Annotated in this window: 47 protein-coding genes and 1 pseudogene; 23 read left to right on the top strand and 25 right to left on the bottom strand. The window is 50.1% G+C overall.

Features of this window, described 5'->3' with window-relative positions; translation table 11 throughout:
- Positions 1-307: helix-turn-helix domain-containing protein (locus BM202_RS32810; RefSeq protein WP_093829784.1), on the bottom strand; the 307-nt coding region annotated here is incomplete at its 3' end.
- A gap of 81 nt (positions 308-388) precedes the next feature.
- On the opposite strand from BM202_RS32810, the gene BM202_RS32805 reads away from it, so the two are divergent.
- The gene (locus BM202_RS32805) at positions 389-1,153 is read left to right on the top strand and encodes a response regulator transcription factor (protein ID WP_093834226.1); all 765 of its coding nucleotides are present in this window, start codon (positions 389-391) and stop codon (positions 1,151-1,153) included.
- Positions 1,154-1,220: 67 nt separating this feature from the next.
- On the opposite strand, the gene BM202_RS32800 is transcribed toward BM202_RS32805, so the two are convergent.
- A complete protein-coding gene (locus tag BM202_RS32800) occupies positions 1,221-1,556 on the bottom strand; it encodes a hypothetical protein (protein ID WP_093834224.1) in 336 nt (111 codons plus the stop codon).
- Between the two features lie 347 nt (positions 1,557-1,903).
- Here BM202_RS32800 and BM202_RS32795 point away from each other — a divergent pair, with 347 nt between their 5' ends.
- The 3 genes from BM202_RS32795 (at position 1,904) to BM202_RS37640 (ending at position 6,336) form a co-directional block, all read left to right on the top strand.
- Entirely contained in the window at positions 1,904-3,025 is a 1,122-nt protein-coding gene (locus BM202_RS32795; RefSeq protein WP_093834222.1) for a hybrid sensor histidine kinase/response regulator, read from the top strand.
- Positions 3,026-3,092: 67 nt separating this feature from the next.
- Entirely contained in the window at positions 3,093-5,924 is a 2,832-nt protein-coding gene (locus tag BM202_RS32790) for a PAS domain S-box protein (protein WP_093834220.1), read from the top strand.
- Between the two features lie 235 nt (positions 5,925-6,159).
- Complete coding sequence (locus BM202_RS37640; RefSeq protein ID WP_177236782.1) at positions 6,160-6,336, top strand: response regulator transcription factor; 177 nt, start codon at positions 6,160-6,162, stop codon at positions 6,334-6,336.
- Between the two features lie 291 nt (positions 6,337-6,627).
- Here BM202_RS37640 and BM202_RS32780 read toward each other — a convergent pair whose 3' ends face one another.
- From BM202_RS32780 to BM202_RS32740, 11 genes are all read right to left on the bottom strand, one after another.
- Positions 6,628-9,048, bottom strand: a complete 2,421-nt coding sequence (locus tag BM202_RS32780) for an ATP-binding protein (protein ID WP_093834218.1) — start codon at positions 9,046-9,048, stop codon at positions 6,628-6,630.
- Positions 9,049-9,373: 325 nt separating this feature from the next.
- A complete protein-coding gene (locus BM202_RS32775; protein WP_093834216.1) occupies positions 9,374-9,667 on the bottom strand; it encodes a putative quinol monooxygenase in 294 nt (97 codons plus the stop codon).
- A 120-nt stretch (positions 9,668-9,787) separates the two neighbouring features.
- Positions 9,788-12,445, bottom strand: a complete 2,658-nt coding sequence (locus tag BM202_RS32770; protein WP_093834214.1) for an excinuclease ABC subunit UvrA — start codon at positions 12,443-12,445, stop codon at positions 9,788-9,790.
- 191 nt (positions 12,446-12,636) lie between these two features.
- On the bottom strand, positions 12,637-13,374 hold the full coding sequence (locus BM202_RS32765; protein WP_245776901.1) for a major royal jelly family protein: 738 nt from the start codon (positions 13,372-13,374) through the stop codon (positions 12,637-12,639).
- Positions 13,338-13,667 carry a hypothetical protein gene (locus BM202_RS38565; RefSeq protein ID WP_245776900.1) on the bottom strand — a complete coding sequence of 110 codons (330 nt, stop codon included), beginning with the start codon at positions 13,665-13,667 and terminating at the stop codon, positions 13,338-13,340. Before BM202_RS38565 ends, BM202_RS32765 begins: the two co-directional genes overlap by 37 nt.
- Positions 13,668-13,721: 54 nt before the next feature.
- Entirely contained in the window at positions 13,722-14,333 is a 612-nt protein-coding gene (locus tag BM202_RS32760; RefSeq protein ID WP_093834212.1) for a TMEM175 family protein, read from the bottom strand.
- Positions 14,334-14,456: 123 nt separating this feature from the next.
- The gene (locus BM202_RS32755) at positions 14,457-15,002 is read right to left on the bottom strand and encodes a hypothetical protein (RefSeq protein WP_093834210.1); all 546 of its coding nucleotides are present in this window, start codon (positions 15,000-15,002) and stop codon (positions 14,457-14,459) included.
- Positions 15,003-15,013: 11 nt separating this feature from the next.
- Positions 15,014-16,174 (bottom strand): zinc-dependent alcohol dehydrogenase, encoded by a 1,161-nt coding sequence (locus BM202_RS32750; protein ID WP_093834208.1) that lies wholly within the window; start codon positions 16,172-16,174, stop codon positions 15,014-15,016.
- A 222-nt stretch (positions 16,175-16,396) separates the two neighbouring features.
- A complete protein-coding gene (locus tag BM202_RS36890) occupies positions 16,397-16,666 on the bottom strand; it encodes a hypothetical protein (RefSeq protein WP_218160643.1) in 270 nt (89 codons plus the stop codon).
- Between the two features lie 389 nt (positions 16,667-17,055).
- Positions 17,056-18,321 carry a sensor histidine kinase gene (locus tag BM202_RS32745; RefSeq protein ID WP_093834206.1) on the bottom strand — a complete coding sequence of 422 codons (1,266 nt, stop codon included), beginning with the start codon at positions 18,319-18,321 and terminating at the stop codon, positions 17,056-17,058.
- A 1,168-nt stretch (positions 18,322-19,489) separates the two neighbouring features.
- Complete coding sequence (locus BM202_RS32740) at positions 19,490-20,113, bottom strand: MarR family winged helix-turn-helix transcriptional regulator (protein WP_093834204.1); 624 nt, start codon at positions 20,111-20,113, stop codon at positions 19,490-19,492.
- 140 nt (positions 20,114-20,253) lie between these two features.
- On the opposite strand from BM202_RS32740, the gene BM202_RS32735 reads away from it, so the two are divergent.
- The 4 genes from BM202_RS32735 (at position 20,254) to BM202_RS32720 (ending at position 24,522) form a co-directional block, all read left to right on the top strand.
- A complete protein-coding gene (locus BM202_RS32735; RefSeq protein ID WP_093834202.1) occupies positions 20,254-21,480 on the top strand; it encodes an FAD-dependent monooxygenase in 1,227 nt (408 codons plus the stop codon).
- Positions 21,481-21,857: 377 nt separating this feature from the next.
- A complete protein-coding gene (locus tag BM202_RS32730) occupies positions 21,858-22,244 on the top strand; it encodes a VOC family protein (RefSeq protein ID WP_093834200.1) in 387 nt (128 codons plus the stop codon).
- 256 nt (positions 22,245-22,500) lie between these two features.
- The gene (locus tag BM202_RS32725) at positions 22,501-23,424 is read left to right on the top strand and encodes an alpha/beta fold hydrolase (protein ID WP_093834198.1); all 924 of its coding nucleotides are present in this window, start codon (positions 22,501-22,503) and stop codon (positions 23,422-23,424) included.
- A gap of 582 nt (positions 23,425-24,006) precedes the next feature.
- Positions 24,007-24,522, top strand: a complete 516-nt coding sequence (locus tag BM202_RS32720; protein ID WP_093834196.1) for a hypothetical protein — start codon at positions 24,007-24,009, stop codon at positions 24,520-24,522.
- 258 nt (positions 24,523-24,780) lie between these two features.
- Here the strand turns inward: BM202_RS32720 and BM202_RS32715 are convergent, their stop codons facing one another.
- A complete protein-coding gene (locus BM202_RS32715; protein WP_093834194.1) occupies positions 24,781-25,641 on the bottom strand; it encodes a CPBP family intramembrane glutamic endopeptidase in 861 nt (286 codons plus the stop codon).
- Between the two features lie 222 nt (positions 25,642-25,863).
- Here BM202_RS32715 and BM202_RS32710 point away from each other — a divergent pair, with 222 nt between their 5' ends.
- Entirely contained in the window at positions 25,864-26,130 is a 267-nt protein-coding gene (locus BM202_RS32710) for a hypothetical protein (RefSeq protein WP_093834192.1), read from the top strand.
- Between the two features lie 159 nt (positions 26,131-26,289).
- Here the strand turns inward: BM202_RS32710 and BM202_RS32705 are convergent, their stop codons facing one another.
- Positions 26,290-26,580, bottom strand: coding sequence for a nuclear transport factor 2 family protein (locus BM202_RS32705; protein ID WP_245776899.1), 291 nt, complete (start codon positions 26,578-26,580; stop codon positions 26,290-26,292).
- Between the two features lie 48 nt (positions 26,581-26,628).
- Here BM202_RS32705 and BM202_RS32700 point away from each other — a divergent pair, with 48 nt between their 5' ends.
- Positions 26,629-27,858, top strand: coding sequence for an IS256 family transposase (locus BM202_RS32700; RefSeq protein WP_093834188.1), 1,230 nt, complete (start codon positions 26,629-26,631; stop codon positions 27,856-27,858).
- Here BM202_RS32700 and BM202_RS32695 read toward each other — a convergent pair.
- Positions 27,855-28,133, bottom strand: a complete 279-nt coding sequence (locus tag BM202_RS32695) for a nuclear transport factor 2 family protein (protein WP_245776898.1) — start codon at positions 28,131-28,133, stop codon at positions 27,855-27,857. The two genes, BM202_RS32700 and BM202_RS32695, sit on opposite strands and share 4 nt — an antisense overlap.
- Positions 28,134-28,295: 162 nt before the next feature.
- On the opposite strand from BM202_RS32695, the gene BM202_RS32690 reads away from it, so the two are divergent.
- Both BM202_RS32690 and BM202_RS39225 read left to right on the top strand, forming a co-directional pair.
- The gene (locus BM202_RS32690) at positions 28,296-28,928 is read left to right on the top strand and encodes an AraC family transcriptional regulator (protein ID WP_394333819.1); all 633 of its coding nucleotides are present in this window, start codon (positions 28,296-28,298) and stop codon (positions 28,926-28,928) included.
- Between the two features lie 36 nt (positions 28,929-28,964).
- A complete protein-coding gene (locus BM202_RS39225; RefSeq protein ID WP_394333818.1) occupies positions 28,965-29,198 on the top strand; it encodes a helix-turn-helix domain-containing protein in 234 nt (77 codons plus the stop codon).
- Between the two features lie 1,023 nt (positions 29,199-30,221).
- Here the strand turns inward: BM202_RS39225 and BM202_RS32685 are convergent.
- Positions 30,222-30,740, bottom strand: a complete 519-nt coding sequence (locus BM202_RS32685; RefSeq protein WP_093834186.1) for a DinB family protein — start codon at positions 30,738-30,740, stop codon at positions 30,222-30,224.
- A gap of 485 nt (positions 30,741-31,225) precedes the next feature.
- Between BM202_RS32685 and BM202_RS32680 the strand changes: the two genes are divergently transcribed.
- The gene (locus BM202_RS32680; RefSeq protein WP_093834184.1) at positions 31,226-31,540 is read left to right on the top strand and encodes a hypothetical protein; all 315 of its coding nucleotides are present in this window, start codon (positions 31,226-31,228) and stop codon (positions 31,538-31,540) included.
- A gap of 175 nt (positions 31,541-31,715) precedes the next feature.
- The gene (locus BM202_RS37635; RefSeq protein WP_177236781.1) at positions 31,716-31,874 is read left to right on the top strand and encodes a hypothetical protein; all 159 of its coding nucleotides are present in this window, start codon (positions 31,716-31,718) and stop codon (positions 31,872-31,874) included.
- A gap of 780 nt (positions 31,875-32,654) precedes the next feature.
- Here BM202_RS37635 and BM202_RS32675 read toward each other — a convergent pair.
- Positions 32,655-33,002 (bottom strand): nuclear transport factor 2 family protein, encoded by a 348-nt coding sequence (locus tag BM202_RS32675; RefSeq protein ID WP_093834182.1) that lies wholly within the window; start codon positions 33,000-33,002, stop codon positions 32,655-32,657.
- Positions 33,003-33,762: 760 nt separating this feature from the next.
- Positions 33,763-34,026, bottom strand: a complete 264-nt coding sequence (locus tag BM202_RS32665; RefSeq protein WP_093834178.1) for an NAD(P)-binding domain-containing protein — start codon at positions 34,024-34,026, stop codon at positions 33,763-33,765.
- 1,164 nt (positions 34,027-35,190) lie between these two features.
- Here BM202_RS32665 and BM202_RS32660 point away from each other — a divergent pair.
- From BM202_RS32660 to BM202_RS32650, 3 genes are read left to right on the top strand one after another with little or no spacing between them, the layout of a single operon-like run.
- Positions 35,191-35,979, top strand: a complete 789-nt coding sequence (locus BM202_RS32660) for a 2Fe-2S iron-sulfur cluster-binding protein (protein ID WP_093834176.1) — start codon at positions 35,191-35,193, stop codon at positions 35,977-35,979.
- A gap of 22 nt (positions 35,980-36,001) precedes the next feature.
- Positions 36,002-37,006 carry an FAD binding domain-containing protein gene (locus BM202_RS32655; protein ID WP_093834174.1) on the top strand — a complete coding sequence of 335 codons (1,005 nt, stop codon included), beginning with the start codon at positions 36,002-36,004 and terminating at the stop codon, positions 37,004-37,006.
- A gap of 54 nt (positions 37,007-37,060) precedes the next feature.
- Positions 37,061-39,343, top strand: a complete 2,283-nt coding sequence (locus tag BM202_RS32650) for a xanthine dehydrogenase family protein molybdopterin-binding subunit (RefSeq protein WP_218160642.1) — start codon at positions 37,061-37,063, stop codon at positions 39,341-39,343.
- Between the two features lie 208 nt (positions 39,344-39,551).
- On the opposite strand, the gene BM202_RS32645 is transcribed toward BM202_RS32650, so the two are convergent.
- Positions 39,552-39,917, bottom strand: coding sequence for a hypothetical protein (locus BM202_RS32645; RefSeq protein ID WP_093834170.1), 366 nt, complete (start codon positions 39,915-39,917; stop codon positions 39,552-39,554).
- 53 nt (positions 39,918-39,970) lie between these two features.
- Positions 39,971-40,297, bottom strand: coding sequence for a hypothetical protein (locus tag BM202_RS32640; RefSeq protein WP_093834168.1), 327 nt, complete (start codon positions 40,295-40,297; stop codon positions 39,971-39,973).
- Between the two features lie 720 nt (positions 40,298-41,017).
- On the opposite strand from BM202_RS32640, the gene BM202_RS32635 reads away from it, so the two are divergent.
- Positions 41,018-41,887, top strand: a complete 870-nt coding sequence (locus BM202_RS32635) for an alpha/beta hydrolase (RefSeq protein WP_093834166.1) — start codon at positions 41,018-41,020, stop codon at positions 41,885-41,887.
- Between the two features lie 100 nt (positions 41,888-41,987).
- On the opposite strand, the gene BM202_RS32630 is transcribed toward BM202_RS32635, so the two are convergent.
- The 3 genes from BM202_RS32630 to BM202_RS32615 all read right to left on the bottom strand — a co-directional run bounded on the left by BM202_RS32630 (position 41,988) and on the right by BM202_RS32615 (position 44,464).
- Positions 41,988-42,434 (bottom strand): hypothetical protein, encoded by a 447-nt coding sequence (locus BM202_RS32630; RefSeq protein ID WP_093834164.1) that lies wholly within the window; start codon positions 42,432-42,434, stop codon positions 41,988-41,990.
- Between the two features lie 161 nt (positions 42,435-42,595).
- Positions 42,596-43,417, bottom strand: coding sequence for a DUF1206 domain-containing protein (locus BM202_RS32625; RefSeq protein ID WP_093834162.1), 822 nt, complete (start codon positions 43,415-43,417; stop codon positions 42,596-42,598).
- Between the two features lie 732 nt (positions 43,418-44,149).
- Complete coding sequence (locus BM202_RS32615) at positions 44,150-44,464, bottom strand: hypothetical protein (RefSeq protein ID WP_093834158.1); 315 nt, start codon at positions 44,462-44,464, stop codon at positions 44,150-44,152.
- A gap of 316 nt (positions 44,465-44,780) precedes the next feature.
- Between BM202_RS32615 and BM202_RS32610 the strand changes: the two genes are divergently transcribed.
- The 5 genes from BM202_RS32610 to BM202_RS37630 all read left to right on the top strand — a co-directional run bounded on the left by BM202_RS32610 (position 44,781) and on the right by BM202_RS37630 (position 48,871).
- Complete coding sequence (locus BM202_RS32610; protein WP_093834156.1) at positions 44,781-45,302, top strand: YsnF/AvaK domain-containing protein; 522 nt, start codon at positions 44,781-44,783, stop codon at positions 45,300-45,302.
- A gap of 18 nt (positions 45,303-45,320) precedes the next feature.
- A complete protein-coding gene (locus BM202_RS32605; protein ID WP_093834154.1) occupies positions 45,321-46,220 on the top strand; it encodes a YsnF/AvaK domain-containing protein in 900 nt (299 codons plus the stop codon).
- Between the two features lie 287 nt (positions 46,221-46,507).
- The gene (locus tag BM202_RS32600) at positions 46,508-47,734 is read left to right on the top strand and encodes an OmpA family protein (protein ID WP_093834152.1); all 1,227 of its coding nucleotides are present in this window, start codon (positions 46,508-46,510) and stop codon (positions 47,732-47,734) included.
- 78 nt (positions 47,735-47,812) lie between these two features.
- Complete coding sequence (locus BM202_RS32595; RefSeq protein ID WP_093834150.1) at positions 47,813-48,280, top strand: hypothetical protein; 468 nt, start codon at positions 47,813-47,815, stop codon at positions 48,278-48,280.
- Positions 48,281-48,712: 432 nt separating this feature from the next.
- Positions 48,713-48,871: a hypothetical protein gene (locus BM202_RS37630; RefSeq protein ID WP_177236780.1), complete on the top strand. Its 159-nt coding sequence runs from the start codon at positions 48,713-48,715 to the stop codon at positions 48,869-48,871.
- Between the two features lie 38 nt (positions 48,872-48,909).
- Here the strand turns inward: BM202_RS37630 and BM202_RS32590 are convergent.
- Positions 48,910-49,938 (bottom strand): annotated as a pseudogene (locus BM202_RS32590) (glycoside hydrolase family 3 N-terminal domain-containing protein); the annotation flags it as partial.
- Between the last annotated feature and the right edge of the window lie 101 nt (positions 49,939-50,039).

The raw sequence follows: 50,039 nt of genomic DNA, 5'->3' as shown, positions 1-50,039 counted from the left end.
GGTTGGCTTTGACAGCGGCTAGCACCGCATCTTTGTCGGCTACTTTATCCAGCAAGGGTTTACGTCCCCGTCCTGGTTTGGTTTGTAGTCCTGCGAGTCCATCGGTTTTAAAGCGTTTCAGCCAGCTATTAACACTCACATGGCACATGCCCACAATCTGGGCAACATCTTTCGATTTACGGCCAGCCGCTTTGAGTAGGATGGCTTGGCAACGCATCCGAAAGCTATGGCTATCATTGGTTTTTAATTCACGTTCTAAATCGGCACGTTGGATATCGGTTAGAACCGGAGTATTTACTCGTCCCATGAGGGCAAGTTAGAAAATAATGCAAACTATTTCTCACGGACTACTTATTTACTTTTGATATGATGTATATAGCTACCCGTAATGGCAAAAATATTAGTGGTCGAGGATGACTTGCAGTTAAGGGAAAATATCAGTGAGCAGCTCGAATTAAGTAATCACGAAGTTAAAACCGCACCGGATGGAATCAGGGCGTTTGAATTACTACCCTCTTTTCTGCCCAATCTAATCTTGTGCGACGTCATGATGCCGAACATGGACGGCATTGCATTTATCCGGGCAACAAACCGACACGCTCTTTACCGTTCAATTCCGGTTATTTTTATAACTGCCCGAGTAACCGAACAGGACAAGCTTCTGGGCTTAGAAGAAGGCGCTGTTGATTATTTGTTCAAGCCCTTCCTGCAAAAAGAACTACTCCTAAAAGTTAATAATATCACCCGTGGACAAACCGAGTTAGTATTGCACCAATTAGAGCAGGCGGCCGCTCATCAGGAAACCGAAATTCAGTTCATTAAGCGCTTTAGCGAGCTACTCGAGCAGCATGCTCGTAATCCATCCTTGACCGCCGATAAATTATCTTTGGAAATGAACATGAGTCTGTCGGCGATGCAACGGAATCTAAAGAAATACCTCCGACGGAACTTTAGTGAACTGCTAAAAGACCACCGTCTTCGTAAGGCTACAGCGTTTCTGTTAGAAACCGACTATAGTCTTCAGCAGATTGCCGACCGATGCGGCTTTGGGAGTCTATCTTATTTCTCATTCAGTTTCAAGGAAGCCAATGGTGAGTCACCCCTGCGTTTTAGACAACAACACCGCCCGAAAACGGCTTTACCCAACCAATAACGTTGGCACCCGATACGCATCGAATGATTCAATGCCAACATTAAGACGGACAACTTATTTACGCTCCTTAGCTCACACCAGCCACTTGTTCCTTTAACAGATTACCGATTTGACCGTTAAGCTGTTGCATAACCGCTATATGACTCTTCAGCAAACAGACGATGGCCGACGGCGATTGAGTTTGCTTTGTTTGCTGATCTAATTCGGCGACAAATTGTTCAATAGTTTTGATCAAAGCTGACTGTAAACGTCGGAACTTACTAACCTCATAAGCCGATGCAGTCGACGGGTAAGTTAGTAATAGAGAAATCAAATAATAGTTGTTATACAAAGCTTCTACTTCCCGTTGCCAATCGGTTCGACTCACTGTCTTATTAAATGTATTAGTGGGCGTATTGTTCATGTATTAGTGAGCGTATTAGGTTGAATGTTATCGAAAATGAGCAACCTCAAATGGCCGAAACAAAGCTAAGGCAGCATTTTTTCGATTCTAGTTCGATTTTTTTAGAATAATCACGGCAAGCTCCCTACGCATAGCGGGTGCTATTATTTTTATTTATTATACAGCTAGCTACTCAGCAAGTCTATTTAGACCTAAGGATTTGCTCACAGTCAAATAATACTACCTATAAAGCGAGGCTTCGTCGGTTTAAGAAGGCCCTACGTGTTTTTTAAGTAAAAGCTCAGTATTACACCTCGATCCAGGCAATACCAAACTACCGAATCCACCATACACTCTTTTGACCAAAAATGAAAACGCAGTTATTAGTCATCGAAGATGAGTTATCTATTCGTGAGAACGTAGCCGAACTGCTTACACTACAAGGCTTTATGGTCGATACAGCCGCCGATGGTCATGAAGGCATAAACCGAGCCATTCAATCACAACCCGATTTGATACTTTGCGATGTCATGATGCCCGGAATGAACGGTTATCAGGTACTGGAGTCCATTCGCGCTCACCGTTCGCTGAGTCACGTACCCTTCATTTTTCTCACTGCCAGAGCCGAACCCGATGACCTCCGCCAAGGTATGGTCTCAGGCGCTGATGACTACCTCATCAAACCCTTTACAAGTAAAGACTTACTAAAATCCATCGAAACCCGGTTGAAGCGAGAGCAGATTCGCAACAACCAATTACAGGTCCAGTTGACCGACTATCTAACCAACCTGGGTCGTGTCACGATTCATGAGCATAACACACCCCTAGCCGGGATTATGGGCTTTATCGGCCTATTAAAGGAAGATCACCCTACGCTCGACTCCTCCGAGATGGAGTCTATGCTGGACCAGATGATGAGGTGTTGCTTACGGCTTAAAAGAACCCTCGAAAATGAACGTCTCACCAATTTACTTATCCACCCGCATGGCTCAGCTGAATACGATGCATTAAGCCAGGGCAACTCCTATGTGTTCGATGCGCTTGTTAAACGGCTTAAACAAACGATTGAGAAAGAGCATGAACAGCCTGCAACCATCCTTATTGCTACCGAAATGGCCCATCTACGCGTACCGCCCCACAGCCTGACCAAGATACTGGAGGAGTTGATAGACAATGCGATTAAGTTTTCGGAAAGAGGTCGTGAAGTTTGTGTGTCGGGGCTGATTAGTGAGGAGTACTATCAGCTAACCATTACCAATTGGGGACGTGCGTTTAAATCCAGCGATATTCTCCGGATTGCTCCGTACACTCAGTTTGACCGCAATTATTACGAGCAGCAGGGTTCGGGGCTGGGCTTGTTCATCGTCAAAACCCTAATCGAGATGAACCAGGGCCACTTACAGATTGATAGTAAGCCAGAGGGCCTTACGAAAGTGACGCTCCAGCTTTCACTTATGGATCGTGTTCTTTCACTGAATAAATCGGCATAAGCCCCAAAGATAAAACAGCATGGCTCCTAAAGCTTAAGCGATTGACCATTCTGTAACCTACCGTTTTATGACTGTATCAGAAACCGAGCAGCAGCGCTTACAGGCGCTCATGAGTTATACTATTCTCGATAGCTTACCGGAAGCGGAATATGACGCTATAACCCAAATAGCTACCCATATCTGTCAAACGCCCATTTCACTGATTACCTTTTTGGATGATGAGCGTCAGTGGTTTAAAGCAGCCCAAGGTCTTACCCTCAAGGAGACGCCCCGGCAATATTCATTCTGTGCACATGCCATTCAAACGCCAACCCAGCTTATGGAGGTGATGGATGTCCGCGCGGATGAACGCTTCGCCCAAAACCCATTTACGTTAACCGACCCGCCTGTTATCTTCTACGCGGGTGTCCCGCTGGTTGATGAGGATGGACAGGCACTGGGCACCTTATGTGTAATGGATCATCAGCCACGGCACCTCTCCGATCAACAGGCCACAACCCTTAAATCGCTGGCCCAGCAGGTTGTATCGCTCCTGAAACTGCGTCGGAGTCAGACCTTGCTAAGCCAGGCCAATCAGTTGCTGAATGATACTAATGCGCTATTACAAGCCGTCGTAAGTAGCTGTCCGGCAGGGTTGACCCTTTTCGAACCAGTTTATTCGAACGGTGAACTGACTGATTTCAAGTATGTTTTCACCAATGGCGCCAACGCTGTTATTGCTGGACAGAGCGTCGAACAGATGACCGGCAGTACACTCAATACCCTGTTTGCGACGGCCGTTACGGCTGGCCTGTTCGACCGATTAAAAACGGTTCAACAAACCGGCCAACCTCTCCACTTCCAATGGCAGGTAACCGTTGGACACGGGCCGATTTGGTGTAACATATCTATGGTTCCAATCGGAGAACGAGTCCTAGTATGCGTACAGGATATCTCGCAACTGAAACGAACGGAGCAGCAGCTACAGACCCAGACCGAAAATTTAGGGCAGCATGTTGCGGAGCGTACGCTAAAGATCGGGCAACTTTCGGCCTGGCAAAATGCAATTCTGGAACATGCCGGTCAGGCGATCGTTTCAACGGATATCAACGGGATCGTTCGAACGGCGAACCGGGCGATCGAACAGTTGTTAGGCTATAAACCCGAAGAATTGATCGGTTGCGTCGTTCAGATTGAACCAGGCACACCGGAAAATCCTGTACCCCTCGTTTCGTACCACCCTTCTTCCGACCTCCCCACATCAGAACTACTTAAAATGGCGTTGGAAACGGATGGTTTTTTTCACACCGAATGCTTAATCCTGGGTAAAAGAGGACAACGTATCCCGGTTTTTATGACGGCTAGCACCTTAAAGGATGAGGGCGGAAAGGTGACAGGATACGTCGGGATGGCAACGGATATTTCGGCCTTGAAAGCCGCCGAAGAAAAGGCTGAAAAAACGAGTCGTGAGCTAAAGATCTTCTTTGAACGGGCGCTCGACCTCCATTGCATTACCAGCTTGGACGGGCATTTTTTAAAAGTAAATCAGGCCTGGACCGAGACGTTAGGCTATCTGGCGGAAGAAATTGAGGGGCATTACTTTCTCGAATTTATTCACCCCGACGACCGCAACGAATCGTTACAAACCTACCAGACGCCCGTCATTGACGGTTTTGTAAACCGATATCAGCACAAAGATGGTAGTTATCGCCTGATCCAATGGCGCGCCAAACGGTATGAGAAACTGATCTATTCTTCAGCCCGGGATATTACTGAGCGAAAAAAGGCCGAAGATGCCCTGAGGGAAAGCGAACAGCGGTTTCGGGAAATTGCCGAAAACGTGGATGAAGTTTTCTGGATTCAGTCGGCCGATCCGTTTCAATTATTATATATCAATCCGGCCTATGAACGCGTTTTTGGCCTTACATCCCAAAGTCTCTACGACGATCCTTACTCGTTCCTGAATTCGGTCATCCCCGAAGACCGTCCGATGGTAGAAGCGGCATTCGAACGGTATCGCCAGGGGGAGGAAATTCCCGTTCAGTACCGAGTTCGAGGAAGGGACGACTTGATTCGTTGGCTCAATGTTCGCAGTTTTGTGATGAAAGACAGTGGGGGGGAAATCCTGCGGTGCATCGGCATTGCCAGCGACATTACCAGCCAGAAAGAGAAAGAATTGCTGTTACAGCAGTCGCTGGAACGGGAACAGGAACTCAATAAACTGAAATCGCAGTTTGTCTCCACGGCTTCACACGAGTTTCGCACACCCTTGGCCACCATCCAGTCCAGTGTTGATCTCATCGAACTCTATCTCGACCGGCCCGAAGCTACCGTCAGGCCTTCGATACAACGGCATTTAACCGTTATAAAAAATGAAATCCGATCCTTTGATGAGTTGCTCTCCGACCTGCTGACCATCGGCCAGATCGAAGCCGGCAAGCTGGTTTACAATCCGCGATTGATCGATGTCCCGATGTACTGTCAGGGAATTATCGGCACCCATTTTCACCAGCGCCCAGATAATCGTACCGTCCGCATAACGGTGGAAGGGACTCCCGTACCGTCGTATCTGGACGATAAGCTAATGGGACATGTACTCGTTAATCTGCTTTCGAATGCGTTCAAATTTTCGAAGACCGATCCGGAACTACATCTTGTGTTTAAACCGAATCAGCTTCTCATTTCGGTGATCGATCAGGGAATCGGTATACCCTTCCAGGACCTGCCTCACCTTTTTCAGACTTTTTTTCGGGCCAGAAATGCCTCCTCCATTCAGGGAACCGGCTTAGGGCTGGTCATTGCCCACCAGTTTGTGAACGTCCAGGGGGGCAGGCTGGACGTTCGTAGCGAAGAGGCCAAAGGCACCACATTTACCATTACTTTACCAAATTACCATGGCCATGCAGATTTTAGTCATTGACGATGACATGCAAATTCGTGAAAATGTAGCCGAGTGGTTGCGCCTGCACGGTTTTGAGGTGTAAACCACTTCGGACGGCGTTCAAGGTGGCGCCCAAGCCATTCTAAAGGAACCGGATCTGATTCTGCGCGATATTATGATGCCCGGAATGGATGGATATCAGCTACTCAAAGCCATTTGAGGTAATTGCTCCCTAGGGAGCGTTCCATTTGTTTTCTTAACGGCCAAAGCGGATATGATGGGTTTTCGTCCGGGTATGACCCTTGGTGCGGATGATTACCTGACCAAACCCTTTGTGAGCGAAAATCGCTTACTAGTTATTGAATCCCGACTGCAAAGGGAGGTGCTGCGAAAAGCCAGCCTGCAAGCCCAACTCAACAAGCAGCTCTTTAGAAAGGGGGATCGCCTATAAATGATTGACCTGTTCGATCAGTCATAATTCACGCCTGTAATCGTTCACGAAAAGGTTGCCTTTTCTCAACGATTGCTATGAAAAGTACAAAACGCTGAAAAGGAAAAAACAATACGTATACTGCCGGTTTAACAGTAAAATACCATTCTTGTATTGGTTATTGGCTTGTAGTTAGCCACTCTGTTCACATGCTGACGAACGTTTATAGGTGAACATAACCAGAATAATAAAATGTCCTTTTGGGGATCTAATAAGAGTCAAGCGGTAGGAGGGTATTTTGAGATTTATGAATTACGCCGATTCAGTTCCAGTCTGATCTTTACCGAGCAAATCCGTGAGCATGTTTAGCAGTTCCTCTACATCCACTGGCTTCACCAGATGCCCATCGAAGCCCGCTTCCTTGGTTTGCTGCCGGTCTTCCTGCTGGCCATAACCCGATAAGGCAATCACTACGACAGCCCCACCCCAGGACTGCTCCCGGATCAGCCGACAGCTAGCAAACCCATCCAGATCGGGCATCCCAATATCCAGCAGAATAACCGCTGGTTGTAACGCTTCGGCCGCTTCGAGGCCTGACCGACCGCTGGTTCGGGTATGTGATTCGTAGCCTTTTAGCTTTAGCAGCATCCCTAAAGTCATGGCCGCATCCGCATTATCATCAATCACTAAAATGCGCCGGGGAGTCCCCGAGTCAGGGGCTTGCTGAGCGGGTGGAGCGAGTGGTTGGGGAGCAGCCGCCAAAGTCGGTAGACGAACCGTGAAGGTGCTGCCTCGACCAACCCCTTCACTCTGAGCCTCCACGCGCCCCCCATGCATCCCCACTAACTGCTTGACTAAGGTCAATCCCAAGCCCAACCCCCCTTTCGAGCGAGCCAGCGAGTTATCCACCTGCACAAACAGTTCAAAGATAGCCTCGAGTTGATCTTCCGCTAAGCCAATGCCGTTGTCCCGCACCTGAAGGATGGCTTCGTTGTCTTCCTGCATCAGGCTGACACGCACCTGTCCCCCTTCTCCGGTATAGCGTAGGCCATTGGTTAATAGATTAATAACGACTTGAGTCAGCCGGGTGGCGTCCCCGTCTACCTCAATGGGAGCGGTGGGTAAACTCACCCCAAGCACTTTGCCTTGCTGCTCAAACAGAGCCTTAAGGCTATGCTGAGCCTGTTGAACCAGGTCGACCAGATTGGCTCGTTCGGTTTTCAACTCAATCTTGCCCTGGCTAATGCGATTGACATCCAGCAGATCATCGACCATTCTGACCAGATGCGCTGTCTGCCGACTCATCATGTCCACCGTCGAGCGGGGAATCTCGTCGACGAGGGTTAAGCTCAGAATGGCCAGCCCCGAGTGGATGGCGGCCATGGGATTACGCAACTCGTGAGCTAGCATGGCCAGAAACTCATCTTTTTGCCGACTGGCTTTGCGCAGACCTTCTTGGGCTTGTTTGGCGTCATCGGTGTCAATGCTTAGGCCATACCAAGCCTCGATTTGGCCGGCTGAGTTGCGCCGAGGTAGGGCGCGGAAGAGGTGCCAACGATACACGCCATCGTGCCGTTGGTAACGAACCTCCCCTTCATAGGAATCACCCGTCCGTTGGCATCGTTGCCAGTAAGGCAGAATTCGGGCCGCATCGGCTGGATGCATTGTCGTTATCCAGCCATGCCCACTGGCCTGCTCCTCGGTCTGGCCCGTATAGTCGTACCAACGTTGGTTGAAATAAATGATTTCGCCCAGGGCCGAACAGACCCAGACCAGCGCGGGAGCGGCTTGGGCTATGATCCGAAACGCGGCTTCGCTTTTGCGCAAGGCTTCTTCGGCTCTAGCTCGTTCGAGGGCTATCCAAGTGCGTTCGGCTACCTGTTTGACCAGATCGACTTCCTGCTGTGTCCATACCCGGGGCGTTGGAGAGGCTACACTGAGCAACGCAATCAGCTTATCTACTTTGACCAGCGGCACGGCAATCAAGGCGCCTGCCCGGATCATCCGAAATGCTTGCCGGTCTTGCTCGGTAAAACTCGGCTCGGCTTGTGTATCGCCATAGCGCACGGTCCCATTATTGGTGTAGTCAGCCAGAAAGGCCTTCCCAAATCTTGATATCCCGGTACCGAGTAGTAGCGGCACGGGTTCCTCTGTTGAAACCCCTTCCAGCGCGGAGATCGTATCGCTGTCGGTGGCCAGGCTGATATAGTACACCCAGCCCGCCCGCAGTTCGGCTAGCAACTGCTGGGCAGCGATCGTTTGTATCGTCACCGGATCGGTTAGCGGGCGGAGGCTATCACTGAGCGCTAGTAAAAATGATTGCTGTCGTTGGGCTTTTTTCCACTCGGTGATATTGTTGAACAAAACCGCTAGTTGAGGTGGCTGTTGATTGAGTTGATAGACCCTAGCCTCCATCCACAAGTCTAACTGGCCTACGTAGGTCTGAAAGTGAGTAGACTGTCCCGTGAGGGCCACCTGATCATAGATCGCCATGGTATCCTGTTCGGCTTGTGGCACTACATCCAGAATGGTTTTACCCGTCACGTTATCTAATCCGGTGTGCTTTTCAAAAGCAGGATTCACCGTTAAATAGCGAAAGTCGGAGGGCTGATTGGGGGAAGTGTCGACTTTTTCCAGCAGGCAGAAGCCCTGGTCCATGTTGGCAAAGGCGATGGCGTAAACGGAAGCGAGTGCCGCAAGCGCTGCGTTCTGCGGTGAGTCAGACGGAGTCATAAAGATAAGGTGCTGGAAAAGTTAAAAGCACGCCTAACAACTAAGCAAACCGGCTACTGGTGTTCCGTTCTTTTCTTAATGAGGTCGCATCCCCGTGTTTCTCAAAACAGCCATTTGCCGATTAGTAAAGTTAGGCTTGATTGTTCATTCTATTTTATACGTTTTACAAAACGCCCTAGTCTTGAAGCAGATACGCATGAAGGTTCCTTCGTCTCAGGTAGGAGGGTAGTTTGAGACTAAAATAAATGTCGCTTGATTAGTAACAGGGTAGTGACTTTCATGCTTTACTTGCCAAAATACGAAAGTCGCTACCCTGACATAACAGTTACTTAACGGCAAGTAATTCAAGCTGTTCGATCACAGGAGCCCCACTCAGTAGCGTATCAGCATTTGCCATCAACGCCTTCGCAATTTCACCGCTCAGGTGGGCTTGCCGGCCATCTTCGGTGGCGAATGTGTCGAAAATACCAAACGTATTCTCATTTATCTTGAAGGCATACCAACGAATGGTGCCCGCTTCCCGTTGAGCCATAGCCAGGGCTTCTTTCAGAAAGTTCTCGACAGTAGCTTCTTGGCCAGGTTTTGCCTGAACACGAGCCAGTAATGACAGTTTTTCCATGATATATGAGTCTAAAGGTTTGTAATACGTATGATCGTTAACAAGCGTACTACTGTGGTCCTACGTTTTGCCATACATTCAAGACCCGTGATAGGGTAAATAGACTTGTTGGGGTGTTGATTAGGGGTGACTTAGCTCAGGCTTCAGGTTGTTCGCCAGGAAAGGAGCCGTGCGGCTTGCCTGACACGTAGCGATCTCGGCGGGTGTGCCTGCCGCAACGATCGTGCCGCCGTGATTCCCGGCTCCGGGTCCCACGTCGATAACCCAATCACACTGGGCGACCGTACGCATATCATGCTCGACGACGATAACGGTATTGCCTGCATCAACCAGGCGGTTAAGCTGAACAAGAAGACGGTCGACATCACGCGGATGCAGGCCAGTGGTTGGCTCATCCAACACGTAGAGGGTGGTGCCCCGTTGCGTACGTTGCAGTTCGGTGGAGAGCTTGATGCGCTGGGCCTCCCCGCCGGAAAGCTCGGTCGCGCTTTGCCCCAGCTTGAGATAACCCAGGCCAATATCCCTCAGCGTGTCGAGGGACCGCAACACCAACGCTTCCTGGGCAAAAAACAGGCAGGCTTCGTCGACCGTCATGCCCAGCACATCCGCAATGGATTTGCCGTTCCAGTGAATCTCCAGCGTCTTTTCGTTATAGCGTGTGCCATGACAGGTCGGACAGGGGGCATACACGCTCGGCATGAATAGCAGCTCGATGCTGACCTGGCCCTCTCCCTCACAGGTTGGGCACCGTCCTTTAGCGACGTTGAAGGAAAAGCGGCCGGCATCGAAGTGTCTCCTCCGGGCCTCCGGCGTGGCGGCAAAGAGTTTTCTGACATGATCAAAAAGCCCGGTATAGGTGGCCAGGTTGGAGCGTGGTGTTCGTCCGATTGGTTTTTGATCCACCTCAATCAGTCGCTGTATGGCCTCGACATCGCCCCCCAATCGCCCGATGGTTTTTTCGGCGGGGGTGTTCTCCAGCGCATCTTCCTCGACCTCTTCCCGTCTCATGTCCAGGTGCGCTGCCACCAGATCCAGCAGCGACTGGCTCACCAGGCTGGATTTGCCGGACCCCGAAACACCGGTCACGGCGGTAAAGCAACCCAGCGGAAACGAAACATTCACGCCCTTGAGGTTATTTCGTCGGACTCCTTCCAGACTTAGCCAACCATTAGGGGGACGGTTGGGGGACGCCAGCCGGGCTGTTTCCTCAAAAAGGTAGGGCCTGGTGCGGGACTCGCTGATCTTCCTAAGGCCTTGTGGTTCTCCACTGTAGAGAATACGTCCGCCCCCGCTGCCTGCCTCAGGGCCAACATCAACGAGCCAATCGGCACGGCGCATCATCTCAACGTCGTGTTCGACCACGAAAAGCGAGTTGCCCGACGCTTTGAGTCTGTCCAGTGCGTCGAAGAGTGCATGGCCATCGGCCGGGTGCAGCCCGGCCGTCGGCTCGTCCAGCACATAGATGACCCCAAAGAGCTGGGAGGAGAGCTGAGTGGCCAGACGCAGCCGCTGCAACTCACCGGATGAGCAGGTGGGCGTGCTGCGGTCAAGCGACAGGTACCCAAGGCCAAGCTCGATGAGCGTTGTCAGGCGATCCAGTAGATCACCGCACAGCCGCTCGGCAGCGATGCGTTTTTCAGGCGAGAGATCATCCGTACGGCGCACATCAGGGGCGCCCTTGTGCGCCGAGCCACCTGCCTGCACGCGACTATCCAGCGCATCTTTTGCCGCCTGGCGACTCACAAGCGACGTTAACGGATTCTTGTCGGCGGCCAACTCGCCATTCGCGGCCGGCGTGATAACGTTTGCCAGTTGCGCCAGGGAGAGGTGCGAGAGATCGGCGATGTCGTAGCCAGCGAAGGTTACCGAAAGGGACTCGGGCTTTAAACGCTTGCCCTTACATACCGGGCAGGGACTACTGATCATAAACTGCAACACGCGTTTGCGCATCGCTGCACTTTCCGTACTGGCAAGCGTGTGCTCCAGGTTTCGTTTGGCGCTGCTGAAGGTTCCCTGATAGCTCGGTTCCATCTTCAGCCGCTGAGCCTGACGCGTTTGGGCCGGGGTGAGGCCTGCATAAACGGGAACCGTCGGCTGCTCGTCCGTAAAGAGAATCCACTGTCGATCCTTTTTGGGCAGGTCTTTCCAAGGTATGTCGATGTCATAGCCCAGGGAGACTAAAATATCGCGCAGGTTCTGACCGCCCCAGGCCGTGGGCCAGGCGGCAATGGCCCGCTGGCGGATGGTCAGCGACGGATCTGGAACCATCGACGCTTCGGTCATGGTGTGCACGCGGCCCATGCCCTGGCAGCGGGGACAAGCCCCTTGGGGGGTGTTGAAGGAAAAGTCCTCGGCATAGAGCATCGTCTGGCGGGGGGGGTATGTACCCACGCGCGAATAGAGCATGCGCACCAGGCTTGAGAGTGTCGTCAGACTACCTACCGTCGAGCGGGCATTGGGCGTGCCGCGTTGCTGCTGTAGGGCGACGGCGGGCGGCAGGCCGTCAATAGAATCGACATCCGGCACGCCGACCTGATCGATCAGCCGTCTTGCATACGGGGAAACCGATTCAAGATACCGTCGCTGTGCTTCGGCATAGAGGGTGCCGAAGGCAAGGGACGACTTGCCCGAGCCGGATACACCGCTGAAAACCACCAGCTGATTTCGTGGTATGGAGACGTCGATATTTTTGAGATTGTGCTCACGAGCCCCCCGCACGCGGACATATCCGGATGCTGCTTGATCGTCCTGGTCGTTGGCGTCTGTTCGGCGAGCCATGCTAAAAGAAGATACTGGTTAGGTTGCTATAAACTATCAACGTGTGCGCTTTTTCGTTAACCGCGGGAATAAACTTGCTTTCTTTTGCTGGACAGTATAGTAAACATTCCTAACGTATTGTCCAGTAAAAGGTAACAAATCCAAAACCCTTTCGGTTGTGCTTCAATTCAGGGCTTGGAAGAATGCCGCTTTTAGGCATCAGGCAACTTCATCCGGTAAATGGCATACGGTGTGGTTCGTTTGTTTTCGCCTTCATTGTAATCGGGTTGCTTATTAATCTGAGAGCAACTGATGTATAAATAATCATCCGTCGAAATGGCATAACTATCCGGCCATATCAGCCTGTCATCGGATACGACATCTTCCAGCTTATGCGCAGGCGTTATTCGTACCAGTTTGTAATTCTGGTAATCACCCAGGTACAGGTTGCCGTTTTTGTCAACGATCATCCCATCCGTCACCGCAAACCGTCCCAAATCTTCGACCGCAGCCTGCCGCTGATCTTCCGGCAATGCTTCGTTCCGCAAAAATTCCGTACGAATGCGGTAGAGTTTAGTATCGGTGAGCGGTTTGTAATACAGCCATTCGCCATCCGGTGTTAAGGCAATTCCATCGGATTGGAGGTGTACCGGCTGACCCTGCTTTTTAAATTCTTTCCCGTCCACGATCAGTGTAAAAGAAGGGTCGTGTTTCACCGAATGATGATGGCGCAATACCTCCCGGATTGTTCCCGTTTCAAGATTAACCACCACAATTCCCCCTTCATTGGAGTTCGTTAAATACGCTACGTTTCTCTGGGTATCAACCCGCACATCGTTGATATAACTTTTGTTGCTTAAGACATCATCAAACCGGTAGACTTCTTCGATTGTATCGGTAGTCAGGTTGAACTTTACCAGTTTAAAACTAGTGTCATAAACCTGTTCCATGTTCGGCAGGCGGGGTCCACTACCCACAGGTTGTTCTCCTGGTCAACATACACCGCCTGCACACAAACCCATTTATTTTTTCCATTATCCCCCTCCTGCCAACTGTTCCACAGTTCGTCCGGATAAGGTTTCACCCCGTTATCGGGTAAAATTTCGACAACACTGTATTGGTGTGGTCCGGGCCATAAAGGATAACAGCTAAACAAACGACCGTCTTTCGATACGGCCACACCGGTTAACTGGTACGTATCGTCTGAAAACACTTCTTCAAGTTGATTGTTGCCTGTACTCATGATCGGTAAGTTTAAATGCGTTGCCAATAAATGCGTTCCTAGCCCTGCTTTTTCTTACTTACTTTTTGCCTTTTTCTCACTTGCCCGTGGCAAGGCAAAATAGATGTATAACAGCAAAACAGGCACAATACTATACGGTACGCTCCACAAACAAATGAGTAAGGCAACCAGGTGCAGCGCAGGGGCAATTGCATACTCCTTTGTTAGCAGACGAATGAGCCTTCTATCGGTACCTTCTTCTAAAAGTTCGGGCATTTTAATGGCGTACCACCAGGTGCAGTTATAAAAAAATGTCATCAACACCAATGTCGCATGATAGATCAAGGCTGCCGTTCGCTCATCTGGTTTGCCTACATGCCGGGCCAACAAGCCGGTGGTAAAAGACTGAAGTGTAACGAAGATTAAAAACAGAATATTTAGAATAAGCAGGTACTGGTCCGTCTGCTTTAAATAGATAAACATGTTGTGATGGTTGGACCAGGCAATGCATATAAACAGGAAGGAAGCAGCGAATGCCGCATAATGAGGCCATTGGTTAGCGATGGCTTGCAGCAAACCTGTATCGGTCTCTGGTTTCGGCAGTTCGGTAGCTAGTAATGTTGCTGCAATAGCTAAGACAGCATCACTAAAATATTCAACCCGGTCGGTTGGTCGATGATTGTACATAAGACCTGTTTAAAATCTACTTTCCTTTGGAATAGAAGGCATCAAAAACGTATCAACCCAAACGTTGATCAGTTACTACCAACTTTCGGGTTGATACAATCAATCCTACCCGTTTACCAAAACCTACTTATGCTTGTTTTTCCGTTTCAGCAGCATGAAGCCGGCCGTGATCAGCAAGGCTGTAGTCGCTGTCTTTCGGATAAAAGCAGGGCGGTTGTGCTTCCATTCCGCTCGCCAGCCCCGCTCAATCCAGGGATTGGGAAGAATGCCATGGGTCAAGTCATGTAGCTTTCCCTCAAGGACGTTTATCCGGTCGGCCAATATAAGCGTCATCCAGTGCGTAGCGGTCGCTTCACTATACTGAAAGGCATAGCGACGAATAGTCCCACTTAGGCCGGAAGGCGGTGATGAAGTACCAAAGACACGGGTAACGCTAGGGCGCTCCACCGAATGCAAGACCTCGATGTCAAGGGGCTGCTGGGGCGCTTTTTCATAATTGAGTCGCTCGTGGTCCGCACCGTTCCAATGCTTCATGGGGTAGGTGGGGTCATTTTCCGGATCGGCATCCATGCCCCAGCCGGGTATGTCTTTGGTGCGGGTATCCAGGTTTCGATCCGCGATTACCCGGTCCTGAAATTCGTCTATTGTGTTTTCTAATACGGTTTGCATACGATAAGGGGTTAAGCCGCATGGGCACGTGGCGGAATTAATAAGGGTTTGATAATGTGGTCCAGCTTACTGGAAAACATGCGGTAGGCATCGGACACTTCTTCCAGCGGTAGCCGGTGGGTAATGATTTCCTTGGGATTGATTCGGCCGCTCATGATGTGATCAATCAGCTTGGGCAGCAGCCGTTTCACCGAGGCCTGGTTGGCCCGTAGGGTAATCCCTTTGTTCATCAGACTGCCAATGGGTGCCAGGTTCCAGGGAGGACCGTATACGCCAATGATGGAAACAATGCCGCCTTTTTTAACGGAGTTAATCGCCCAGTGCAGGGCCGTGGCACTGCCGGCTTGCAGGAGTAGGCCTTTGCCGGTAAGGTCTTGCAAGGCACTGCCTGAAGCATCGCAGCCCACCGCATCAATACAAACGTCAGCGCCAAAGTAATCGGTGGCTTTTTTTACGAACAACACCGGGTCTTTCATGTCCCGGTAGTTGTAAGCCTCGGCAAAGGAAAACTTGCGGGCAAACTCCAGGCGATATTCTACGTGGTCAATCACAATGACGCGGGTAGCCCCGAAAAACCAGGCAAAGCGGGCTGCCATCAGACCGACCGGCCCGGCCCCAAACACCACCACGGTATCGCCTTTTTGGATGCCGCCCTGCTCGGCCGCCTGATAGCCAGTGGGCACCACGTCGGTCAGCAGGACGGCGTTTTCCAGGTCCATTCCTTTGGGAATTTTGGTGGGGCTCACATCGGCGTACGGTACCCGAACGTATTCGGCCTGTCCGCCATCATAGCCACCGCCTGTGTGCGCATAGCCAAAAAAGCCGCCGACGGCTGTGGCTTGCGGATTTGACTCATTGCAGTTGCCGTAGAGTTCCTGCTTGCAATGCGGACAGGTGCCGCAGGCAACGTTAAACGGCACGAGTACGTGGTCACCCACGTTCAGTTTTTGCACGCCTGAGCCTACCTCTTCGATTATGCCGGTAAACTCATGGCCAAAGGTCATGCCCACCCGGGTATCGGGCACACGACCGTGATACAGGTGCAGGTCTGAGCCGCAAACCAGAGATCGGGTGACCCGGACAATGGCATCATAGGGATGCTTGATTTCCGGCTCGGGCTTGTTACGGTCTAGCCTGATTTGGCGGGGACCGCGAAAATTCATTGCTAACATACTACCTGTCGTTAAACGTGATTGAGCTGGTTTACTGAGTACTACAAGCTGTCAGGCCGCATGGGGGTTACCCTAAGAGCTGGTAATGGAACCGTTTCGTTTCCATCAGCCGCCATGCCCTGCTGGCTACCTACCAGAAACGTAGGTCGAGGAGGAGCAACATCAAATGACTCATATTTCCACTACAAGCACCCAGGCTCCTGAAGTGAAGCTTCTGGGTTATCAAAAGGGCGTGTTGGTGGTATGGGGTAAGCCCATCCACACGATCCGTATGCGATCTCCCTTCCGACTGAGCAACAACTGCCCATCGTGTACCTGATTCACAGATACTTCCTGTCTCGTAAGACAAGCTCCTTCACTTGGTGGCCGGCAGCCGACGGGTTGGGTTTCGGTCGACTGCGCATTGTGGCTCTGATAGCGGCCGCTATCAGCATCGTCTGGAACGTAGTGGCGACTCCTTTTGGCAATTTGCTTCACGTGGGATCCACCCACCTCTGTCGAGTCGCCGACTTGCCTGGAACAACTTTTGTTTAATGAGAAAGTTAAAACTGAACTGAAAAAATGAGGGTACGGACTCATCTAAAAGAATGGACCCTGCCGTTGGTCTACCTGGAGTAGTCTGGTCACCGGTTAGTAAGAACTACAGCCAACGAATGACTGCTAGGCAAATAGCAGCCTTTCCCAGCCTAGTCTCCTCCGTCAATGTAGCTGATGTGGGTCCGGACTATCAGCAGGGAGCAAGCGTTTATAGGGTCAAGCCCCAGCCATTACCCGTTCGTTAACTAAGGCTAACGCAAAGCCTGCTTTAGGGCTGGAAGAAACAGGAAGGGATATCCCTACGTGGTTTGAAGGCCACCTCAACGGGACGGCAGTGGTGGCCTTCAAACCTGCTCCTGAATGGACAGCCGTATTCGAAACAGCGTGCCTACGCCTGGCCTGCTGTCGATTTCCAGACTAGCCCGTAACAGTTCACACAAGCCCTTGACGATGGATAAGCCCACGCCTTCCCCCTGGTGGGCAAACCCGGAGTGGGATGAAAGGGCGGCAGCCGCTGGCTGAGTATCGGCAAAATCAACGGCCGCGGTGGTTTCAGGGGAGTCCCCTCCCCAGTGGGGGCGTGAACCCGCCCGAGTAGCGGTGGGCAAGCCCGGTCCTGAATCCTGCACGCTGACCGTCCAGCGAGACTCATTCTCTCGACTCCAGCTAACCGATACCCAGCCCGTAGGCGTATGCTTAAGGGCGTTGAGCACCAAGTTCTGAATAATGCGCTGAAGCTGAAGGGGATCACACTCGACCGGCAAGCTGGTCGGCCCGTCCGCTTTGAGTAAAAGTCCCCGCTCGGTGGCCAGCGGCTGGTAACTCGCTACGAGACTGGTCAACAACTGACCCGCATCCAGGGGCTGAAGGTGCAGGGCTTCCTGGCCGGCTTCTAAGCGGGCCAGGTCCATCAACTGGGTAACCAGCGAGCGGCAGGTAGTCAGGTTTCGCAGCAACATGTCCAGCATCTGTTTACGCTCCTGTTGGGAGTCGATCACCAGTTCCAGTAGAGAAGCAGCTCCCTGAATGGCCCCAAAGCTACCCCGCAGGTCATGGGAGGAATGGCGCAGGATCTCCAGGCGTTGCTGGCTGAGGGCCTGAAGTTCCGCCAGGGCTTTTTCCAGTACGTTGACCCGGCTGACTGCCGCCGTGCGTTGTAAGTCGGTAAACTGGCTCACACTGCCGGTGTTGATCTGATTGGCAAACGCAAAGATGTGTTCATAGGCCCGCGTAATCATTGGGCAATCGGTTGAGGGGTAAAGTTGCCAGAAGGCCCCCAGTTCGGCCAGCATACTCTGGCCTAAATAGTGCATTTCGGCCAACAATTCGGAAAGTACATAGCCCTTATGCCAGCGCAGCAGGCCATGCTCCGCGGCCAAGCGGTCCACCTGGGCTTCTTCATCCTGATGCTGCAACTGCTGCTGGAGCACATTGAGCATGAACGGAACTTTGTTGGCAAACTCGTCGGGGCTCAAGCGGTTGACGCTTCTCAAGCCCGGATCGGTCTCACAAGCAGTTCGCCAGTTGGCTAGCAGGGACTCGCGCCGGGCGGCCAGAAAGGAAGCGAGTTGGCTTAGTGGAGCCGACTCTGAGTGGGTAGGGACTATCATGATTGAACAGGAAAGATCCCTACATCCGGCAGGAGCGGTTCGTCCGGAGGAAGTGATCCCAACTGGGCAACCAGGCGACAGGAACGTATACAAAAACCGTCATTCGCTCGACATAACACGTGTTTAAGCGAGTTGTTTAAAAAAAAATGTTTTCTTATCGTAAGGCCCTTGTCTACTTCAGGGTACCAGCGACCCACTAGGCGGCCCAATGATTCCCCTTTCCCCACATTCGGTATGGCCTCATTCGGAGAGGATCTTCAATCGGCTCTAGCTTGACCAAACCGGACGAGTAAATTGCCCGCTCACGGATACATTCAAGGTCCGGTTAGTTGGGGAAGCTGATGGTTGGGAGAAGCTATACTGTCCCTATTTCTCTACTGCGCTTGGCGTCTCAACTGGTTACAGGCCAGAACGGAACCGTGTCTCATGCAATGGCAGCCGATAAGTTTGTAAACCAATTGACTGGTTATTCATGCAATTAACCCATACAGTACTGGCCATGAAGTAGTTTTTGATGGAAGAGGAAATGTACAATTTCGAAAGATCACAAGTTGCTGATAATTATATAAACTCAATCAGCTACCACTACAAAGAAGTGCGTTTGAAAATCGTTCACGAAAACCCTTGACCAAGTGAACGCCAGCATAAATTCAGTAAGATAGAATAACCCAGGTTTTGAAGGCCATAATTCGTCCACGAAAAGGTCGTCTTTTATGGAAGGTCACTATAAAAAGTGCAACATCTTGAAAGGGTATGGGTATAGCATACTTAATTCTATTTAATGGTAAAATACAATTCAAGGACAAACTTAGATTGGCTATTGGCCCATAATTAGCACCTCTGCTCACCTATGATGAACGTAACCAGAAAAACAAAATGCCTTTCAGGCGTCCAATAACTATTAAGTAATAGGAGCGAATTGTGAGACAGTGATTTTTTAATATCTGTCCAACGCCATTAGTAGCATACGGCGTCAATCGTCCTGTTGCTTAGCGTCAACACCTTTGCTCAAGTAGATGAAATCAAAGCTTAAAAGATCAAGAGCGTACCGCCTTTCTCAAGGCTGACTTAGCGGTCTTTTTCTCGACAGCTTATACGCTACTGTAAAATTCTTGCCTAGTTGTCAGGCAAGGGGTACTTACATATAGCTACTTGGTTCATCAGCCCATTAGGGCTTATAAAACTGAAAATGATAGTTGTTCAAATACTTCAAGGTTTGTAAAAAATGCATCCGCTCCACCTCGTCCAAATCGGCCAGTACGCTGCTTTGAAGATGAGCCAATTGTTCGTACACTTGATGAACAATACCCAGGCCCTTGTCCGTTAAAGACAGCCGTTTGGCCCGCCCGTCGCGTTCATCGGGGGTCTCCTGAATCAAGCCGTGTTTAAGCAATCGGCGCAGAATATCAACCCCAGTGGTAAACTCGGTCGCATTGGCAATGCACACTTCCTTCTTGGTGGGCATGTTCATCTGGGCAATTAATGACAGAAACAGAAATTCGTCGGCACTAGCGAAACCATGCTCCACCATAATGGGCTTGGCATAGGATTTGGCGTACCGATTCAGCCGACCAACAAAAAAAGAGGTCAAAAAATCATCATCCCCGAAGGCTTCCGACAGCCGCTGACCTGACTTGAGCACGGGTTCAGAATCGGGTAAGGGGGGCGTTTGCCGCAAAGGGTCAAGGTGATGAAGCAACCAGCCAGCAAATTCCCGCAGACTGCCCTGGGGATGGTCTTCGGTAAAACGTTCCCATGCCGTCAGGACAGGAATCGCCGATGTATAGGCCATAAATTACTATATTTTCGTACTAATAGAACTTAAACAAATACGATATAGTTCTTTTGATGCGTAGCTAGATCAGTAAACAAGTTGCCAAGCTAGCTAAGTAAAGGTACGTTTTGGTTTTGATTGATACTCGTTTCATAGTTATGACAACTCCCAAATCCAAGAAGGTGCTCATCTCAGGAGCTAGTATTGCGGGTCCTACGCTGGCTTTTTGGCTGGCTAAATACGGATTTATGGTCACCGTCGTTGAACGGGCTCCAGGGTTACGCCTGGGTGGTCAGAACATTGACGTCAACGGCCCAGCCAAGCATATTGCCCGAAAAATGGGCATCGAAGAAGCTATCCGGGCAGCCAATACGGGGGAGTTGGGACTTCAGCTCATCGGTCAGGATAATCAGGTGGCCGCGGCCTTTCCGAAAGAGGGGGCTATGAGTGGTACCCAGGAATTAGAAATTATCCGGGGCGATCTGGTGAGCATCCTCTACGAGCGCACCAAACAAAACGTAACCTATTGGTTTGGGGATTCGATTACGGCTTTAGAGCAGCAGCCCGACCAGGTGAGGGTCACCTTCGCCAGTGGGAAGACAGATACGTTCCAGTTCGTCATAGCCGCCGATGGCATCCGTTCGCGTACCCGCCGATTGATGTTTGGCCAGGAGCCCATCTTCGAATACCTGGGCCTCTATACGGCTTACCTGACAATTCCCCGGCAGGAAACCGACAACGACTGGTGGCGCTGGTATACTGCTGTAGACCGCCGAATCGTGATGCTGCGCCCTGATAATCAGGGTACCATACGGGCGTCAGTGGCTTTTCTGGCCGCTGAGCAAGCCTATGACAACTTCTCATCCGCCGATCAAAAACAACTGCTTAAGGATACCTTAGCGGGGGCGGGATGGGAAACCGAGCGGATTGTCAACGCCTTGGATGAAGTCTCCGACGTTTATTTTGACAAGGTGGGGCAGATTAAAGCCCCCCGCTGGTTTATCGGCCGCGTGGGCATGATTGGAGATGCCGCTTACTGTCCCACGCCCCTAACGGGAAAAGGCACGACCCTGGCCATGGTGGGGGCGTACCTGCTGGCTGGTGAGCTGGCCAGCCAGCAAGACTATCAGGCGGCCTTTATGGCCTATGAAAAGCGCATGCGTCCCTACGTGGAGGAAGTCCAGAAATTGCCGCCCGGCGTACCCTGGTTAGTGTATCCCCGGACGCCGTTGGGCGTCTCGCTGCTCAACACCGTGGCGGGTATTGTCGCCAGCAAGCCCGTTCAGGGGGTGTTTGGCCTGTTCACATCAGCTAAATCGAAGAAAGAAAGTCAGGACGACGGGATTGTACTACCTGACTACCGGGAGTCGTCCTCATTAATTTAAACCCCCTGAATACTATAGAAACCATAAAAAGGCTCGGTCTAGACGATCGGGCCTTTCTGATGGGGGTCAATGGCTATTTTGGTGAATTGTGCGCTATTTCCGGGAATACGAGAGGTAGTGCAATAGCAAAAGCCCAAGCTGGGGTTCATACTTAAGGAAGCATAATCGTCTCACTTGGGAGCGTTAAAAGGGACATCTCGTTTTTATACCTGTCCAACGTCATCCGGCGCATACGTAAGGGACTTTCGCTCAGAGCTAATCAGTAAGGTAATATCATATCAGAACCGACCAACACAACATCCTTTTTCAGCTGGATAGCGGCTTACCTTTGCTCCACATCGTAGCTACTTCTTAGCCTACTTCAAAACATTACTATCATGAAAGCAGATCACTGTGGGTTTCAGGTCAAAGGGATGGATGAAGCCATTACGTTTTATACTGAGAAGTTAGGCTTCCATCTGGATCACCGAGCTGTCAACCAAGAAGAGCGGGAAGAATATGCGTTTTTATCGCTGAGCACCGCCCGCTTAGAGCTTATCCAAGATTTAACCAATGAGTATATCATTCCAGCGGTCAAAAAACCCTTCTGTCCTCATTATTGTCTGGAAGTCAGTGATATGTCAGCCGCCTTGGCAGATTTAAAGGCCAAGGGCATTCCTATTGTAAAAGGACCACTGCTGATCGAGAATGAGGAAACTTGGGTTTATTTCACTGATCCCGATAATAACATACTAGAGTACATTCAGTGGTTTAATAAGAAGTAAGCTAATTGAAATAAGCTGGAAGGTGGGATTTTGCATATATACAGAATGTTAATTGGTTCTTACTACTTAAAAAGCATTAGTATAAGGTCTGTTCATGGACTTATTTATAGGTATAAACAAGGCTTATTGAGTGATTAGATGATGCAGATCATACACAACTTCACCAAGTAGGCGAATGTCTTAAACTATCAGCCTATTCAGCCGTTCATAGTACGTTGAGGAACGCAGTGCTAAGGAGACCTATTGATCAATACATATGAGCCTGAATTATGTCCGGCGTGGGTCCGGGAAACCCCTGTTACTGCTCCATGGCCTGGGGAGTTCCCTGAAGGCCTGGGATCTCATCCTGGATGAGTTGGCCGCCCAGCGGGATGTGATCGCGCTGGATTTACCCGGTTTCGGTCAATCACCCGCTCTACTTGGAGAAGTATCCATTCCCACCCTGGCCGATGCGGTAACCGACTTTTTAACCCAGCACCAACTGCTGGGCATCGATGCGGTAGGCAATTCGATGGGAGCCCGGTTGGTGCTTGAACTCGCCCGGCGGGGCCAAGTGGTGGGAGCCGCAATATCTCTGGACCCGGGTGGGTTCTGGCAAGGCTGGCAGGTGGCTTATTTTTACCAGTCGGTTCGGCTATCGGCTCAATTATCCAGCCTCATCCAACCGATCTTACCACCCCTGGTGAGCAATCCGGTGAGCCGAACGCTGTTGTTCGCGCAATTTTCGGCTCATCCCTGGACGATCCCGGCTGGAGTAGCCCTCAATGAATTTCGGGAGTTTTTGCCCACCCCCAGCTTTACCAAGCTGCTGGATAGTCTGGCTCATGGTCCCCCGCAGCAGGGGGCACCCATTGGCTCCATCCCCAACCTGGTCATTGGCTGGGGTCGTCAGGACCGGATTTGTCCGCCCAGTCAGGCGAAACGAGCCTTGGCGTTGTTTCCTGACGCACAGCTTCACTGGTTTTCGAATTGCGGCCACGTGCCACAACTGGATGCGCCGGCTGAAACGGTGGCGCTGATTCTGGCCGTAACGGAGGGGCGCTATGAACCTCAAACCCCAGACTCTACCTCGGTAAAAGAGTCTGAAGTTACCGGAAACGTCTTTATTAGTGTGGGTGTTGGGATGCTGTTGGTAGGGCTATTTCTAACCTTTGGCCTGAAAAGAAAAAGTCACATTTGATCAAGAAGGCATCTTTGATGTCTGCTACGATTTAGGGGCTAGTGCTGTAAAACTAGCTAAAGTCATAGTCTAAATGTACTATTTTTGAGCCTTTAAGTCTGAAGTACAAATTATTTACTACTTCTCGAAAAAATACAATTTACAGGTATGGCGATTTCGTTCACGAAAAGGCTTGGCCAAATGGACGCTTGTCATAACTCAGGGATACAGTTAGTGTATATCGTCAACCGAAAGTGGACAAATAGGGCTGAAAAGAGAAGAGACGCTTTTACACACTTTATAGTTTCTGAAAAATATGACTTTTCTGCAGTTGGGCCATCCTTAGCCCCGGGTCGCCGGTGCGATTAGGAAATCGTCTCTTTCCATTTTTACCCCTTTTATCCACTTTCATTTGACGACGTAAAGGCCGCAAGGGTGTACCGGCCGTTGCGGCCCTGTGACTAAAAGAAGTCTACAATTCGTAACTCATTGAGTATAAAGTGAATTACTGAGTTGCAAAAAACAACCGTTCAGTAACATTATTTTGTTGACCTAACGAGCGTATTTAATATTGTGTCAACCAAACACGAACCTGCCTCACTCATGATCAAACAACTTTATTTACTCGCCATCAGTAGTCTACTCGCTACAGCCAGCATGGCCCAATGTCAGGAACTGAGGAGAATTGCCAATCCCTTTACCGACAAGACGGTCGTTATGACGACGAGTGTAGAGCAGCAGTCTATTGAACCCGTTCAGTACGAACGCATTGACGAAAAAGGGCAGACTCAATACCTTCTACATTTATACACCGAAACAGGCTCGTTTCTATCCCCGAAAGGCGCTACGGTCGTCTTCAAAGACGGAGCCAAAATTCAATGGACGGATGCGGTGGTTAAATCCTTTTTTCAAAAGGGTCATTATGTCAGCCGCAGTATTATTGAGCTGCCAGAGGACCTAGTGGAACAGTTTCAAGAAAAAGAAATTGCTTTCATTAAATTATCGCTGAATGAGCAGTGGCTTACTTTCTCTCAATCGCAACGAGCTAAAAACATCCTTACCTGTGTGCTCTTTTCGGATGTGATTGCCATTAAATCAGATGCGGTGATTAGTCAGTAATGAGGTGTTTCGACTGTCCGAAAGGCGAGCTATGCCTAATATAAACTTTCTATCTTTAACTGGACACGAACTTTAGATCGTTTACTGTAAAAGGCTGTAAGCTCCTCCTTGGTACTGTACCATTTTAATGGTGGAGGTTTTACAGTTCAATTCAGCTCCATTTATTGCTTTAGTGCAAATAGCGATTCAACCACTTCCGTTCACGAAAACACTTCGCAGATTGAAAGAATTTGCTCATGATTCGGCAGCATTAGGTATTTAGGGTAAAAACGTATCGACAATCATGTCAGTCAGTTGATGGCTGGTCCAACCGGCCCACAAACTTTTAGCCTTTAGTACAGCCCATGCCATCAACCCAGCCCCCAACGCAATCGCTACACTCTTTTCGGTTAACCCGTGGGCCAGTCCGAACACAACCGAAGTCCACACGACGGCTGTTAGTCTATTCCAATATTTGATGCAACAAGCTAATAGCAAGCCTCGACACATTATTTCTTCGTACAGATTGGTAACACAATTGATTCCGTAACGATAAACGTCGACGGTAGGATTGAATTTTTGTCCCGTTGAAACAACAATCAGTAAGGGAATTGCCGCTAGTATTAGTCCTACCATAAGTCCATATTTTAACGAAGGTAAAGTATACGCAGTCGTCCCACTCCATTGATCACTGTAATCCATTTTTAGCAGATACTTGCCAATAAACAGGAGGGCAAGTGCTAAGGGAAGTAGTCCTAAAAGTCCATTTCCGTAATCATAAAACAGTACATGATTTAGTTTATCACTGAAGCCCAACAATGGGATTACAAATTGACGAGTAACTTGAATACCATACAATCCTGCGAAGATGAAACTGCTTAAACAAAATGGAATGTAAAATTTGTCATTCAGTAGCCGCATCCTACTGCCTATAAACCCCAGTAGAGCTAAGAGTAAGAAGCAAATAGATGCGATTAAATAGGCATTCATAGGGTTAATTTTTTCTAATTTGGTAAAACTACGGTATGCAAGCCCAAATAAGGCAAGCAGGTAGATTTCACGGTAAGATACAAACCTAAAGGGGAATAAATGCAGCAGATTGGTGAGTTCGTCTGTATCACATAGAGGATAACTTTTCATCAAGTGAGTAGTGACAGGAAAGTAGTTAGTTTAGTGCTGGGCCCGACTTAGGAAGCAGATACATGAATATTCTTTTGTCTCAGCTAGGAGCCATTTTTGAGACTATGTCAGCACACGAGAACACCCGAAATTTGAGCAGAGTCGCTAGCATAAAACCATTTAACGGGAAGCAAAACCAACCAATAGACGCCTGGCTGGGTCTTATGGGTAAAGATCATTCGTATGAAGTGGCTTCTTTTACTTAGCTCCTTGATTGGATCAGTGACCGGTTGTCAGCAGGTGCAACAACCGGAGAAACCGGCAACGGTTATCGACCTAACCCTGCCTGGTCCAACAGTATACTGTAATTGCTGTGCAGGCTATCGAATCCAAGTTGATGCTGACTATTATTACACCAACGCCATTCCAGCCGCTTACGACAAACCAAACACGCCCATTTGGATTCGGTACCAAGCCGATACTGGCCCTTGTCAAGGGAAAGCGGGGTGAATAGAAATCATCTCTATGCGCAGTCGATAAAAGCAGCGTTTTGAGAGATTCACATCTACCTTGTTCTACTATAAACCAAACAATAGCTACTTAGAACAAGATAGACAACGTCAGGCATCTCTACAGGAAGAACTATTGATCTAGTCGCTGTACATCACGCTAGGCAAAGGTTGATTGGCGATTGACAATGAGCCACTTACCATTTCGCTTCACGTAATCATCTTTATAATGCACACCCATTTTGGTTTTCATCTTTTGGCCATTTTGGTCACCAATCAATGTCACTTCACAATAGGATATGCCTGAAGCTTTATCGCTAGTAATGGTCACCGTCTGTTGCCCATTGATATGATAAACTACGTCAAACAAGGCCAAAAAATTGGCAAAAGCCTTGCCGATTTGTTTACGGCCTACCAGTGCTTCGTGAGACTGCTCGCTAAACTGTGTCAAGCCTGAGGGTGAATAGAAGGGAAAAGAAAAATCCTTATTTTCACTATCATGACGGACACAACTAACGACTTCGATTTCGAGTCCTTCAAGCAAGCGGCCATCAAGGGCCTCTACGAAGGTAAACCCCTGACAGGAGAAAACGGCCTGTTTGCTCCCTTACTCAAGCACTTCCTAGAATCAGCCTTGGAAGGGGAAATGGATGGACACTTAGTTCAGACCCGGCAGACCGAACAAAACCGCCGAAACGGCAAGGCCACCAAAACCGTCAAATCCAGCGCTGGGCTGTTGGATTTGACTACGCCCCGCGACCGATCCGGCAGTTATCAACCTCAAATCGTTCCCAAACGACAAGTGGTGCTCACGCCCCAGTTAGAGCAGAAAGTCCTATCGCTCTACAGTGTGGGCAACAGTTATGCCGATATTTCACAGCATCTCCAGGAAATGTACGGTTATTCGCTCTCCGACAGCGAGTTGACGGCCATCACCGACAAGGTCATTCCCGCTATGCGGGAGTGGCAAAACCGGCCTTTAGAAAGCTTGTATGTATTGGTTTGGCTCGACGGCATTTATTACAAAGTTCGTCACGAAGGTAAAGTTGTCACTCGGGTTTTATACAGCGTAATTGGGCTAACCTTGTCGGGCAAGAAACAGATCTTGGGTATCTACACGGCCGAAAGCGAATCGGCCAAGTTCTGGCTATCCGTGCTGACCGATTTAAAACAACGGGGGGTGGACGACTTGCTGATCACCTGCGTGGATGGATTGAAAGGCTTCGATACGGCCATCAACACAGTTTTCCCGGCCACCACGGTTCAGCTCTGTATTGTCCATCAGTTGCGCAACTCTTTCCGCTTCGTGCCTGACAAGTTGTTGAAAGACTTTGCCAAAGATCTTAAGACGGTTTACCAAGCTCCTAACCGAGAGCAAGGCATGGAGAATCTGTTGTTAGTACAGGAAAAGTGGGGATCGGCTTATCCTAAAGCGGTGCAACCCTGGTTAGAAAAGTGGGAACTGTTGTCGCCCTTTTTCGACTATCCAGCCCCCATTCGCAAGGTGATGTACACGACTAATACGGTCGAAGGCTACCACCGGCAGTTGCGTAAAGTGACGAAAACCAAAGGTGCTTTTAGTTCGGATGTGGGGTTGCAAAAGTTGGTCTATTTAACGATCCAAAACCTACAAATCAGATGGGAGACGACAACGTATAACTGGGAAGAACTGATTAATCAGTTCAGTATTATCTTTGACGAACGCATTAAACTACATCGCTTCGATTAAACCCTGCTGACACAGTTCAGCGAGCACTCCCGTGCCGACACGGCCTGACCATTGTTCACCGTTTCCACTTTGGCCTCTTCGGTAAATAGGAGCAATTGATTCGCTATATCTTTTCGATCAGCTAGGATCGAAAATTCATCCACTAAGGCTTTTAGAGCTATTCGGTCTTCAATTTCCTGAAGTCTTTCTTCACCCGATCGTTGGCCGGCCGTTTTTTGAGCTTGTGCCCTGGTAAAAAGGCTTGACAGTATAATCGCTAAAACGTACGTTTTCATTGGATCAGAAGTTGGTCAGTCGATTTCAGGGGCAAAATTCTGACATCTTCAAGTAGCTATTGGTATACAAATTCCTGTATTCCCTACCAGTTTTCCTTATATAGAGCTTATCCCAATTACTGGCACGCTAGACCGTGTAATTTTGCACGAAAAGAACAGATAATGAGTGAGATAAGAACGTTGGGAAGCATCGAAGAACTAAATACTCAAAATGGCAAGGCGACTGCTCATCCGTTGGTCACCATTATTGACCTATCAACATCTCAACCGGGTCCAGCCGCCAAAATTCATTTTGAGCTCTACGGTATCTTTCTAAAAGGCTCCCAATGCAATGCCGTAAAGTATGGCCGTAACTACTATGACTACCAAACGGGTACGTTGGTGTTTGTCGCTCCAGGACAAATTGTTGAACTAGAGGACGAACCTGACGGGCAGCTTCATCAGCCTTCCGGTTTAGTTTTGTTCTTTCACCCTGACTTAATTCGCGGCACTTCGCTCGGCCAAACGATTAAGAAGTATTCATTCTTCTCCTACCATGTCAATGAAGCTTTGCATCTCTCCGAGGAAGAACGGCTTTTTGTGTTGACTTGCTTTGACATACTTCAAACAGAGATCAAGCGGCCCGTCGATAAACATAGCAAGAAGCTCATTGCCGATAATATAGAGCTGTTTCTAAATTATTGTGTTCGGTTCTACGACCGTCAGTTTATCATCCGAGAGCAAGTCAACAAGGGGATCGTAGAAAAATTCGAAACCCTGCTGGATGGTTACTTTACTTCTGACAGGCTAAGCTAAGAAGGTTTACCATCGGTCGCTTATTGTGCGGACCAATTGGCTATTTCGGCTAAGTATTTTGGTGATTTGATTCGGAAAGAAACGGGAAAATCACGCTTAGATTACATTCAGCTCCGACTGATTGAGCTGGCCAAAGAACGCATTTTTGATACCCGCAAAACAGTCAGTGAAATAGCGTATGAGTTAGGCTTCAAATATCCCCAACATTTTAGCCGATTATTTAAGCAGAAAGTGGGCGTTACGCCAAATGAGTATAGAATGGCAAATTGACATTTGGGGAACCCATCAGAAGTAGAATAACCAGTTATACAAGCGTACTACCAACCTCCTACGTTTGTACAACTTCGTAGAAAGTGTCGCAAGAAACTCCCATTTTTCAGTATCGTAGTCTGTACCTTCTGTGTTTATATACTTCTACTTCAGGTAATCTCAAATTGCCATCCGCATGGGCGGTCCCATCACCTATCAATGCGGCAGCCGCGCTGTATCATTTTCGCAATAGGAGTTGAGTTTGTGCCCGGGGTAGGGCGCCACTGCGAAGCCGTCGCTGACATTTATTAAGAATTATTCGTAATCCTCATTGCGACTTATTTTTAGAAATGCACAATGTTCGGTTTAACTGGCAAGTTCATCCATTTGAAATTTTCTATATGTTTAGCGTAGCGCGATTTGGCTATTGTGTCCTATTAGAAATATACTATTTTATCTATATCAATTTTTGAAGTGACGCTGTTGGCTTAGTCATTAACAAGTGCAATTTCTGAATTCAAGGATTTCGTTTACGAAAACGCTCGGCAAAATGGACGCTAGCATACATTCAGTGAGGTAGACTAATCCATTTCTTGAAGGTCATAATTCGTCCATGAAAAGGTCGTCTTTTATGGACGGTTACTATGAAAAGTGCAAAATCTTGCTAAGGAGAGGGTAACCTAACTTTTACCTTATCGATAAAATGCCTTTTTTAGAAATAATTCAAACTGGCTACTGGCACGTAGTTAACAACTCGGTTAACAAGTTGACGCACGTCTAATGGGTACAAAACCAGAAAAACAAAATGCCCAAAAACCCCCTCAATTCAACTAAATGAGGGGGCTTTTTTCAAAGAAGGCATAACGGGGGAAGCCGAGTCAGCCCAGACCTTTACACGCATCATAGACTAAAAATAGCTAATGTTGGAAGAATAGGAAGTACGGGATGGATAGCCCCCAGCACGATACAGAAAAGCCTTTGCCACTATATAGACTGGCAAAGGCTTTTGTCAGATGGCTTACCCCTTGGGGGCGTACCGGCAGACTACACCTGGGGGCGATCCCAGAAAGCAGGCGGTTCTACCCCTAGGGTGCGTAGGTAGACATACGCCTGACCTCGGTGATGAACTTCATTATCGATCAGGTAGAACAGAAACCAGTAGATAGGTCCTTCATACAGACCAAACGCCTTGTCAACTTCTTGGAAGCGAGCGGGTGGAATCTGCGGCCAATGGGCATTAATTGTCTCGGTCACCCCATCCCACTGCGCCAGTACCTGCTCTTTCGTCGTGGCTTTGGGGGGTGCCTGTGAACCCTGGCCAAAGGAAGGCCACTGGCCTGATACAACGCCGGGCATGCTCTGCTCGGCCATTTGCAGGACTTCGTCAATCAGCGCCGAGCAAGGGCGCATGCCGCCAAGAGTATACGAAAAGAAGTGCTCCTCGGGGTAGGCTTCGATCAACCGGCGGGTGAGTCCCCGGTGTCCCTGCCAATGGGCAAGAAGTTGTTCGGATGAGAGAACGATCTGATCCCTCGTTTGGCTAAGCTGCGCTGTGTTTTCCATGAGTTGCTATTGGTTGAAGTTGTCGATTGATTGACAACGCAAAGAAAAGCCAGGTGAGTGACAGCGGTATGTCAGTAGTGAACCCAGTTGACTGTAAATAATCAAGCTCAGCAACACCAGGTATGAGGCAAGCTGATCGAAACGATTTCAGGCCACAAACGTAGCCGTTATAAAGACAGCTTACCCCCTCTTTTGCATTCTGATCAACGAAATTCACCGTCGTACAAGGTATCACCAGACGTAGCGGCAAAAGCCCTATTGAGCGATACGTAATGCTTATTCGTCTCAAGTGGAAGCGTTTTGATGAGACGATTAGTTTTAATATTTAATAACTGTCAACGCCAGCCAGTAGCATACGGCCATAACAACCCTGCTTATTTAAAGCGGTACTCACCAAAAACCGATCGTATTTGGCCCGAACTGTGGCGCGATACAAAGTTCATGAACAGTGAGCGTGTCGCCTTGGTTGTTATAGAAAAAACAATATGCAAACGCCCTACGAGTATCTACAAGCACAATTGGTATCCCAGCAACCCCTAATGGAGACGGAAGAAGGGGGGTATTTAGTCTCGGAGGTGACTGTCGTTGATGAAACGACGAATGCCTTTACATTTAGCCTGGCAGGTTATGGCATGATGGCTGGCCGAACGTTGGCCGGAAGCGTAGAGGATTCCCAAGATGGCAACTATCCAGGCACCTACAATTTTGTGGCTGGCGACGCTGATGCAAACAAGCCCGTGCACCAAAACTACAGCCACGACAACGTCCTGTTGTTCTTTACGCAGGGAATTACAGTCTAGCTTTTCGGCTAAGCGTATCCGTAGCTTGATCAACCAAGAAACCGTTATGCTGCTAGTGACGGTCTGAAATGACTTCGTCAGTGCGTCCAGCTTCTTTATACGCCCATTCTATGGTTATAGTGGGCGGCCCTGTTTTAGGCCTTTTTTCCACGGACGGTCAGCCGCCTTTTAAGCTATGCGTGGTGAACCGGAAGGGGTGACAATGCAGCTCGCCCTTGTCACTGCCTCTAAAGTGATGCACCACCTTGTGAAAGGAGTTGAGCTTACCTTTAAAATGAGCCAGGTGTTTGGTAAACTCCTGGCTCATTTTTTCTTTTCGGTACTTCAGGTGTAAACGATCCGGTGGGGTCAGGTTTGTTAGTCCAAGTAGGTTGCTGTGAAAATAGGCGTTTGAGACCTTTTAAGCGGTAGATGACCAACTTTTGATGCCGCTCATGGCAATTGGCTGCGAGTGGGTAAGCCTACCCTAGTTGGCCAGCATGATGACATGAGCCGATGGTTTGCTTTCAGTTTAATAACCCTTTTCAACGCATATCTGTGCGGTATCGAAAGATAGGATAGACATAGATCATTTACTATAGTAGGGCTTGGTTGCATGTATGGAGTCTTATTTACCTGCATCCTTTAGCGGTCCGTTATGAGGCTGGCCATATAGTAACATCTTAATCTGGTGGTCACCTATAGTCCTGTGATATAACGAGTAGCGGTATTGGTTGAGCCAATTGCGTAGTGCATAGGTTACGGTAAATAAGCCTTCTTTGCCAGGCCTAAGAATGGTACAATCTTGGATTTTTTAATTTACTTGTAACACGAGTTGACTTTTCTAGAAAAAGTACTAGAAAGCTCAAACTCAATTTCGTCCAGCCAAACGCTTGGCCAAGTGAACGCTCATCCTGACTCATGTGAAAAGTCTGACTCTTGTCGTGGAAGCCAACAAGCGTTCACAAAAAGGTTACTTCTTTTGAACGGTTATCGGAAAAGTACAATAAACTGAAAGGTGGAGAATTACTTTGCGACAGCCTAATTATCAGCAAAATGCTATTTTGAGAGTATACAGTATAAATTATAGTTGCTTGCAAAAGATCCCCAACGGTCCCCCTTTAGGTCTGTCTTCCTAAGCTTTGATGACAAACGCTTTTAACTCGGCCATTTTGCCCTCCCGAAATCGCCATACATCACAGTAGAGATAGGTAGCAGATGCCCCATTTTCTTCTTTCAGACTGATTCTACCAAGGGCCGTAACAAAATCACCCTCCGCAATGAAGTTGTCGACCCTAAAGGTGGGTGGCTCGGCATAAGCTGTGGCCATCCAGTGGCGAACCGCTTCCTTACCTTCTAAAATTCGCTCCCCGACAAATATCCATTGAGTATCATCGGTGCAATGAGCTAGAAAGCCTTCATTATCGCCTTGAATAATAGCCGCATTGGCCTTTTCTAGAACTGCTTTATTGGTCTCAATCATAAATTTTACTCAGAGAATGTTGTCAATACAGGACCGAATAGAGGAAATTGTTTTCCAACATGGAAGATAATCGTCTTTTTAATGCTTACTCCAACGGACCGGCTATTTAGGGACAGGTAAATGTACTGGGTTTCCAGCAGGAGCATAATTTTGTCCTGTGCCTTTTAATTTTCCCCACTCCATTCAGTCGTATACGCTGTACCCTACAGGGGCAATAACTGTCCCCGCATCAATCGCCCTTAAGCTTTTTGCGAAGTAGTATAAAGAGTACTACCAAGACAGCTTCACCCATAAATTTCCAGTTCTCTACCAATTGGGGTTTCCAGTCAAACAAGCTCCAGTCGCCACTTACAGAAGCAACTGTCAGGTAACTTACTAATAAGCTACTAAGTATGATCCAGAGTGATTTTATGAAAAAATTCCTGTTCATACTAATTGCATATGAGCTTTCCGCTTTAACACATAGTTTTTAAGTCCTGAAACAAGAACGGCTTCATTTCCTCATTTGTTATGGACATCATGAAGGATGAGCCGACCGAATGTAACTAAATTGGGTTGATAGCTATTAGAAACGGGGAGTCAAAAAACAAGCCTTTAAGGAGACGCTTACTTTTAATAGCTGTCTAGTGGTCCGCCACCGCGGTCCAGTTAGTCGCATACAAAGTACTTGCCCGTTGATTTTACCAACTTACGTGAAGCAAAAAATGCCAGGTCTGATTCCATTTTTCAGACCTGGCATCTATAATTCCGCTTTAGAAATCTACATGTATAAGACGCGGCTTAAGCGGACGCCAAACTCAGCATCTGGATTTGTGGTCGCATCGCCAACGCGTTCTTGAATCACGGCTACGGCTAAATCACGCCTTTTGGCTAATCGCTTCCTTTCAGCGGCAGCAATGGCCGCCTGTAACACGTCCAACGTTAGGTCTGTGGAGTACCCAGGTGCGCCCGGTTGCTGCCGCCAAGAGTCCGCCAATGAACCTGTGTCAAAGGCATCAAACCCCGTATTGTCCACGAGCCTCATCGTAGCCTTTCGGTCTAGTTCACGATCTGCTGCTATCGGAATGGAAATACGATTAGCGCTTCCATCGGGTTGGCCTTTTTTGGCAAAAGAATCCGAACCGATCGCGTTCCATGCCTTTGCAATCGGATGTCCTAGCTGTTCTTGAACCCATACACTTTCAACTTGTTCGGCCTCAATGCGTTCAATTGTATTGATCTGTAGATGATTGGATAGTGGTGAATTGATAAATATGTCTTGTGGGCTTAGTCGAAGGGAAGTGGCGGAATGCTAACAAATGCTGATACAAATTTGGCTCCGTGTATAGGAACAGAAAAGGGGGGGGGGCGATTTTATCTAGCCTAAACACCTGATTTTCAAAAAAGACCGAAGAGCGCCTACATAGTATACATTTTGCACCTAACCAGGGGGCTACACTGCAAAATGGGACCATCCAGGCCGGTCCAAAAGGAATATGGGGGAATCAATAACTATGTAAGTATCTTGTTAATGACCTAACAAAGACTACTTTAATTATATACCTAGGTTTCTTGCCCAATAATTAGCTTAAAAAACCCTACTTTTCAATACGGGGTACGATAATCAAAAACTTAGGAAGCTTTTATATTTTGGTCCAGCCTGGATGCTCCCGTTTTGCATGGAAGACCAACAATCAAGTTGGTATATGGCCTACAGGTAGGCATCCGAACGTGGATACAGTTCTATTAGTAATGGACTCTCATTTGTGCGTGTTTCAGTTCGCGAATAATCGTATGCTACGGTCGGCATAAGACAGTTATTGAAATTGATCGTTCATGAAAACCCTTGACCAAATGGACGCTTTTCCTGACTTATGGAAATAGTTTGGCCCTTGTCTTGAAAGCTTGAAATCGTTTACGAAAGGGGTGTCTTTTCTAAACGGCTATTATGAAAAGTACAAATAGTATAATCAGAAGCTTTGTCCCATAGTATAGCCAAAATAACGATAAAATACTATTTTAAAAATCTGTATGCTCATGGATTCATTTATGGACCTGGTTGTGAGCTGGGTCCTGATACTCAATAAAAAAAATTGCGGTATGCATTCAGACATAAAAAGCTTAATCGTTGCCTGAAAAGTCTGTTGCCGAAATTAAAACAAGTCGAGTTTTAAACGCTTATCTTTAAAATAACCTTCAACCAGATATCATGGAAGACCAGCTCAAGTTTCCGGATCTAACCGACGCCGAGCGGAAGGCCTTGGAAGAACTCATGCCCGATGACATGAGTGAGATCATTACCTCAGGCTTGAAGCGACGGCATTTTCTGAAGCTCATCACGTTTACTGGCACTAGCTTACTGGCCACCCATTTCCTTGGTATCGAGCAACTGATGGCCCGAACCACCGCCGGAGCACCTCTTCCCCCAACAGGGGTAGAGAACGGTGTTAACGTAGCGTTTAAGGTAAATGGCAGTACGCAGAAACTGTTGGTAGATTCACGCATGACGTTACTGGATGCCCTGCGCGAGCGCCTGACGCTGACTGGCTCCAAAAAGGGTTGCGATCATGGCCAGTGCGGTGCCTGCACGGTACTGGTTGATGGCCGGCGCGTCCTGTCGTGCCTAACCCTGGCCGCCACCTGTGAGGACAAGGTAGTGACCACCATCGAAGGCTTGGCCGATGGACATACTCTTCATCCCATGCAGGCTGCGTTTATTAAACATGATGGATTTCAGTGTGGCTACTGTACGCCCGGGCAGATCTGTTCGGCGGTTGCCCTGATGAGTGAGGCTAAGAACGGCGAAGCCAGCTACGTCACCCGGAATGTGCGCCAAACAGGCAAGTCGGTGAAACTCTCCGATGAAGAAATCCGGGAACGAATGTCGGGCAACATTTGCCGCTGCGGGGCTTACCCCAATATTGTGGATGCCATTCGCGAAGTGCATGGCGACAAGGCGGTTGCTCAGGTTTGGCAATTTGCGGACGGTACGATTTAATTCTAGTAAGCACTTGTCAATCATGAGACCATTCAAATTTTCGAATGCCGGTGATCCGGCCACGGCGATCACCCTTGTATCGGCGAATCCCGGTGCTAAATTCTTAGGTGGGGGCACCAACCTGGTCGATCTGATGAAAGAAGATGTCATGCATCCTTCGGAGTTGGTGGACATTACCCGGCTGAAACACGCCGATATCGAAAAGACCGCAACGGGTGTAAGTATTGGCGGCACGGCTACCAATTCATTCACCGCTAATCATGAACTTATTCGTAAAAACTACCCGCTGCTCTCCATGGCTATCCTCGCCGGTGCCAGTGCACAGATTCGAAATATGGCGACCAACGGGGGCAACCTCAATCAGCGCACGCGCTGCACGTATTTTTATGATGTGAACCTACCCTGCAATAAACGCGAACCAGGTTCCGGTTGTGGTGCCCTAAAAGGCGTCAACCGCAACCACGCGATATTCGGATGGTCTGAAAAATGCGTCGCGGTGTATCCGTCGGACATGGCCGTAGCCCTGGCCGCGCTCAATGCGGTGGTGCATGTGGAAGGTAGAAACAATGCCAAACGCACGATCCAATTTGCCGATTACCACCGCCTGCCGGGCGATACGCCCGAAAAAGATAACAATTTGAAACAGGGCGAATTGATCACGTCGATTGACTTACCGACGAATGATTTTGCCGAACGTTCGTATTATCTGAAGATCCGGGAACGGTCATCCTATGCGTTTGCGCTGGTTTCAGTTGCTGCGGCACTGTCGCTGGACGGTAACCAGATCAAACAGGTTCGGATCGCTTTGGGTGGCGTGGCGCATAAACCCTGGCGGGCTTCGGTCGCCGAAAAATGGCTGATGGGCAAAGAAGCCACGGAGTCCAACTTTAGGGCCGCCGCCGAAGCCGAACTTAAAAACGCCAGACCCCTGGAACATAACAAGTTCAAAGTAGTGATGGCGAAGAAAGCCATCACACGTGCTTTGCAAGGGGCTATGCAGGGCGGGGTATATGGGCTTGAAGGCTAGCCATCAGCATCGGAATGGGAAAGTACTATCGTTCAACAGACAACGGATCAGATCATGAGTGAAACCGGTAAACCAATCAGTCGCATCGATGGCCACCTGAAGGTAACGGGCAAGGCAATGTATTCTGCGGAATTTAACCAACCGAATATGGCGTATGCGTTCCCCGTCCGGGCAACGATTGCGAAAGGACGGATCACCTCCCTGGATGACACGGCCATAAAAAAAGAGCCCGGCGTGATCAGCGTGGTCAGCTACAAGAATGCGCTGAAGCTAAAACCGCTCGATATGCCGGCGCAAGCGAAGGCCGGTGCCGCTTTCCTGGGGGAGAACTTACCGCCCTTGCAGGACAACACAGTGCACTACCCTGGACAGTTCATCGCCGTGGTGGTAGCCGAGAGTTACGAACAGGCCCGCGCGGCTGCTTATAAACTCAAGGTGCATTATGCAGCGGAGAAAGCGGCCACCGATTTAAAAACGGAGCTGCCAAATAGTAAGAAGCCAACGAAGTTGATGGGAGAGGAAGCCCAGGTGAATGGGGGTAAGACAGCGACTCCGCTCGCCACGTCGGCCCATCGCGTGGACAATACGTATTCCACCCCGGTCGAACATCATCATCCAATGGAGCCACACGCCACGGTGGCCGTTTGGGAAGGAACCGATAAGCTCACGCTATACGATGCTACGCAGGGCGTGGGCCTCACCGGTGCCATCGCGGCTTATTTCCTGGGTTTACCGCAGGAGAATGTCCGCGTGATCGCCCCCTTCGTGGGTGGCGGCTTTGGCAGTAAAGGACTCTGGCTGCACACGCTTTTGGTCGCGATGGCCGCCAAGGCCGCGGGCCGCCCGGTTAAACTGGCACTCACCCGGCAGATGATGCAGACCAACGTAGGGCATCGGGCCGCCACGATTCAGCGTGTGGCCCTGGGCACCGATACGGCCGGAACATTAAAGGCGATTCGTCATCATACCGATACCTACAATAACCTGACCGAGTTTTTCGAACCGAGTGGCAAGCAGTCGCTGGTCCTCTACAAAGCGCCGGTGCGCGAAGTCACCTACAACGTAGCCAAACTGAACCGGGGCACACCGACCTTCATGCGGGCACCCGGTGAAACGCCAGGCACCTTTGCCTTAGAGTGCGCGATGGATGAGATGGCGTATCAACTCAAGATGGACCCGGTGGCGTTTCGAATCGCCAACCATACCACCCAGGACCCGATGAAAGGGCATGACTTTTCCAGCGAGTTCCTGGTTGACTGTTACCGGATCGGTGCCGAGAAATTTGGCTGGTCGGCCCGCAGCATGGAACCCAGACAGAAACGAAATGGAAACTATCTGGTAGGCTACGGCATGGCGACCGCTACGTATCCCGGAGGCCGAAGCGCGGCTTCGGTCAAGGTGTCCATGACCGCAAAAGGAGATGTGACGGTGATGACGGCCTCGATCGACATTGGGACCGGAACCTACACCGTACTGGCGCAAACAGCGGCCGATGCGCTGGGCGTACCGGTTAACCGGATTCAGGTAAAGATCGGCGATTCCAGTTTGCCGGCGGCACCGCTGGCTGGCGGTTCCCAAACGACGGCCAGCATTCATCCGGCTGCAATGGAAGCCTGCGCTTTGTTACGAAAAGAGCTCGCAACGCTGGCGATCGCCGACTCCTCTTCCAAACTCCATGGTCGTAAACCGGACGAGATTGGTTACGCCGATGGTAAACTCGTTCTCATCGGGGACGATAAGAAGACCGATTCCTATGCCGACATCATGAGCCGCGCCAGGCGGGTTGAAGTGGAAGCCTGTGCGACCACCCTGCCGGTTTCCGGGGCGGGCCTAACCGTTCCCAGTGCCTTATGTACACCCCGTGAGATTCCTGCTGAACAGAACAGCGATAGCAAACACTATGCGTTTCATTCGTTTGGCGCCCAGTTTGCTGAGGTGTGGGTGGATGAGGATTTGGGAACCATCCGGGTGGAACGCTTCACCAGCGTCCAGGATGTCGGTCGCATCATGAATGAAAAAACGGCCCGTTCACAGATAATCGGTGGTGTCATATTCGGCATCGGTGCCGCCCTGATGGAAGCTACCGAGTACGATAAACGCTGGGGCAGCCCGGTCGTGCGAACCCTGGCTGATTATCACGTACCGGTCAACCTGGATGTGCCGCCCATCGATGTTCATTTTATCGGAAAAGCCGATCCCCATATTTCACCCATTGGAGCTCGGGGTATTGGGGAAATTGGTATCACCGGTGTGGCAGCCGCCATTGCCAACGCCGTTTTCAATGCAACAGGCAAACGAGTAAGGGATCTCCCCTTGACGCCCGATAAATTGGTGTGAAAACGGGGGGCCAGTAAAGCTAAATCATTGGAGGTACTACGGTACAAACGATCGGGTAGTGGAGTTTACCACGATCCAATCGTTTGTACCGTAGTGCTGACGCGACGATTTTGATAGTTGCTCATTGGGCCCGAAAAACAAAAAGCCTTTCGGGCATCCAATATGTATCAACCGATAGGGACATGGTATGGGATTGGTCATTGTCTATTCAGTTTTCAATTACCCACGAGCCCACCCAATTCGCGCTGGTTTTCTTGGTGAACAGTTGCACACACCAACCTAACAACGCCTGTTGGTCCATGATACTCCAGGCGTGAGGATGTTTTTCGCCGTTCTCGTGCACGCCCTGGTTGGCCGTTACGATCAATTCGGCCGCTTGGTTGCCATTAAGTTGTAGTTGATTGATCAGGGCCGCATTATCAACCACATTGAGATCGTAATAATCTTTTCGACGTTGACGAATCCACCAGCTAATATCGGGTTCAGTATATGAGCGAACCGCCGTGTGATTTAACCAACGAGCATTGCTCCTCTCAGCGGCTGAATAACAAAACGGGGATGCCTGCTGATACACTTTTGGATTACGCTGAGGTGTGGCTCTTAGGTGCGACTTCAGATAGCGAGAGACTAGCTCGCCTTCTTCAACGGCGTCGTGGCTATACTGGCGTTCAACGGCATGAGTAGCCTCTCTCGATACAATCGCTCATAATTAAGGGGGACATCGACGCCAAACACACCAATAGGCTTTATATTCGGGGTTGATTGCTGATAGCAATATTGAACATACCGAACGGCCCCAGTACCCGCTGCTGACATGCCTCCCACGCCTAGTTTATGGGACGCAATTCGATAGGTAGTCAGTACCTCCTGCACCATCGAATGGATACGGGTCAAAATCGTTTTATCCGTTAGATTCCGGAGTAGCTTGTTGGTCGGCACAACGGTTAGGGACATGATGCCTTGCTGATAGGCCAAGCTTTTAGCGCTGTCGGGTGGTCATTGAGCACCAACAAACCCCTGATTGATTCTTTGGGCGGTCGAACCACATAGAAATTCTGGGTGCTAGCTTTTGGGTCCTTGTGGATGATGGTATACCGTTGTGCGTATCCTAGTTTAGCCAGCAGGAGCAATCCTAGCAGCTAGATCCATGTATGTTGGTTCACCATAGCGAAAGTTTGTTCAACGAGCTGATTTGAGGGTCGTTGGTTTCGTTATTAACTGTTAAAACAGACGGCGATCAGGAAGCTCTCTACGGACACGAGTAACTAAAAGCTAGAAGAAGGGTGTTTAGGCTTGCTCAGGGATGCCATAGTATCCTCTTCAGAAACGCCCATTCGGAACAACATCAGCTGTCTCACCACTGAGCCCTTAAAGAGACTATATAGTAGGGCAATATGCGCCGAAAATTATAGCACTTTACCCGTCCGTAGTTCACACGGGCGACACGTTATACCACTAAATAGGAGCAGCGTGTTGCTACCACCCGAGGCACTGCCCACATCAGCAGCTTTGCTTCTAGGGCATCTGAGCGAACTCAGTCAGCAGTCGTATTTCTAGTGGGTGTTATACTGCTATATTTGGGCTGACCAACTTAGCATGCCACCACAGAAGTAGGCCCTAATCCGGTAGCGGTCAAGCAGAAACTCGATGCCCTAATTAGTTAAAATAGACAACATGAAATTGCTTACGTATTTCTTTCAATGGCTAATGAGTCTACTTTGGGTGGTCGCATTACAGGCCCAGGCCCAGCCTACCCAGCCGTATAGTTATCCACCCAGTGAGGTGGTGAGGATTCACTCCAAGATTTTAAACGAAGAGCGCAAGGTGTATGTGCATTGCCCGAAAGTAGACTCCGCCGATGGAAACAAACGATTTCCCGTAGTATACGTACTGGACGGAGACAATCATTTTGAACTGCTGGCTCAGTATATCGACTACCTGAGTCGGCCTGATGTGTTGGCCATACCTAAGATAATCGTCATCGGCATCTCAAATACAAAACGAACCCGAGACCTTACCCCAACCAACAGCCTGCTGAACTACGAGGGCAAACCCGATAGTAGTTCGTATCAAGGCAGTGGGGGGAACGAGCATTTTCTACAATTCATGGCGACAGAATTGATGCCCATGATCGACAAAAATTATAAAACAGCACCCTATAAAATTTTTGCTGGGCACTCCTTTGGGGGCCTTTCATCGCTTAATTGTCTGTTGACCCATCCTGATCTGTTTGATGCGTATATTGCCGTAAGCCCCTCCCTTTGGTGGGACAAGGAGTATCTTTTGAAGATGACTGATGAAAAACTAAAACACGGTTCAGCCTTAAACAAAATGCTTTTTTTTAGTGATGGAAATGAAGGTGGACGCAATTCGTTTTTTCATAAAAGTTTAGTAAAACTGGAGGCCACACTGGCTAAAAAAAAGCTAAAAAGGCTGGATTATCGCTATAAACATTACCCCACCGAAACCCACATGACCGAACCCGTTGTGGCTTATTTCGATGCCCTGCGCTTTATTTTTAAGGACTGGGAAAAGCAGCGCTAAGGAAAAAGCCTGTAAATAAAAGGCCCGCACCGTTGTACTTATCCAGGTTAACAGTAAGCCGTACGGGCTATCACCGGCACGGCTCACCGATAAGCAAACGCTACTTCCCACCAAATAAGCCGCCCAACATACCACCCAGTCCACCCCCCTGACCACCTAATGATGATAGTAAACTCCCCGCATCGACGCTCGAATCCGTGGGGTCATTGGCTTTGTGCATCAGCTTGCTAAGCACCATGGGGACCAGTGAGCCAGCCACGGACATGGCTACTTGGGGGGATATGCCCAGTTTACTCATTAAATCCTGCTGGACCGTTTGCTGAACCCCCTGGGTCGCCGGGTGATCAGTGATTTGGCTTCCCTGGCCGGTGACCATGCCTAGCAAACTACCTAAACCGCCCCCCTGCGCCTGCTGGCCCAATCCATTCAGGATACTGCCCGTAACCGTTTGTAGAACTGTATCGTTCTGATCATTGGGGATAGCGGGGTTATTCACCACCGAGGGACCAGCCTGCTGCTGGACCAGATTCATTATCGTTTCAAACATGATAGTAGAGGGTATGTAACGTGGCAGGATCGCCTAAACCTATATCCCTCTAACCGGCGTAGGACCTGAAAGTTTTTAGCCCGTTCGTTTAGCCGGGTAACAGACAATCCAGGAACGCCTAAAAGTACTAACCAACCTATAGCCATTCAGGAGTCGTCCGCTTACTCACTCGCTTTCAGGGGAAAATAGCGAGCCATGGCCAGCATAAACACGCCCATCAGGAAAAAGCCCAGGGCTACCCCCACTTGCAGCCACCAGCCACCCGGCAAGCCCTGTAGGAGCTTGATCAGATCATCCATATTCTTGACCCACCTGGGATTCTCCGTCCAAGCCCCTTTGAGCAGATACCAGCCCGTACCGGCTAGGCTAGCCCCCACCGTCACAAAGCCCATGAGGCCACTAATCCGTAAAAAGCCTCTGGCCCAACCAGGCTTTGTATCCAGTTCCAGGCTTTGGTAGACGGTTCCTGACAGCCCCTTATAGACTTGTAAGCCCGCCCAGATGAGAAAGATCAGGCCGATCCCGATAATCACCCCTTTGCCGCCCTCCCAGTGAAGCAGTTGGGCGGCCCAGATTTGCTTTTGATTGTCCTGACCACTGCCTTGTCCTGCCAGTAGCTTACCAGCGGTGAGGCCTAAACTGCCATAGGTTATCCCACTCAGCAGATAATTCAGGCGGTAGAGCCAACCACCTGGCCCCATCCCCTTTTGATACGGATCAGCCCAGATCTCCACCCCTCGCCACAGGGTGTGACCGGTCAAGGCGATTACCATTAAGACGAGCAAGATTTTTCCCAGGGGGTTGCTGGTTAGCTGCTCGAGTACTTGTTTCCGATTCGGATCGGGTCCATGGGAGCCCAGGGCTAGTTCTAGCGTAAAATAGGCAATGGTCCCATAGAAAATGGCTTTGGCGACATAACTCACGCGCGCTAAGTACTCAATGCCATGTTTGGATTGTTGTTTAATTGGGTTACTATCTGACATGTATACTTATTTATAGCGGTAAATGGGGCGATCCTTCGCACCCATTGGTGCTTGAGGATGAGGGTATTGGCGGGTTGAGGGCTACTGGATTTGCCAGACGGTCCTAAACCTTAATCAACCTACCCGGGGTTAGGGTAGCCAGGCTCTCTTTACTCAACATCGTTTCGCATGTATCGGTTTATCGTCGTTTATGTACACAGTAGGCCTACCGGCACATTCCCTGCCAATCGTAGTTGGAGGCCCAGGACGTCTGGCCCACGTTTTTATTCAGGAGGGTGGTACCCCAGTGGGTATTTATGATGTCAAAACGGAATTATTCCACTGGGAAGCGACTCGTCAGCACCACTACGACCAGCTGTGCCCGGAAGGGCAGGGCCGTCTGGGCCATCACATGATTGCATCGCTCAGTCCTTACGTACGCCATGTACGCCTAGGGCCGCCCTGTCTACCACCCGGCTTCAGGCCTACAGAAACCCGGATGGTGAATCGGCCTCTAGCTGGATCAATTGCTTACGTATGAAGTACTCCAAGCCATAAACCGGTAGTCCAGCTAGGGGTTGGTAATCGCTATTGATCATAGCCGGGAAATTCCGTTTATGAGTGAGGGGTAAAAAACCTGTATACCGCTTCCCGGTCACGGCCCCGCGAATGGACCGTACGTAATCAATCCCTTGCCTTCCTCAACCATCGCCTACGCGTCCGCCCTCAACCATCGATCCGCGACGAATTCGTTTACTGATTACTGCTCAGATAGGTCTTATTTCCATTCTTATTGATGTAGTACTTGCCACCCCGTTCGCCTTCGTGAACCACTTCGCCATGGGGGCCTTTGAGCACCTTGTCTACCGGCGTTTTATAATCCGCCGGGGTTGCCTTCTGGGGCTTCGTCATGAGCGGTTGATCCCGCTTCTCCGCTTTAGCCGCCCGGGCCTTAGCCATGCGGTCCGCTACCGACATCTTCTCCGTAGGACCCGGCGTCTGGGCCAGCGTTTGGGTTGTATAAAACAAACCCAGGTACAGACTTAGTGCGATCAGTATCGTTTTCATCGGTTTAATAGGTGTCACCTGCTTCAGTAGCCAGCGCCTAGCCATGCTGGAGTCAGTCTCCGTTTCCTACAACTACGGTGGTGACCAAAGGTTGCCTGGCTAATGGCTTTATTTCCCCGACTCGGGGTGCTTTCTCCTCAAGACAGTTTGCCGGTCCCGGCTCGGGGAGGAACCAACAAATTGAACAGTCGCTGCATTACCCGTTTTTCCTTGATGGCACCATTTTTACGCGATGAGTGAGCAACCAACCCGAAGAACATACGTTTAGCCCCTTTTTTTTATCAAGTTAGCTAACGGGGCTTTGCCCTCTCACCTTATGATGCCTCACCAACCTGTTGCCCCGTCCAGCGATTCAATTCGACCCTCTTCCGGTAGTGGAGAAGCGGTTGAGCCAGCCGTTGCCGCGAACCATCCCACTGGGTATATACCCCTTATGGAGGAAACGCTTACGGTGGGCAAGCGGGTGGTCCAAACGGGGCAGGTGCGACTCGTCAAGACAGTGCATCAGGCTGAGCAGATGGTTCAAATCCCCTTGATGACCGATCAGATTAGGGTGGAGCGGGTGCTCATCAATGAGTTGGTCGATGAGCCGCCCGCTACGCGCCAGGAAGGCGATACAATCATCTACCCGGTGCTCAAAGAGGAATATGTGCTCATCAAACGACTCCGGTTAATGGAAGCAATTCGGGTGACAACGCGGCAAATCCAAACGTTGGAAACGCAGACCGTACGCCTGCGCCGGGAGGAGATGGTCGTTGAGCGGACCGCGGTCGACAATACGCATGAACGTTCCGATTCGGCTGATGAATCGTCGTTAATAGATCAATCAATTTTATAACGTTAATCTTTTACCCTTATGGCATTTACAGTAATTGGCTTATTTGATGAGGCCCAGGAGGCCCAGCAGGCCGTCGAGCAATTAGTCGACAACGGTTTCGACCGGACTAGCATTGACCTGTCGACCCGCACCGGTAAGGATGCTGATCGCGACGACACCCTGTTCCCGGATCGGCACACCAATACCAGCGGCACCCGGACCGAAGAACTCGTTGACGACACCAAAGACGTCGGCAGTGGGATTGGCGGTTTTTTTAGTTCGCTGTTTGGTAATGATGACGAGGATACCCATAAATACGCCCAGGTGGCCGATCAACGCTCCCTGGTTACGGTGCATGCCCGCACCGAAGAGGAAGCTCAGCAGGCCGCTGATATTTTAGACGAAGCTGGGGCGGTGGATGTAGACGAACAATCAGCCACCTATGACAGCCTGACGAGTGCCCCCAGTACCTCGATGGGAGCCGCGTTCACCGATACGTCGGTGCCGACGACCGATAGCGATCAAACCATAAAGGTGATCGAAGAAAACCTGGAAGTGGGTAAGCGGACGGTAGAAACCGGTAGCGTACGCCTGCGCAGCCGGATTGTGGCCAAGCCCGTCGAGGAGAGCATTCGGCTGCGGGAAGAGCGGGTCACCGTGAACCGGACCCCCGTGAACCGGCCCGCCACGGCGGCTGACCTGAACGCTTTCCAGGAAGGTGAAATTAGCCTGACCGAGCACGCTGAAGTACCGGTGGTCTCCAAAACGGCGAATGTCGTGGAAGAAATCTCGGTGGGTAAAGAAGTGGCGGAACGGGAGGAAGTGATACGTGATACGGTTCGTAAAACGGAGGTGGACGTGGAAAATTTAAGTACCACTGATCAGCCGATTCGGCCCGCCGGAACGGATTCGGATGAGGTGACCTACTCGACTAAATAACGGGCAGGCGTTGGTTAGCTGACGGTGGGTACACCCCTCGTCAGCTAATCAATACACTATATTGATACGCACCTTACGTTCATACCACAGAACCCATCGATTAGGGATGATCACTTCATCTGCTCTGGACTTTCGCGACAAGACACGGTTTAGATAGCTAATTGGGCCCATTTAGGCCAGACCTAGCCGGAATAAAAGCCCCAGCGGCTTAGTGAAATCTAATCCGTTTACCATAGCGAGTGCCAACCTGGTATTGCCCCCTTTATCACCTTATTAATCCCTTTTTTATGAGCAGTTTCTTACTCGACCACCTGCGGTCGGCATTTACCCCGTCGTCTGTCAGTGAACTAGCCCATGCCCTGGGGGAGGATCATGCGCCGGTTCAAACCTCCCTGGATGGGCTGATGCCCGCCCTCACCGCCGGAGTGATTAACCGGGTCGCCGAGCCCGAAGGGGCTTCCTTGTTGTACCAACTGCTCAACAGCACGCCCTTTGCCACCGATCCGGCCATGAGTGACCTGGTGAGTAGGAACGATCATCGCCAGAAAGCCGCTGAATCCGGTCAGGCGATCCTGGGGCAACTGTTCGCCAACCAGCCTAGTCGGCTAGCCGAAGTGACGGCTCAGCACAGTGGGGTTAGTCTGGGCTCGGCCAGTACCTTGACGGGCCTGGTGATGGCAGTGCTGATGGGCTTTTTGCGCCAGCAGGTCACCAGCCGAAACCTAACCCAGGCCCAACTAACGGCGCTGCTGCTGGGCGAAACGGATTTCGTTCGTGGGGCGATCCCAGCCGCTTTAGCCGGGGGGCTGGGCTGGTTGATCGGTACTCCTCGATTGGCAACGTCCATACCCCTACGGACTGAACCAATATCACCCACTCCTGCCGAGGAACGTCCGGCGGGTACTCCCTGGTGGCGCTGGTTGTTACTAGGCTTGGCTTTGCTAGCGCTGCTGTTCTTTCTGTTACGCGGTTGTCAGGACAAGCCATCTTCTGGGACTGCCGGGGAGTCAACCGGAACCGCCACCGATACGTTGGCCAGTGGTGCCGATGCCAACGAACCCGCTGTGCGCGTGGGGGTAGATTTGCCCGGTGGACGCCAACTCAGCGTGGTAGAGCATTCCTTTACCGACAGCTTAGCCCGCTACTTAGCCACCAAAGGCGGCCAGACGCCCCGCGTGTTCACCTTTGATAATTTGACCTTTGAGACGGATTCGGCCCGGATTACGGACCAGGCCCGGCCCCAGGTGGATGAGCTGATCCAAATCATGCAGGCCTATCCGAACCTATACATACGCATTGAAGGCAACACCGATAGCACGGGCGATGATGCCACGAACGATCCTTTGTCAGGCGAGCGGGCTGAAACGGTCAAGCAGGCGCTTATCCGGGGCGGTATTGCGGCGAGTCGGGTAACCACCCGGGAGCGGGGGGATACCAAGCCCGTGGCCAGCAACCAGACCCCGGCGGGTCGCCAGATGAACCGCCGAATTGACGTGGTCATTACCAAGTTGTAACGAAGCAGGTGATCAAATCCACTCCTGGTAGGGTTCGTGGGTACTGAATGAGTTTGATCACCTAAACGTCCTGATCCGATGAAACTCGATGAATGGGTGGCCATCCACGTGGGTAATTCGGCCCTGGACCCCGCGTCAGTCCGAGGGTTTCTGCAAACGGCGCCCCAGTATCACGCCTGGGGCCTCACCCACCAGATCGAGCCAACCGGCCTGACTCAACTGGCAGCGGCCGATTTGGTGACCTATTACCTGCGGATGTATTTGATTGGCCGCCATAAGACCCTGCGGGCCTGCTTTCGGGAAACCCAGGCGTTTGCCCGGCAGGATAGCCAGGTGGCTCATTATCTGCTGATATTTTCGCTGGACCAGATGCGCCAGGCGCTGCTGGGGCTGGAGTGGTACGAATTACTACCCCGTTTAGTGGGCGCCCAGGAACGAATTTTAGCCCTGGTTCCCAGCGTAGATTCACTACCTCAGCCGGGATTAGTAGACGTTCTAATAGAATACTACGAACTCTCCAGCAGGAACCACGAAAAAGAGGTGTAGGCCTGAACGGGTTGAACAAGTACGAAGCCAGGCCATTATTAACAAGTCATCCAAACGGGTACGAGCCGTATTACTTATCGGATCCGGCTGGTGCTGATGCTGCTGGCGGTTTCGTTAGGTCAATACGAATCGTTAGCCGATTCAATTTTAGCGTGGATCGCCCAGCTTAGGTCGGGAAAATAGGGCCTTGTTGGGCGATCCAAGGTCTGACTGCCTGTCGAATTCATTCGATACGGGAGTTCGTACAGAGGTACTTTATGCTTTTTTCATAGGACCCGGGTAACGGGTTCCCCGATGCCTACTCAATCGGGCTAAGTCACTGCTTAGCAGGTCCCTTGGACAGCAAAAAAAGTTGGTTCTGCTTAACCCAGTAGATTGCCTGAAAGTAAAAAGCGTCGTATGTTGAGTGAATGTTTATTTAGATAACCGGCGATGAGTCCACTTAATGAAGAGCCCACGCAGGGTTTACCCAGCCAAATGCAGTTGATCGAACGTCAGATCGCCCAGTATGATCAGTTACTGACTAGTTTAGAGCAGGTGATCCATTTATTGGAAGCAGGACTTTTTAGCTTTCACCGGACACTATGGTAGACGTTCTTTACGAAGTCCGTCCAGTAAAAGCTAACAAGTTCAGTATCAGCCGGTAGTGAATAATAGGGCATAATGGCTGAGGTACCAGCTTTAATCGCGGCTTTGAAGGGAATCAGGTTGTTGGCAAACCTGCCCCCTGGAAAGACTTCTTTCTTTCCCCAGTCGAAGTGAGGATCTTGTCCTCCCTGTCCAGACCCTCCCCCGGGAAAGTGCTTGGTGGTCACCGCCACCGAGCTAGGGCCGAGTGTTTTTCCTTGAAAGCCGTACACAATTTCGGTCATCATCTGACCTGCCCACTGAGCATCTTCCCCAAAGGTCCCTTCAATGCGCTGCCAGCGAGGTTCGGTGGCTAAATCGGCCATGTACATATACCCTTTTCGGAGGCCGACTGCCGACCATTCCTGGCGGGCAATGTCAGCAAACTCCCGCACAAGTGTCAAATCCCGCATGGCTGAGAGGCCTAATTCGCCGGGCCAGGCCGAGAAAACCGTTTTACCAACGCTGGTGCCGATGGCAGCTGCCCCGGTAATGTGGTTACGCGGATTGGATGCAATAATGGCCGGAATACCCAAACCGTCGCTTTCGCAGAGTGCCTGGAGTTTATTGGCCCATTCGGCTGTGGTACGAGCAGTTACATTCGCTCGTAAAATGAAGTGACGAAGGTGATATTGAGTAACGGCTTTGGTCGTACCCGCTGCGTTCATGATCGGCGTCGGCAGGGGTTTACGGGTAAACATGTTCTGGCTGGCCACCAAATCCTCTTCATTGAAATCGCTGGTAATGGGCTCTTTGGCTTGAGCCGTTCCAAACGACTGGTCGTTTTTCATGCGGGTGGTACTGATGAGCATGAAACCGACCTTTTGCTGGATTGACATTTTTGCCAACAAGTCGCGACTGCGCTCCTGAGCGGACAACCGCCAGTCTTCGTATTTGTCGAGCTGGCCATTCCGGTTCAAATCTTTAAACTGTAGTCCACCCTGTTCCAAAAGTTTCACGGATCGCACGCCCAGACGGGGTTGTTTAGGAGCAGATTTTGACTGGCTAATGGCTTGGTTGGTGAGCAACATAAAAGCCGCTACCAAAAGCCTTATCCTGGGTATCGGCATAAGGCTACAGGTTGGACCAAGGAGGGTTCTTTCCTGGCTAGCCTTCATGGGTTTCGAGCAGA

This window comes from Spirosoma endophyticum, assembly GCF_900112365.1.
GTDB lineage: Bacteria > Bacteroidota > Bacteroidia > Cytophagales > Spirosomataceae > Spirosoma > Spirosoma endophyticum.
This window is presented reverse-complemented; position numbering and strand designations above follow the sequence as displayed.

Bases quoted from the DNA above. Each gene is read 5' to 3' on its own strand.
- BM202_RS32805 (WP_093834226.1), top strand. From the start codon at position 389: ATGGCAAAAATATTAGTGGTCGAGGATGACTTGCAGTTAAGGGAAAAT.
- BM202_RS32800 (WP_093834224.1), bottom strand. From the start codon at position 1,556: ATGAACAATACGCCCACTAATACATTTAATAAGACAGTGAGTCGAACC.
- BM202_RS32795 (WP_093834222.1), top strand. From the start codon at position 1,904: ATGAAAACGCAGTTATTAGTCATCGAAGATGAGTTATCTATTCGTGAG.
- BM202_RS32790 (WP_093834220.1), top strand. From the start codon at position 3,093: ATGACTGTATCAGAAACCGAGCAGCAGCGCTTACAGGCGCTCATGAGT.
- BM202_RS37640 (WP_177236782.1), top strand. From the start codon at position 6,160: ATGATGGGTTTTCGTCCGGGTATGACCCTTGGTGCGGATGATTACCTG.
- BM202_RS32780 (WP_093834218.1), bottom strand. From the start codon at position 9,048: ATGACTCCGTCTGACTCACCGCAGAACGCAGCGCTTGCGGCACTCGCT.
- BM202_RS32775 (WP_093834216.1), bottom strand. From the start codon at position 9,667: ATGGAAAAACTGTCATTACTGGCTCGTGTTCAGGCAAAACCTGGCCAA.
- BM202_RS32770 (WP_093834214.1), bottom strand. From the start codon at position 12,445: ATGGCTCGCCGAACAGACGCCAACGACCAGGACGATCAAGCAGCATCC.
- BM202_RS32765 (WP_245776901.1), bottom strand. From the start codon at position 13,374: ATGGAACAGGTTTATGACACTAGTTTTAAACTGGTAAAGTTCAACCTG.
- BM202_RS38565 (WP_245776900.1), bottom strand. From the start codon at position 13,667: ATGAGTACAGGCAACAATCAACTTGAAGAAGTGTTTTCAGACGATACG.
- BM202_RS32760 (WP_093834212.1), bottom strand. From the start codon at position 14,333: ATGTACAATCATCGACCAACCGACCGGGTTGAATATTTTAGTGATGCT.
- BM202_RS32755 (WP_093834210.1), bottom strand. From the start codon at position 15,002: ATGCAAACCGTATTAGAAAACACAATAGACGAATTTCAGGACCGGGTA.
- BM202_RS32750 (WP_093834208.1), bottom strand. From the start codon at position 16,174: ATGTTAGCAATGAATTTTCGCGGTCCCCGCCAAATCAGGCTAGACCGT.
- BM202_RS32745 (WP_093834206.1), bottom strand. From the start codon at position 18,321: ATGATAGTCCCTACCCACTCAGAGTCGGCTCCACTAAGCCAACTCGCT.
- BM202_RS32740 (WP_093834204.1), bottom strand. From the start codon at position 20,113: ATGGCCTATACATCGGCGATTCCTGTCCTGACGGCATGGGAACGTTTT.
- BM202_RS32735 (WP_093834202.1), top strand. From the start codon at position 20,254: ATGACAACTCCCAAATCCAAGAAGGTGCTCATCTCAGGAGCTAGTATT.
- BM202_RS32730 (WP_093834200.1), top strand. From the start codon at position 21,858: ATGAAAGCAGATCACTGTGGGTTTCAGGTCAAAGGGATGGATGAAGCC.
- BM202_RS32725 (WP_093834198.1), top strand. From the start codon at position 22,501: ATGAGCCTGAATTATGTCCGGCGTGGGTCCGGGAAACCCCTGTTACTG.
- BM202_RS32720 (WP_093834196.1), top strand. From the start codon at position 24,007: ATGATCAAACAACTTTATTTACTCGCCATCAGTAGTCTACTCGCTACA.
- BM202_RS32715 (WP_093834194.1), bottom strand. From the start codon at position 25,641: ATGAAAAGTTATCCTCTATGTGATACAGACGAACTCACCAATCTGCTG.
- BM202_RS32710 (WP_093834192.1), top strand. From the start codon at position 25,864: ATGAAGTGGCTTCTTTTACTTAGCTCCTTGATTGGATCAGTGACCGGT.
- BM202_RS32700 (WP_093834188.1), top strand. From the start codon at position 26,629: ATGACGGACACAACTAACGACTTCGATTTCGAGTCCTTCAAGCAAGCG.
- BM202_RS32695 (WP_245776898.1), bottom strand. From the start codon at position 28,133: ATGAAAACGTACGTTTTAGCGATTATACTGTCAAGCCTTTTTACCAGG.
- BM202_RS32690 (WP_394333819.1), top strand. From the start codon at position 28,296: ATGAGTGAGATAAGAACGTTGGGAAGCATCGAAGAACTAAATACTCAA.
- BM202_RS32685 (WP_093834186.1), bottom strand. From the start codon at position 30,740: ATGGAAAACACAGCGCAGCTTAGCCAAACGAGGGATCAGATCGTTCTC.
- BM202_RS32680 (WP_093834184.1), top strand. From the start codon at position 31,226: ATGCAAACGCCCTACGAGTATCTACAAGCACAATTGGTATCCCAGCAA.
- BM202_RS37635 (WP_177236781.1), top strand. From the start codon at position 31,716: ATGCGTGGTGAACCGGAAGGGGTGACAATGCAGCTCGCCCTTGTCACT.
- BM202_RS32675 (WP_093834182.1), bottom strand. From the start codon at position 33,002: ATGATTGAGACCAATAAAGCAGTTCTAGAAAAGGCCAATGCGGCTATT.
- BM202_RS32665 (WP_093834178.1), bottom strand. From the start codon at position 34,026: ATGAGGCTCGTGGACAATACGGGGTTTGATGCCTTTGACACAGGTTCA.
- BM202_RS32660 (WP_093834176.1), top strand. From the start codon at position 35,191: ATGGAAGACCAGCTCAAGTTTCCGGATCTAACCGACGCCGAGCGGAAG.
- BM202_RS32655 (WP_093834174.1), top strand. From the start codon at position 36,002: ATGAGACCATTCAAATTTTCGAATGCCGGTGATCCGGCCACGGCGATC.
- BM202_RS32650 (WP_218160642.1), top strand. From the start codon at position 37,061: ATGAGTGAAACCGGTAAACCAATCAGTCGCATCGATGGCCACCTGAAG.
- BM202_RS32640 (WP_093834168.1), bottom strand. From the start codon at position 40,297: ATGTCCCTAACCGTTGTGCCGACCAACAAGCTACTCCGGAATCTAACG.
- BM202_RS32635 (WP_093834166.1), top strand. From the start codon at position 41,018: ATGAAATTGCTTACGTATTTCTTTCAATGGCTAATGAGTCTACTTTGG.
- BM202_RS32630 (WP_093834164.1), bottom strand. From the start codon at position 42,434: ATGTTTGAAACGATAATGAATCTGGTCCAGCAGCAGGCTGGTCCCTCG.
- BM202_RS32625 (WP_093834162.1), bottom strand. From the start codon at position 43,417: ATGTCAGATAGTAACCCAATTAAACAACAATCCAAACATGGCATTGAG.
- BM202_RS32615 (WP_093834158.1), bottom strand. From the start codon at position 44,464: ATGAAAACGATACTGATCGCACTAAGTCTGTACCTGGGTTTGTTTTAT.
- BM202_RS32610 (WP_093834156.1), top strand. From the start codon at position 44,781: ATGATGCCTCACCAACCTGTTGCCCCGTCCAGCGATTCAATTCGACCC.
- BM202_RS32605 (WP_093834154.1), top strand. From the start codon at position 45,321: ATGGCATTTACAGTAATTGGCTTATTTGATGAGGCCCAGGAGGCCCAG.
- BM202_RS32600 (WP_093834152.1), top strand. From the start codon at position 46,508: ATGAGCAGTTTCTTACTCGACCACCTGCGGTCGGCATTTACCCCGTCG.
- BM202_RS32595 (WP_093834150.1), top strand. From the start codon at position 47,813: ATGAAACTCGATGAATGGGTGGCCATCCACGTGGGTAATTCGGCCCTG.
- BM202_RS37630 (WP_177236780.1), top strand. From the start codon at position 48,713: ATGAGTCCACTTAATGAAGAGCCCACGCAGGGTTTACCCAGCCAAATG.